Source organism: Gammaproteobacteria bacterium (assembly GCA_021647245.1).
Classification (GTDB): domain Bacteria; phylum Pseudomonadota; class Gammaproteobacteria; order RBG-16-57-12; family RBG-16-57-12; genus JAFLJP01.
This window is the reverse complement of the sequence record JAKIVC010000022.1, coordinates 1-54,275: the sequence shown is the minus strand read 5'-3', so window position 1 is coordinate 54,275 and position 54,275 is coordinate 1. Positions and strand designations below refer to the sequence as shown.

Here is a 54,275-nt window from a genome sequence, read left to right as displayed (position 1 = left end):
CCGTGTGCGTAAATAGCGCAAACACGGTTCTGAGAGGGGTGTGGCAACAATGGTAGAAGCAGGAAATCGGCCGTGTGATGGCCATCATGATCCTGATAAAGCTAGAGGAACCCATCTACTCGACCAAGAATAAGGGGTCAAGTACAATATTGACTGCTTATCTAGTCAGACTGATAAACTAAGCTCTTGTTTTCTTCTAATCGTCTCCTCATTTTCATCCTTGTACGCCTCAATCTCAAGTGAACTGCGATCAGTCTATATAGCCAAGGGTGGGCTATACAATGAAAGAGTTAATGTTGCATTTGCCCCCTTATGACCCCTTATGACCCCTTATGACCCCTTATCGTGCCAACAAGGCCAGCCAAACCCGAATCAGCCACCATAAAACCAGCACTCGCCGCACCACTAAATAGAGCGCTTTGCACGGTGCCTGTTTTCCACCTCAGTGGTGTTAAAAATGGCCTTGCACCCCTCCGCTTTTTTCCCCTTCCGTGTAAAGGCCTCAGCTTCTTTTATCTCCGGCCCCACTGTCATTGAAAACAGACCGCTTGCCGCTTTCGCTTTGCTCGCTATGATCATTCGCTGATGTGTGTAACTTAAGTAGCAGAAAATATCTTTTTGCTGTGAGAGTCTGGTGCTGTTCCGAGCGATTTTGGAATGGGTGTAATTCAGATTGCTGTATTGAGAGATATTATGAGGAGAAGGGTGATGGCAAAAAACAAGAAGGTTAAAAATAGAGGCAAACTTTCATCAGCGACAAAGGGCGGTGAGTTTCAACATCCACCTCGTCGGGCAACAAACCCCTTTGAAGAGATTGACCGGGTGTTTGAGAGCGTCTCTCCCCGTGGCTGGATGCAGCCACTGCGTCAGGAGTGGCCTGCTTGGGCAAGTCTGGAAGCTCCTTTTGATGGTTATGCACCAAAAGTTGATGTGGTGGCACACGATAATGAGGTTGTGGTGCGTGCTGAGTTGCCAGGCGTTGATAAAAAAAATCTGGATATCTCGGTTACTGCGGATAGTGTCACTATTAAAGCGTTTACTCGGCAGGAGAGTAATGAGGATAAGGGTGATTACCACCGCCGCGAAATATCACGAGGGTCGTTTGTTCGCACCGTGGCTTTGCCAGCATCAGTGCAGAGTAAAAAGGCGAAGGCTAGCTTCAAAAATGGTGTGTTGAAACTGAAATTACCCAAGGCGGCTCCGACTCGGCGGCACAGTATTAAAGTCGATTGATTTTTGCTCGGGTACGGTTGTGGTCGTTATTTAATATCAAGTGAGAATTGAGGAGGGGGTTATGTCTACTTTAGAAGAGATTCGCAGTGGGTTGAGCCGTTTTTGGGACTCTGTGGCTGAGGGTTGGCACCACTTGGCGAGTCGGGCTTCCGGGGCGCTGACCCGGTTTAAGCCTTCAGAGAAAAAAGATAAAGCGGGTCTATGGGTTCCGGTGCACAAGGGTATCGGTTGGGGGTTGTTGGCGGCCGAACTCTATGATGATGGTGACAATGTGATTGTGCGGCTCGAAGCACCGGGCATGGAGCGTAAAGATTTTGATGTCAGTGTGGTCGATGATATGTTGTTGATCTATGGTGAAAAACGTTACCAAGAGCAGCGTAAGCAGGGTGACTACCATATTTCAGAATGTGCCTATGGGGTATTTGAACGGGCGATTCCACTACCCGATAACGTGGAAGGGAGTCGCGCTAAGGCAAAGTATAGCCGAGGTGTCTTACATATTAAGTTACCAAAAACGACTTCAGGCCGTCATCGGGTTGATATTGAGACAGACTAGTTGACGGTTGAGTTACTATTGATCGATCAAAAGCATGACTGGCTATTCCACAGTGACAGAGAGGGCGCGAATATGAGTGGTGTTGATTATCAAAAAGTGAAAGATGCTGCCCGTGAAGCGGCTGAGCAGAGTGGCTCGATTCGTGACGATGTTCGCAACCTGACTGTGGAGGCGTTGAGTCAGGGCGGGCTGGACTTAGAGAAGATAAAAGAGGTTGTTAGCGCCGTTTTGGATGGTGCCAGTGTGGGGGCTGAGGCGAGGGGTGTGCATATTAAGGAGACCCTGTCGGAGTCGATGGCGGGCGTGGATGAAGCGATCGCGAAATCGGCGGAAGCCTCCAAACTGGCGCTGCAAGAGGCGGCGGGGCACCTTAAGACGTTTGGCAAAGAGGATTTAAAACGGGCGCTGGATGATGTTATGGCGCTGGAGGGGCTGTTTTTGGAGGTTACCCGCACCGTTGCAAAAGAGTCGGGTGAGGTGGTTAGCACAACGCTGAATGAGTTGATCGCCCATGCGGGTAACAGCGGTACGGCGGTGGGTCAAAAATCGAGTGAAATAGTGGAAACACTGAACCGGGAGCTGACGGAGGGTTTGCGTGAAGCGGTCTCTGCCCGTGGTGATGCGGTGTTGAAAGTGACGGCTCACCTCTCCCAGGCTGCGGCTGGGTTTCTTGAGGGATTTGCTGAAACGCTGGATGCCAAGGTGGCTAATCACCGCCACTCTAAAAGAGGCTAGTAGCTCACTATGCTTTGGGAAACCTTAAGCGCTGCCCGAGATCTGGGTCGACTACATGAGATTGCCTCGATTCTGATTCGCTATGGCTTTGGTGATGTGGTGCGGCGATTGGGTATGGCGGGTGTGTTGGAGAGTGCGGGTAAGGTATTGCACTGGAATAGAGCCTCTGAGCTGGCTCGGCTTGAGCCACCCGCTAGATTACGTCGCGCTCTGGAGGAGATGGGGCCAACTTTTACTAAGTTGGGCCAGATTCTCGCCACCCGGGTAGACCTGTTCTCCCCGGAGTGGATTGAGGAGTTTGAGAAACTTCAGGATCACGCGCCTACCGTCTCATTTGAAGTGATCTCTCAGCAACTGGAGAAGGACCTAGGTTGTGCGCCGCTAACACTCTTCAAAACAGTAGACCCTGAGCCATTGGCAGCGGCCTCTATAGCGCAGGTGCATCGGGCGCAACTGGAGGATGGCACCGAGGTGGTGATTAAGGTGCGCCGCCCCGGCATTCGTTCAGTAGTGGAGGCTGATCTGCGCCTGCTAGGCCGTGTGGCCGAGATTATTGAAACAGAAATTGCTGATTTTCGTCGCTATAAACCCCGTGAAGTGGTGCGCCAGTTCAAATTATCGCTGCGTCGAGAGCTGGATTTGGCAACTGAGTGCCGCAATGCGGAACGCATCGCCGATAACTTCTCACAGCACCCGGAAGTTGTTATTCCAAAGGTCTATTGGAAGTGGTGCAGTGAGCGCGTCAATGTGCAGCAGTATATCGATGGCTTCTCCGGACACGACCTTAAAGCGGTTGACGAGGCGGCTCTTGATCGAAAAATATTGGCACGGCAGGGTGCTCAGGCGGTACTGAAAATGGTACTGGAAGATGGCTTCTTTCATGCGGATCCACACCCGGGAAACCTCTTTTATCTGCCAGAAAATCGTATTGCTTTTATCGATTTTGGCATGGTTGGCCGCCTCTCCGAGCATCGGCGGGATCAAGTCATAACACTTTTGCATGGGCTGGTAGAGCAAGATGCACAAGCGGTGGTTGAGGTGCTACTGGATTGGTCCTCTGATGTTGCGGTTGATACAGAGCGGCTGAGTTTGGACGTTGAAGGATTTGTTGATCAATACCACGGCGTACCGCTAAAAGATCTTAACCTGGTTACCCTGCTGAATGAGCTGACCAGTTTGCTGCGTGACTACGCACTTAGCCTGCCGCCAGATCTTACTTTACTGATTAAAGTTTTTGTGACCCTTGAAGGGGTGGGCCGACAGCTGGATCCTGAGTTTGATATGGTGGCAGTGGCAGCGCCCTTCTTGCACCGGGCCATGCTGGCGCGATATGCCCCCGAAGCTTTGGCAAAGAGAGGCTGGCGAGCGGTCGCTAGCACTGCGGATCTTTTAATTGGACTACCGCAAGATTTGCGGCAATTACTGCGCTCGGCACGTAGTGGCCGACTCCAGCTACATGTAGATGTTACCCGGCTTAAAACATTTGGTAATCAACTGGATCGTGCCGCCAGCCGTATTGCAGTGGGTAACGTGATTGCTGCGCTGATTATTGGCTCATCCATTGTAATGACTATAAAAGGCGGGCCAACCCTGTTGGGGTTGCCGCTATTTGGCCTGCTGGGTTTTGTCGGTGCGACGGTCGGTGCAATCTGGCTGCTGTTCTCAATCTGGCGCAGTGGTAAGCGTGAAAACTGACCCTTTCGAAGCCTGAATACCTCAACCTTCCGTAAAGCATATCAAAAATTAAGTCTTCTTTAAGTTTTCATAACGACACTGTTACCCATTATGAATCTTTAAATAATGAGTAATAAGCGGTGGCAGAGCACTCTACAACACAAATTAAAGTCTGGGATGGTTTGGTGCGTGGCTTTCATTGGCTGGTGTTGCTCAGCTTTGTAGCGGCTTACCTGACAAGTCAGTTTGGAATGCAGCAGACGCATATTCTAATTGGTTACCTGATTGCTCTGTTATTGGTTGTGCGCATCGCCTGGGGTTTTGTGGGTAGCCAGCATGCGCGTTTTGCCGATTTTATTGCAACACCTACTGAAGTTTGGCGCTATCTGAAAGCCAGTTTCAGAAATGATCCACCGCACTACCTTGGTCACAACCCGGCAGGGGGGTGGATGGTACTGGTACTGATGGGCGCGCTATTACTGATGGCGATAAGTGGCGTGATTCTTGTTGCGGTAATTGAATTTGAAGGGCCACTGCTTAGCTTGTTGTCGGGTATGAGTGATCAATGGGCGTATCGCTTTTCAGCATTACATGAGTGGGTGTTGGATCTGTTGTGGTTACTGATTGTGGGGCATCTGCTTGGTGTAGTGGTGGCCTCTATTCAGCATAAAGAGAATCTCCCGCATGCCATGGTCACGGGCTATAAAACGATAAATAAAGGTGAAGGAAAGCAATGAAAAAATATTTATTGATCTACTGCATACTGTTCGGTTGGGTCTGCTCAGCTCAAGCAGAGGAGCCGTTAGCCAACACGCCTCTGGATTTATCAATTAATGCGCAACCCTATCTACAGTTGGCTCAGTTGGATGTTGGTAATCAAAGCGAGTCTCAAGTGGCGGCAGGTGAAGATTCGGCTCCACTGTTTAAATCACGCGCTTTGACCTTGAATAAAACGCACAAATATCTGGGTTATGCCTCCATGGCGAGTGCCATCTTGACCGTTATATCACCCAAAACAACAGATGGTCCCCATGAACTTTTTGGTACTGCCGCCGCTGCATTGGGTGCAGCCGCTGTGGCCACAGGCTTCGCTTTTCATTATGAAGATATTAGCCTGGATGGTGGTTTTGATGACCCGGATAACCTACATATGATGCTGGGTGTTTTAGGTACCTTGGGTTATGCCGCAGCAGTCAGCAGCGGTGCAGATGGTGGCCATGCCGCTCCTGGTGCTCTAGGTGCGCTGGCGATGGCCATTGCCATTAAATTAACCTGGTAGAGGGAGGGCGAGATGAGCAAGCTAACACTGTTTATTATTGCGCTATTACTTTCACCCGTGGCCGCAGCCGTTACACCTATCGAACAGCGCATGGCGGATTATAACCCGGATGGTGATTTAATTTTTGATGCAAAACGTGGTGAAGCGCTATGGCATCAGCAACGTATGGTTGAAGGTAAGCAACGTGATTGCAATACCTGCCACGGTAAAGATCTGACGCAAGCAGGCAAACACGTCAAAACAGGAAAAGTGATTGAGCCGATGGCCTATTCAGCTAATAAAGAGCGCTTTACTAAGCTGAAAAAAGTTAAAAAGTGGTTTAAACGCAATTGTAAATGGACTTATGGACGCGAGTGCACCACACAGGAAAAGGGTGATCTGCTTAAATATTTATCTCAATACTAAGCGATCTTTGCGTGAGAGGGTGCACGGATGAAAAGGCTGAAATACAGCTGATTTTATCTCTTTTGTATGACGACCTTCTCGTGCAAAGGTCTCACTAACCGGATAATTCATGAGATATCCGTAAAACTTACAGAAAGGCTAAAAGATCATGATGAAAAAATGGACAGTATTGTTAATGGTGGCGGTGATTGGGCTGGGTATAAATAGCAGTGCTTTTGCGGAGGATGAAAGCTTCTTCGATTGGTTGTTTTCGCTGGAGCCACGTAATGAAGTCAAGCCGATGCATAACGAGTTGTATAACGAAGAGTGCAGCGATTGTCACTTCCCCTACCAAGCGGGATTGTTGCCGGAGGCATCATGGTACAAGCTGTTTGAGCCAGCCGCGCTAGAGGATCATTTTGGTGACAATGCCGAGCTGGATGATGAGACGAGGCTTGAGCTGTTAACGGCTTTGATTGCAGATTCAGCCGACAAGTCTCACTACAAACGATCTAAAAAAATCATCGCTTCACTGGGTGAAAGTGAAGCGCCACTGCGTATTACCGATGTCCCTTACATCAAGCGTAAACACCATGATATTCCAGATGATCTTATCGCTGGCAATGAGAAAGTGAAGTCGCTAAGCTTCTGTGATGCTTGTCATCAAAAAGCCGATGAGGGAATCTATGATGATGATACGGTGGCTATTCCTGGGCATGGCAACTGGACCTGGTAGCCTGAATTGACAAAATGCTCTGTGATATTTGGATGCTGAAATAATGCGAATACTGTTGGTTGAAGATGACCCGCAACTGGGTGATGGTGTCCGTGTTGGCCTGCAACAGGCGGGTTATGCTGTCGATTGGCTGCGTGATGGCTTGAGTGCACTGCATAGCCTGCAAGTGGATCACTTCGATTTAATGGTGCTTGATTTGGGCTTGCCACAGATGAGTGGTATGGCTGTGCTGGAAAAAATTCGCGCTTTGGGTCACTCGATTCCAGTGCTGATTTTGACCGCTCGAGATACCGTCACAGACCGTGTTGGTGGATTGGATAGTGGTGCGGATGACTACATGGTAAAACCGTTTGACCTAGACGAATTGTGTGCGCGGATAAGAGCCCTAATACGTCGCCATAAAGGTCGTTCCTCACCATCGATCAAATACCGTGACATTGTGCTAGACCCCATGGCTTATCGCCTTGAAAAAGCGGGTAAAGAGGTTAGCCTCTCAACACGGGAATTTAAAATTCTACAAATTCTATTGGAGAACAGTGGCCGAGTTCTCTCCCGCGAACGTATCGAAGAGAGCCTGTTTGGCTGGGGTGACTCCCTTGAGAGCAATGCCACTGAGGTTCACATTCACCATCTGCGCAAAAAATTAGGTAAAGCACTGATTGTGACTATTCGTGGTGTGGGTTACATGATCCCAAAAGCAGAGTAATTAAGTTGCACTCCATCTATCGTAATTTACTGCTCTTACTGTTGGGATCTGTACTCATCACCTGGTTGGTTGCCAGCCTGTTTATCTACTACAGTACACAGCATGAAGTGGAAGAGGTGTACGATGCTCAGTTAGCACAAAATGCCAAACTGCTGACCTCACTGCTGAGGTATAAGGTGGAAGAGGGTAAACAGCTGCCCGTCGATACCGAAGAGTTTTTACCCGACACCCACAAATACGAATCCAAAATATCTTTTATTGTCTACCACCCGGATGGTCGGGTAATGGCGCGCTCATCGTCGGCTCCGATATTGCCGGTAGCGGCATCATTTAACGGCTTCAAACAGATGCAGGTCGATGGAGTCACCTGGTACACCTATAGCCTTCACGACCCCCAAACAGGTCTGCTTATTCAAACCGCACAACGCTACGATGTTCGCCAGGAGTTGATTCTCTACATCAGCTACAGCGTATCCGGTGTTATGTTGATCTCGCTGCCACTTATCGCCATTTTGATCTGGATCAGCATTGGCCGGGGCTTGCGCCCACTGGTTAAGCTGGCAGACCACATATCTGACCGTTCAATCTATCAACTGGAAGCGATCCCGCTTCGAGGGGTGCCCAGTGAGACACGCCCCATGGTCGAGGCGCTCAATGCGCTTTTTGACCGTCTCGATCAGGCTTTTGAAAAAGAGCGTCGTTTTACCGCCGATGCGGCACATGAGCTGCGCACACCTTTAGCGGGTATAAAAACCCAGGCACAAGTGGCACTGCGATCAACAAAGACCGCTCAGCGACAAAAAGCGATAACGCAGGTCATTACCGGGGTCGAGCGCACCACTAAACTGGTTAATCAACTGCTGGTATTGGCGAGAGTCGATGCAGAGCAGCAGCTTGAAAAAGCCGAGTTCGACCTGAAGCCGCTGTGTGCCCATGTGATCAGTGAGCAAATTACTTCAGCGCTGGATAAGCAGGTAGAGGTCAGTCTGAGTGGTGAGTCGACGACCACACTCTGTGGTAATAGGGAGTTGATAGAGATTTTAATTACCAACCTGCTCAACAACGCCATCCGTTACACCCCAGAGGGTGGGCGTATCACCGTGCGTGTGGCGCATGACGCACGGGGCGCTACTCTCGATGTGAGTGACAGTGGGCCAGGTATTCCCGAAGCACTAAAAAAAGAGGTGTTTGACCGTTTTAAACGGGGAGAACACCAGCAGATAGCAGGCAGTGGGCTGGGCTTATCGATTGTATTGAGAATTGCAGAACTACATCAGGCCACTATTCAACTGGGCTGCGGGCTGGGTAGTCGCGGACTAGGCATTACTGTTTTCTTTAAAACCTGCGACGCATCACTTTCTGTCTGAATATTTCATGAATTATCCGGGCTTGGTACGCGTTATCGGGGATTATGTGGATTTGTCTCCACGGGGTGGTTAACATATGGCATCGTTTGCCAACGGCGGCGTTGGGTAGTGACTTGTTTTTTATCTTATAAGGATGGTTAAGGGTAGATTATGGCAAAAAATAATAAGAATGTCCGTAAAGCAGTTTTCCCGGTGGCGGGTATGGGTACACGTTTTCTTCCCGCAACCAAAGCTAACCCGAAAGAGATGCTGACGGTGGTGGATAAGCCATTGATTCAATATGCAGTTGAAGAGGCGGTAGCCGCTGGCATTCAACAGCTTATTTTTGTTACCAGTAGTAGCAAACGCTCTATCGAGGATCATTTTGATAAAAATTACGAATTAGAGGCGGAGCTGGAACGCAAGGGGAAAACTGCACTGCTCGAGTTGGTGCGAAACATTCTTCCAGAGGGTGTCTCCTGCGTCTATATTCGCCAGGCCGAAGCGTTGGGTCTGGGGCATGCGGTGTTGTGTGCTAAAGATGTGGTTGGCAACGAGCCTTTCGCGGTTATTCTTGCGGATGATCTGATTGATGGCGAAGATGCCGGGGCGTTGGCACAAATGGTTGAGGTTTATGATTATCGGCACTCCTCGGTACTGGGTGTGGAGTATGTGCCCAAGGAGGAGACCTCCAAATACGGTATTGTCGATATAAAAGATCAGGGTGAACGTGTGGGACATGTCACGGCGATTGTAGAGAAGCCAAAGCCGGAAGAGGCCCCCTCGAATCTTGCTGTTGTCGGGCGCTATATTCTCACCCCCAGAATATTCGAACTACTTGAATCAACCCCCAAGGGTGCCGGTGGCGAATATCAACTCACCGATGCCATCGCGAGCTTGATGGATGAGCAGCAGGTGTTGACCTACACCTTCCGGGGGCCTCGCTATGATTGTGGTAGCAAACTGGGTTACCTTAAAGCATCTGTTGAACTGGGAATCAAGCATGCCGAGTTGAAAGATGATTTTCTTGAATACCTGCAATCTTACTGTCTGCCACCATCCAGCAAGAAAAAAGAGAAATAGTCAGTTAGTCGAGACCTTTGCACCCTCTTCTGCAAAGGTTTCTAGTTGATTGTTACTGTGAGCACTCACTGCTTTTGTTGTCGCATAAGGACTCTTTTTAGCGCCTCTTCGGTCAGTGGTTTGTGGAACAGGTAGCCTTGCACTTTATCGCAGCCGTGCTCCTTTAAAAATTGCAATTGGGTTGGGTTTTCTACCCCTTCTGCAATCACCTCAAGGGAGAGGTCTTTTGCCATGGCGATAATGGCGGAAGCGAGCCGGGTAGTGTTGTTATCAACCCCGATGTTACGAACAAAGGAGTGGTCGAGCTTGAGTACATCAATGGGAAACCTTTGCAAACAGGTGAGAGAGGAGTAGCCGGTTCCGAAGTCATCCAGAAAAATGCGCACTCCCAGTTTTTTCAGGCACTCCAGTGTGGCAACTGAGTTATCCATATCATGCATCATACTGCTTTCAGTGATTTCAAGATTAAGCTGTTGCGGTTTAAGGCCTGTTTCATTCAATATCCGTTCAATGGTCGATAGCAGCTCTTTCTCCCTGAATTGACGGGCAGAGAGGTTGACCGAAACGGCGAGTCCGCTGATGTCATCAACTTGCCATTGTGAGATCTGTTGACAGGTTTGGCGCAGTACCCATTCACCAATGGGAATAATGAGGCCACTCTCTTCTGCGATGGGAATAAATTGCTCGGGAGAAATGTGGCCATTAGCACTGTTATTCCAACGCAACAAGGCCTCCATGGAGGTGATGGCGCGACTGTGCAGATCGATGATCGGTTGGTAACGAATGGTGAGCTCATGGTTGCCGAGGGCTTTGCGTAATTCTGATTCGAGGCTGGCCCGTTGTTTGAGTTTTGTCGCCATCTCTGCTTGAAACGGCTCTATCCTGTTGCGGCCACTCCTTTTGGCATGGTACATCGCCGTATCCGCATTTTTTATCAAGGCATCAGGCGTGGTGCCATCTTCTGGGTAGCAGGCAAGGCCGATGCTGGCACCCAGGTAGGCCTCCTGTCCGTGGATCATAAAAGGGGATTTAAACAGGTTTAATAATTTTTCAGCCACTCCCATGGCGGCTTTTTTGTTGATACCGTCATTGAGTAAAATGGTGAACTCGTCACCGGCATAACGTGAAACCGTATCACCTTCACGCAGCTCGCCGCGAAATAACATGCTGATCTCTTGTAGGCACTCATCCCCCGCTTGATGTCCAAAGGTGTCATTGAGACGTTTGAAATAATCGAGGTCAATGAACATAACGGTGAGCTGGGCATCATGCCGACGTGCTCGCGTTATCGCCTGACCTAGGCGATCTTTAAACAGCTGTCGATTCGGCAGCTCGGTCAGTGGGTCGTGGTAGGCGTGATAACTGAGTTTATCCTGCTGTTTTTTTATCTCGGTAATGTCATAAAATACTGCGGTGTATTGGGTGATATTATGATGACTGTCACGAATTGATGAGATGCTCAGTCGCTCCGGAAATATCTCACCATTTTTTCGTCTACTCCAAATCTCCCCCTGCCAAAAACCCACCGTTAGCAGTTCATGGCGCATGGCTTCATAAAACGCTTTTGTCTGCTGTTTGGTCTGTAGCAGGCGAGACTCTTTACCGATCACTTCATCGGCACGGTAACCGGTGATTCGGCTAAATGCTGGATTAACCGACTGGATAATACCTTGAGCATCGGTGACCAGAATGCCCTCAATGGCGGCCTCAAAAACATGGGCCGCCAGGCGCAAATTTCGCTCTGTTGAGAGTTGCTCGGTAATGTTGCGCGAAATAAAAGTGTAGCCAATCATCTGCTGGCTTTCAATAATCGGTGTGATACGCGTCTCTAAATGTTGCAACGTGTCATCTGCTCGAATTTGATGGGTAAAGGTATAAAAACCTTTCGAGTTGATGAGCTGTTTTGTTTTATCAAGGTTCTGCTCATTGAAAGCATCGCACTTGAGCAGCTCCGTTACCCGCCGGTGGCTGTGGTTAGCTTGTTGCAAGCCAAATGTCTGTTCTGCCCCTTTATTGAGGTAGGAGATGTTGAAGTGTTTATCGGTGGCAATAATAGCTAGGCCCAGCGGAGATTGAAGCAGGTTTTCCAGTTGTGTCTTGCTGGTTTGAGACGCTAGCTGAGCTTGGTGCAGCGTGTCATCCTGCTCGCTCAGCGCCTCTTTTAGGAGGTCAATATAACTCCCTCCCAGGCTACGGATAATATCTTCCTGAATTAACACACCGGAAACTTGATCCTTCTCATCAACGATAATTAGGCGCCTTATTTTACGCTGATTCATGATGGAAATCGCATCAATCGTACCCATATCTTTGCGGATGGTGGTGACGGGGGATGTCATTACATCGGCCATTGTCAGGTGCTTAATGCCGACCTGTCGAATGATCAGCGAGGCCATATCTCTCTCAGTAAGAATGCCAACCGGCTTCTCATCTTCAATGGCAATGGCGCAACCAGAGGTGAAGCAACTCATAAGGTCAACAACCTCATGCACAGAGCAGAGAGGGCTCACAGTGAGCATCCGCTTAGTCATGACACTATCCACTGTGCCCATGTTAATCGCGTGCTCTTTGCTAAAGTGAGCGATGATATCTGTCTGGGTGAGAATGCCACAGAGTTCACCACCCTCTGTAGTGATCACAAGGTGACGTATGCGGTTTGTGGTGAGCAGTGTGCTGGCATCAAATGCATTAATATTTTCAGTTGCGGTAACGAGTGGCGCACTCATTAACTCGCGGATAGTGGTGTTATGAAAATCAAGCTGGCTGTTGAATGTTCTAACGATATCCGCTTCGGTGTAGATTCCGACTGGGCGCTGGTTTTCGGTGATAATCAGGCTGCTGATCTGTTGGTTGCGCATCAGTTTGATGCAGTCATGGAGGGTGGTGTGTAGATTAACACTCAAGGGTGTTGGGTTAAAAATACCTTTTATTGTGCTATCCATCTGTCTGATTACACCTCGGTTGATAAGCCAAAAGGCTCTCCCTATCCGATATAATCTATTGGCTTTGTCGGGTTATTACAATTGTTTTCTTCTGGTTAAGCGACGCTTGCTTACTTTTTCGTAACGGGTATTTACCTCCATGGGCGGTCGTTGCAGCGGGCAATACTCGGCTATTGCAATAAATATATTGGGGAAGGTGTTGACAGTCTGGGTCAACACGGTATGATACGCGCCATCGAATGCGGGAATAGCTCAGTTGGTAGAGCACGACCTTGCCAAGGTCGGGGTCGCGAGTTCGAATCTCGTTTCCCGCTCCAAGTTTTGAAAGCGCCACTCTGATGATGATCAGGTGGCGCTTTTTTATTGCGGTTGAAAAAGGTTACGGATGCGTCGAACCATCCTCTTCCAGTGTGCGAATCGCTTTGCCGGCGTAGTTGATATCTTCACAGCGTTGGGTGAAAAAGCTTTCAGGGGGCTTGCTCATGGCATCCACATAGCAGGCCGTGACACCGCTGGAGACAGATATATTAAAAATATAATAAGATTCTTTGGGGGAAAATTCTAGATCGGCAAGTACAGCTGCACAATACCCATTAAAATTAATATTTTCACCAAATTTATTGTGTAGAGCATCGCTGATTGCATATGCAAGTTTTTGATGGGGGCCGAATGGAATATGGCTATTTTTTTGTACATCCTCCATTGCTGGGATGCGTTCATCACCTTTTGCGATGGGTCGAGCGTAGCCCATAATATCTGGTCTCCCCCCACGCTTCGAACACTCTTTTTCGATAATTACCTCCACACTGATACCTTCATTTTTTTGAAGTAGAGCTGATTGAATAAATTGAACCCCCTCAATAATAGGTTTAGTACCATAAGTGCGCGAATCATTGGCAAGTACACCGGCGCAAGTTGCGGCAATGGCTGATGTCTGGTTGGTGCCTCCAAGAGCACCAATTTGGTTGCACCAGATACGCGAGTCCGGCCAGCTCATACAGATATGCACCTGTTCAACCCAGTCGGCAATAGGGCGCTCTGGCAGGCGACCGGTGGCATTTAACATTGCCACCTGCATATAGCTGAGCTTGCCGACAAAGTCATCCATCATCGAGTAGCCGTGGTTATAGACCGCCTCACCTACCTTCCAGCCACCAATACCGCTGCGCATAACACCACGGTTGTTATCCCAAAGTGTTGTATCGTTTGGCCGGCGATTATCTGTTTTGGTATTCAATGATATAGTCCTTATCCTCTGGGAATGGCATGGCTGAAATGGGTTTACTGGCAAATTCAACGGCATGGGCTAGTAGCCCCGGGGCGCAAAAAATTTGAAAAAGGCCGGCCCCGGCGCGGGGTGCAAAACCCAGATCGGTTAATACCGCTGCCGCGACACCTGGGGTAAGCCATCCCACATTGGCTGGGGTGATGGCATCTGCAAAGGTGCAAGCCCATTTTAAAGTATCGCCTGCTCCCTCAAGGGTTAGCAGCTGCTTGGCTATCTTGGTGGGCATCGGATCGATGCCGTTGTAGCGGCTGCCAAATCCCGGGGCAATCTGCCAGTCGCCTTCGGTTGCAGCTGGACGCTGGCTGATTAACTTTTCCGCAACCTCATAAGCTGGGGTGCGGCGGTTTTTGCGTAAAAAGCGCATCGCAGGTTCGACACCCGCCCCACCCAGGTGTTGTCCACCCATAATGGTTAAACTGATCGGCAGCAGGTGGCTGGTATCCGTTTTACCCACCCCAGCCACCATGGCGGCACGGGTGGCGGGGTGGCGAGGCCCGGGGTTGATCAACGCAATCATCAACTGTTCAAGGATCTCCGATTCGGCGGCCGTGGGCAGCTCGCTGCGAAACAGTAGATAGAACACATCCACAAAACGTCGTTTGCTCATCAACTCCATTAAGTTATAGCCGTGGCAGTAGCTCTTTTCAGTTAGGTAGGGGTTCTCTTTGGTTGGGGTTTCGAGGCATATTTTTGTGGTAACCTGTTGCGCAAATGTACCCTCACGACGCTGCTCCTTACTCGGGTTTTCTCTCATATTTTAATGTCCAGTTGCTGGTGGTCTTTAATGCTTGCTATTTGAAGGTGTAGCTTAGCTCTACATAGAGGCTGCGCCCCTCCTGAGGGTAGTCATTGGCAACTCCCGCAGAGCCAGCGATGGGGTTATAGGGGGAGGGCTCGCGTATATCGTTATTGAGGGCGTTGCGAATACTGGCGGCAATCTCCAGAGGCTGTTTGAATAGATAGTTGCAGCGTGCGGTAAAATCAATCGCCATATAGTCATCGATGGGCGCACGTCCATCACTCAATGCCCGTTGACGACCGGCCACCCAGTTGGCCTGAGCGTTGAGGTTGCAGCGATCTGTTGTGCGCATACGCAGAGCCAGTGAGGCCTGATAACCCGGCGCATCAGCGACAGGCTCGGAACTTTCACGATCTTTGGAGCGCTGCCAAGAAAAATTTCCCAGCAGGGTTAGCTGCTTGGAGGCTATGTAGTTAAATTCCATCTCCATGCCGTAACCGCGCTGGTCATGGGCGTTTTGTGCAACACCGTCAGCACCGTAGGCAATTAGGTCACGCGCTTGGTATTGAAACAGATTCAGCGCCAAGTCTAGGTCGAAGGTGGGTTGGTAATCGAAGGCCAGCTCCAGCATATCCAACACCTCCGGGGTTAAATCTGGGTTACCTATGGTTGCGGGGTTATTGACATAATAGAGTTCACCAAAACCAGGGGCCCGAAAGGCACGGCCATAGAGTAGTTTGCTAGTAAGGTTGTAACGGGTGGCCCACACCAGTGCTATCCGGGGGTTAGTGGTGCTACCAAAATCGGAGTAGTGATCGTAGCGAATTCCCGTAGTTAACTCCCAGTCGCGGGCAAATTTCCATTCATCTTGAAATGAAATATGGCGCACAGTGCGAGATGAGTTGGGTAAAAAAATGTTAGGAGTGCCAGTCACCGAAGTTAAGGTGCCAGTAACTGGGGTGGGGTCGTTTTCATTATTATTCAGAGTTGTACCATCAAGTACACCAGGACCAAAGTTTTTGTTCTCCCAAACCGATACCCTTTCATGTTTGACTCCAAAGGCGAAACGAATTAGATGGTTGCGCTGACCATGATAGCTAAAAGCGCTCTCAAAACTGCTGTGATCCAACTTTCCGCCAGGGTTGCCACGCATGCCGTCAATGAAATTAGCGTAACCACCAAAGACAGAGCCGGGAATAAAAATATTACCTTGAGAATCCATTGGTATTACACTACCCGGGGGATAGAGCCAGTAGTAGGAATTTTGTTCAAGCCGCCGATATGCTAGCGTAGTGCTTAGCTGCCAATCTTTTGTGAAGTTTTTGTCTTCATAATTAAGTTTACCGGTGTACATGTCATTGGTTTGGTAGCCGTTCGGGTCAAACACCTGAGTAACTCCGATACCTAGTCTACCATCGCGTTGATTCCAGCTGTTTAACCAGAGATTCCATCGCCCCTTTTTCAAGTTGAAAGAGGTGTTGTAGAGTTCATACTGGGTATTCATATTACCTGTATTACCAGAGAAATCGCTCTCTATGTAGCGATTATTATCGCTATCAGTGGTGCTATATTCGAAGCTGAAGGCACTTTTCCAGTCAGCGAATTCTCCGCCATGTTGCAGCCAGATATCCCGCTGGCCAAATGAGCCGGCCCGCGCCCCGGCAATACTGCCGCTAAGCTCATCGGCGCTCTTGGTGATGACATTGATCACCCCGGCAAAGGCATCGGCACCATGCACAGCCGAGCCAGGCCCACGAATAACTTCGATACGCGAAATATTGGCTACCGGTAGTTTAAATTGTGATGGGCGGCTACCACTGATGGGTTCATTAATGGGGTGACCATTGATCAGCACAACGACCTGGGGGTTAAAGTTGCTGTGGATGCCACGAATCGAGTAGATGGCACTTTGACTGTACTGGTCTCTGGATACATGCAGCCCCGGAACAAATTCCAATGCCTCATCCAGTGTTCTGGCTCCCAGCGCTTTGATCTCTCTGGCGGTGATGACGCTAGCCACCGAGGGTGCAAGGTGAATGGGTTTTGCGCTACCCGTCGCGATGCTGATCATCTCTTCATCTTGATACAGTAGTAGAAAATCTTCTGCATAGAGTTCTGAATTGTTTTCAGCTGTCGCCGTAAAGCTGGATAGAAACAGCAGTATAAATATATTTTTCTTTAGGCACGTCACTGCGCTTGCCCCCCCTTTTTTTTCATTTTTTCCCAAGAGCGTTCTGAATCCCTAATCCCTAGGCAGAAACACGTATGCTGCACAAGCTATTGATTACACAACAAAACAAAAAATAACCGCCGAACCTGCGGGTGCAACTAATATTTTTAGCTTCACTGTGAAACCAAACGCTTACCCATCATCTCGCGTTTCTACCTAGGGATTAGGGTGAATATCCCCAGCTGATGGTGAAATTACTCTTCAGCCTTTTCGAGATACTTTTCGAGTAAGCAAAGATGTTTTCACTCTGTGGTAGAGGGGTTGTGCTCTATCCAGACGTTTCTTGAATATAGCCCGAATAATCCATCAAATATACACAATCTCACTTCTCTGTTGATTTTAAAGGAAATATTCACCTTGTCGCTCGTAATTACTGATGCAGAACGCTGTTGGTGATTCTCCTGCAAGACCAAATCTCTACGTGATGTTTGTGCAAATCCGTGAGATATCCGTGATCGTAAAGTTTCAGCCACTTGTATCGAGCCTTTATATTAATTATTTAGTGTTAATCTGCATATTTTGTGAAAAATATGTTTTTGGGTATTGGTATTTAAGGTTGTGTGGCGGAGATTTTATAAGGTACACCGTTTTGTATGGCAGTCACCGGGATTAAGGGTTAACCTTGATTTTACGAGATATCTGCACATCAAAAAAGGTCATGAGTGATGAAAAAATTGAAGCACGAGGCTGAGCTGGTCAAGTTGGCAGTTGAGGCCGGTGTGAAGTATGGGGAGGCGCGTGGTGCGGTTATTTTTGAGCCGACGGACTCCTTGAATGATAAAATCCTCTATATATACCGTCTGCTTATTCATGACAAATTAATGGTTCCTCTACCGGAAGATCAGGTCTCCATCAAGTCGATGAAGCATAAGCTGGCACTGTGGCATTCGCGGCAGCTGCCCAAAGGTCACCCACTATTGAAGTAGCCGATGATAATTGTAAGGAGCAATCATGAAAGCGGGTGAGGTTAAAAAAGGTTCGGTATTTAAGGTTAATAATCGAACAATCATTGTAAAGCAGGTGCAGGTTCAATCGCCCTCCTCACGCAGTGGCAATACGCTTTACAAGCTGCGTGGTCGTGATGTGGTCAGCAAACAGAAGTTTGAGGCGAGCTATAAGGGTGACGAGGTGTTGCAGGATGTCGATTTGATGCGGCGTCAGGTGCAGTTTCTGTTTCGTGATGGTGACGGTTGTACTTTCATGGATACTGAAACCTACGAACAATATACCCTCTCTGATGAAGCCTTGGCAGATGAAATAAACTACTTGAGTGATGGCCTTGAGGGGATCTATGCGCTGATTGTTGACGATCTGTTAATGGGGGTTGAGCTACCCACTACGGTGGTTCTTGAGATTATAGAGACCTCGCCCAGCATCAAGGGTGCATCGGCATCTGCGCGCACCAAACCGGCGACTTTGAGTAGTGGGCTGGTGGTTCAGGTGCCGGAGTATATTAGCTCGGGTGAGGTGATTAAGGTGAATACGGAGAGTGGTGAATTTATTTCACGTGCTTAGCCTGAGAATATCTGGATGAGGTGCTGTTTGTATGTGGCTACAGAAAGAGATCCGTTTGCGATCAAGGCCAAGGGGGTTTCATTTGGTCACTAAAGAGTTGCTTGATGAGTTGCCGGAACTGGCTGGCATCTCGGTTGGGATGGCGAACCTGTTTATTCAACACACTTCCGCCTCACTGACCATTAACGAAAATGCCGATCCCACCGTTAGGCAGGATTTTGAAGCCTACTTTTGCCGCAGTGTACCTGAAAATGAGTCCTATTATCGCCATGTGGACGAGGGTGCGGATGACCTTCCGGCCCACTTGAAAGCGAGTATTTTGGGGTGCAGCTTGAATATTCCGATCAGTGCCGGACAACTTAAGTTGGGGCTTTGGCAGGGCATCTATCTTGGTGAGCATCGCAATCATGGCGGATCAAGACGCTTGTTGGTGACGTTGCATGGCGAGTAACCATAAAGCCTGCGCCAGACCTGTTCACTGGGGGGTGCTATTGCTGGGGCTACTCTGGTTTGTGCCGCTCCATGCTGAGAATAACCACTGCCTGCTATGGGAGCTGCAAGGGGAGTACAACACGCTCTATCTGCTGGGCTCTATTCACATGATGCGGACGGAGGATTATCCGTTGGATAGTTGTGTGGATGATGCTTACCAAAAAAGCGCCTCTCTGGTTGTTGAGTTGAATATCCAGTTGATTGACCCACAGGAAATATCACAAAAAATGCGCCAGCTTGGGCGGTTACCCGTGGGTGAGACGCTAACAGAGCAGTTGAGTAGTGAGACGTTAAAACGGTTGTCGCAATACTCAGCACTGCCGATGAATTACCAGCAGATGCGCCCCTGGTACCTCGCGCTCACCATAACACTGCAAAAAATCAGTGAGCTGGGGTATCGTGCTGATCTGGGGGTGGATAATTACCTTATTAGCAAAGCTCAGGGTGTCAAACCGGTTATCAGTCTGGAGACTCTCGACCAACAGCTTGCGGTTTTAGCGGGCGATAATAGAGAAGAGCAAGACTTATCACTGCGACTGACACTAGAGCAGATGTCAGAAATGGCCGGTGATATGAATGAAATGAACAGCGCATGGCACCAAGGTGATGCTGCTGTCATCTATCGCCTGATGGAGGCCCCCAAGCAACACTATCCACAATTAGCGGCGCCGTTTGATCGCCTGGTGATTCAGCGCAACCGGCAGATGGCGGATAAAATCGCCGCATTACTGGAAGAGGCCGATGCTTACCTGGTGGTAATAGGTGCGGGGCACCTCGGGGGAGAGCAGGGTGTTATTGCGCTGTTGGAAAAAAGGGGATTCACCTTGATACAACAACCCAAGCTTGGGCGGTCAATGTTCTATTGAGGTGCTATGTTCTCCATCAAACGGTGCGGGTGATGGTGGTGCGGGTATCGCTTCAATACGCCAATTCTGCCTAGCCCATTGCCAGATTTCTGAAAGTGAATCTTGTCGAAGTGCGGCGGGTGGTGCCTGGCCTAGAAATAGCAGTGCATACCATAGATGGGGTGCCGGGTTGTCGGTATCCAGTGGCTTGGCAAAGGTTTGTTTGCTCAGTTTTTCTCCGGTGCGGTGAGTTACTAGCGGTAGATGGCAGTAGTCAGGTGTTGTCACTTTTAGCTTCTGTTGCAGGTAAATTTGTCGTGCTGTTACGGCGAGAAGATCGCCGCCTCGCACCACTTCGGTAACACCCAGTGCCGCATCATCAACCACCACCGCCAGCTGGTAGGCAAACAAGCCGTCTGCCCTTTTAATAACAAAATCACCGACCTCTCTGGTAATGTTTTGTTGCTGTAACCCTTGGAGACGATCATTAAATTGAAGGGTCGGCGTGTCACTCAATGTACGCAGCCGAATGGCGTGTGGCAGGCTGTTATTCTCTTGATGGCGGCAGTGCCCAGGATAGATAGGTGAGGCTGATAGCGATTTGCGTGTGCAGTGGCATGGGAAGGTTAACCCTTGTTTTTGTAGCTGCTCCAGTGCTGCATGATAGGCGGGGTGGCGTTGGCTTTGATAGATAACCTCTCCATGCCAGGCAAAGCCAAAAGCATCGAGGCAGCGGAGTATCGCATCAGCGGCACCGGGTATCTCTCTTGGCGGATCCAGATCTTCGATGCGCAGGTGCCACTCACCCTTTTGCGTTATGGCCGCTAAATAGCTGCCAACAGCGGCGACGAGTGATCCAAAATGGAGTGGCCCGGTGGGTGAGGGGGCAAACCGCCCCCGGTAGGGTGGATTCATTGTTGCTTTGCTGTTTGACACTTCATTTTCACATAATACACTGAGTCTCTCCACGAGTGGAGAGTCGAAACAAATATAGACTCACTCTAATTCGCATTGTACTATTCCACTTGCAAAGAATAATCTATTGTAACTACTCGGCGTATTTAGATTTTGTTTTAAGAAGCGTCGAAGCAAAAGGTGAATGCTCTGAGTGGTTATACTCTCTCAACCCTAGAGGATAATAGCGTGACTGTATTAGTAACTAAGCAAGCTCCTGATTTTTGTGCCCCCGCAGTTCTGGCTGACGGTACCATCGTGGATAATTTTAAACTCTCCGATCTGCGTGGAAAATATGTTGTTCTGTTCTTCTATCCACTGGATTTCACCTTTGTTTGCCCGTCTGAAATTTTGGCGCACGACCACCGTGTTGATGCCCTGAAAGAGCGTGGTGTTGAGGTGGTTGGTGTCTCAATCGACTCTCAGTTTTCCCATTATGCATGGCGTAATACGGCGGTTGATAAGGGTGGCATCGGCCCTATCAAATTTCCACTGGTGGCTGATATTGACCACTCAATTGTTAAGGCATACGGTGTTGAGCACCCTGAAGCCTCTGTGGCACTGCGCGGTTCGTTCTTGATCGATAAAGAGGGTGTGGTGCAGTCTCAAATCGTTAACAATTTGCCGCTTGGGCGTAATGTTGATGAGATGGTACGTTTGGTTGATGCACTTCAATTCTCTGAAGAGCACGGTGAAGTTTGTCCGGCCGGCTGGAACAAGGGTGATGAGGGAATGAAGCCGGATGCAGATGGCGTTGCTTCATATCTGGAGAAGCACGCTTCTGATTTGTAAAACTATCTACCCATATCTGTAGGCGCAAGCTTCAGCTTGCGGTGGATAGCACATTGCTATTTTCGCCATCTAAAGATGGCTCCTACAATATTATGGTTACTTGCCATGGGTGGCGTATTATATTTGTGTTATCCACAGGCAAAAAAAAGCCTATAGAGAGATCTATAGGCTTTTTTGTATTTGGCTCCCTGAGCTGGGCTCGAACCAGCGACAAACGGATTAACAGTCCGCTACTCTACCAACTGAGTTATCAGGGAATGGTAATAGGTAAAACTAAAAAACCTGGCATCACTTCCAGGTGTTTGAATATGGCTCCCTGAGCTGGGCTCGAACCAGCGACAAACGGATTAACAGTCCGCTACTCTACCAACTGAGTTATCAGGGAATAATTATCTACTCGATAAGATGTGCGTATAGTACAGAAACACCCCAAGTGGGTCAATACTAAAAATGATATTTATTTGGCGGTCAAAATCACTCGCAAAGCGCTGATTTAATACGCATAATTGCCTTTTCAAGGTTCTCCATGCTGGTGGCAAAAGAGAGTCTCATATAGCCGGGAGATCCAAAGGCTGAGCCAGGTACCAGTGCAATGCCCGCTTTGGTCAGGAAAAACTCTGCCAATTCGACATCATTGCTGATGTTATCCATTCGATCAATCACTCCCTGCATGCAAGGAAAAGAGTAAAATGCACCTTGTGACGGGAGGCACTCAACACCATCGATGCTATTTAAGGCCGCCACAATATAGTGATGACGCATTTTAAATGCTGTCAGCATCACATCAATACACTCACCGCCGCCGTTGAGTGCCGTGGTGGCGGCAACTTGCGAGATGGAGGTGGGGTTGGATGTGCTTTGTGACTGGATCTTTTTCATCGCCTTGATTAAGGGGGCTGGCCCTGCCGCATAACCGATACGCCAGCCTGTCATGGAGTAGGCTTTTGAGACTCCATTTAAGACCACCGTGCGATCATACAGTGCCGGACAAGCCATCAAGATATTACAGAACGGCTGATCGCCTAAAATGATATGTTCATACATGTCATCACTGGCAATGATGATGTTGGGGTATTTTTTGAGTACAGCAGCTAATGCAGCCAACTCGGCTTGACTGTAACAGGTACCACTCGGGTTGGAGGGGCTGTTGATCACCACGAGGCGTGTTTTATCTGTAATGGCCGCCTCAAGCATTTCTGCCGACATCTTGAACTGTTCATGCAGCGAGGTCTCAACAACTACCGGCGTGGCGTCGGCCAAAAGCACCATGTCTGGGTATGAGACCCAGTAGGGGGCGGGGATGATAACTTCATCTCCCTCATCCAGCATCGCCTGGGCAAGGTTGAAAAAACTCTGCTTGCCACCGCAAGAGACCAGCACCTGGTCTGCTTGGTAGCTCAGTTGATTATCGCGTTGCAGCTTATCAATGATCGCCTGCTTGAGTTCTGCGGTGCCGTCAACTGCGGTATACTTGGTGAATCCACTGTTGATTGCTTCGATAGCCGCCTGCTTTATATGCTCGGGCGTATCAAAATCGGGTTCGCCAGCACCCAGCCCGATAATATCTTTCCCAGCGGCTTTGAGTTCATTGGCCCGGGCAGTAACGAGGAGAGTAGGGGATGGTTTTATACGCTGGACGCGCTTTGAAAGATGTATGTTCAAGTGAAAGCCTTTTAGTCCACAAATCAGATACAGTAACGGTATACTACTGTATTCACGCGAATTTCAGAATCACTTTATGAGCAAACCCTTCAAATTAAATTCAGAATTCAAACCATCCGGAGACCAACCCTCGGCGATTGCAACATTAGTCGAGGGGCTAAAAGCCGGCGAGGCCGGAATGACCCTGCTGGGGGTTACCGGCTCGGGTAAAACATTTACCATTGCCAACGTCATTTCAGAATTGCAACGGCCCGCCCTGATCATGGCACCCAATAAAACATTGGCTGCTCAGCTCTATGCTGAAATACGCGAGTTTTTCCCCGAAAATGCGGTTGAATATTTTGTCTCCTACTATGACTACTACCAGCCAGAAGCCTATGTGCCCAGTACCGATACCTTCATAGAGAAGGATGCCTCAATTAATGAGCATATAGAGCAGATGCGCCTCTCGGCCACCAAGGCGATGCTTGAGCGTAAAGACACCATCATCGTCGCGACGGTTTCAGCAATTTATGGCTTGGGTGACCCTAACGCCTATTTGAAGATGATGTTGCACCTCTCTACAGGGGAGATGGTTGACCAACGGGCCGTACTGGCGCGCTTAGCGGAGCTGCAATACACCCGCAATGATACCGACTTCCACCGGGGTGTTTTTCGGGTGCGGGGTGAGGTGATCGACATCTTCCCGGCAGATGAGGAGAAGCGGGCACTGAGAATTGAGCTGTTTGATGATGAGGTGGAGTCACTGGCATGGTTTGACCCACTGACCGGTGAAGTGTTGCAGCGAGTACCTCGCGCCACGGTCTACCCTAGTACCCACTACGTGACACCACGCCAAACGATTTTGGATGCCCTCGAACATATTAAAGCTGAGTTAAAAGAGCGCCTTAAACAGTTACGCAGCCTTGATAAATTGGTGGAAGCGCAGCGTATTGAGCAGCGGGTTAACTACGATATTGAGATGATGCTGGAGCTGGGCTACTGCTCGGGCATCGAAAACTATTCACGTTACCTCTCGGGCCGTACACCGGGTGATGCACCGCCAACACTGTTTGATTATCTGCCCGATGATGCGCTGCTTATTATAGATGAAAGTCACGTCACAGTGCCGCAAATTGGCGGAATGTACAAAGGGGATCGAGCCAGAAAAGTGAACCTTGTCGAGTACGGTTTTAGGCTCCCCTCCGCGCTGGATAATCGCCCCATGAAGTTTGAGGAGTTTGAGCAGCGCTCACCACAAACAATCTATGTTTCGGCAACACCGGCAGAGTATGAGATGGAACACTCGGGTGAAGTGGCTGAGCAAGTGGTACGCCCCACTGGGCTGATTGACCCAGAAATTGAAGTTCGCCCGGTGGGTACTCAGGTGGACGACCTGCTTTCAGAGGCTAACAAGCGTATTGCGCTGGGTGAGCGGGTGCTGGTCACCACGCTGACCAAGCGAATGGCCGAGGATTTGAGTGATTACCTGAACGAACATGGGATAAAAGTCCGCTACCTGCACTCAGATATCGATACCGTTGAGCGAGTGGAAATTTTACGGGATTTACGGCTGGGCGTATTTGATGTACTGGTGGGTATTAACCTGCTACGCGAGGGGTTAGATATTCCCGAAGTTTCACTGGTGGCGATTCTCGATGCAGACAAAGAGGGCTTTTTACGCTCCAAACGCTCGCTGATTCAGACCATTGGCCGCGCTGCACGTAACCTGAATGGCCGCGCTATTTTATATGCCGATAAAATCACCAAATCTATGCGTATCGCGATGGATGAAACCGAACGGCGCAGAGAAAAGCAGATCGCTCACAACCAAGCCAATAACATCACACCACAAGGCATTAAAAAAGCGATACTTGATGTTATGCAAGGCGGGCGACCTGGCGGAGTGACCAGCGCAAAGGAGTACGCACATGTAGCCGATGAGGCGGCGATCTATGCAAAAATGACTCCTAGCCAACTCGAAAAAGAGATCAAAAAAATGGAAGATACCATGTACCTTCACGCCCGCAACCTGGAGTTTGAACAGGCGAGTGTGGTGCGAGACCAAATCCATCACCTTAAAGAGCGGGCACTGCTCTCTATCAGCTAGCGATGTTGGCCAACCTAAAAGCGACCCATAAAACGCCTGCGTGATCTGTGCGAAAATTTATGAAATATCTGGATTAGGGGGATCAATGCTGATGGTTTTATAGCGCTCAAAGTGAAGCGTTTCAGACCAGTAATCTGCCGGCAGGCCCGCCTTTAGTTTGAGCTGAGCAAGAAACTGGCGTGGCTCTGGCAAGCTCTCCCACACCGAGGGAAGAAAGGTGGCGCGGAGGTTGCCTTCGTGCAGAATAAGCCCATCAATGCCTGGCTGTAGTCGACGTAATAGCTCGGCTTGATCTTTTACTGGCAATGGCTCTGGTGGGGTAAGCAGTGATATGTGGAGCTGTAGATCGCTCAACTCATCTGCCTGAACAGGGGGGAAGCGAGGGTCACGAAAAGCCGCTGCAAAGGCATTCTCTGCCACATCAATAGCCAGTGGTCGGTAGGCTTCAAGGGTGCCGATACAGCCCCGTAACATACCCTGCTTTTCCAGCGTCACAAAACTTGCCCCTCGCTGTTGAAGTGCTGCTGGGTAGTCGTCGAGCTTTACCGTAGCAGGCTGATGGCGCTGCAAACCACATGTGATGGACTCTCTGGCAAGGGAGAGTAGTTGTTGTTTTGCTTGGCCCTCTAGGGGCTGTTTATTGTAGGACATAAGCACCATACCCGACCACACGATCCTTTGTGCCAGCGGTATCTCCTGAGTTGCGTAGATCAAGGGTAGTTACGTGCAGGTGGTGTGCTTTAGCGGCATGTAATAGTCCGATTATGGGTGCTCTTCCACACGCTTGCCCTGCACCAACCCCTTCCGTGTTCAGCGTTTCAATTGCTTGGCTAGTGGCCAGGTCGAGCGCCTTTGCCTTCGAGTAGCTCAGGTAGTGACTCAGGTCGGAACTCACTACTATCAGTGTTTCATCACCTCCCCACAGCGGCTCTAAAACTTCACTCACCTCTTCAGCAGAGGCATCACCCACCACCAGCGGCAGCAGAGTGAACTGTTGCAGGGTGCGCTGTAAAAAAGGGAGCTGCACCTCCAGACTGTGCTCACGTTGGTGAGCCTGCTCCAGCGGCTTTAGCTGGGGAAGTTTTTGAACCAGTGAAAGATCTTTTTTACATAGCTCAACAGCACCCAATGGGGTGACAAAAGTATCCGCTTCACTGCACGCAAGCCCGTGGAATGCAACAGAGTGCGAGGGGCCTAGCAAGATCACGCGGCGAACAGTGTCGCGCAGAGGTTGCAGCGCATTATAGGCACTGGCGGCAATCGCACCGGAGTAGATGTAACCAGCATGGGGGACAATTAATGCCTTGGGTCGATAGCCTTGCACAGGGTTCTGGGCCAGAAGCTCATCCACCATCACTGCCAGTAGCTGCGGATCGTCAGGATAGAAGCTTCCGGCAACGGCCGGTTTTCTGCTCATTTTCATGCGATTACCCCTCGTCATTACAGCCCTGTTCTACACTTAAGTGTAGCAGTGTATAGCACCATTCTGGAGGTGATAATATGACAGCAATAGACAGTTATCAGGATGCGCTTGATCACCCGTGGCCGACGCGTTACTGGCACCCGCTGGCAGATGGTCGGGTGCAGTGCGACCTCTGTCCGCGCTTTTGTCAGTTAAAAGAGGGGCAGCGTGGATTCTGCTTTGTGCGGGCTAATGTGAATAATGCCATTGTATTGACCACGTATGGCCGCTCAAGTGGCTATTGCATTGACCCTGTTGAGAAAAAACCACTTAACCACTTTCTACCCGGCACCCCGGTACTCTCATTTGGTACGGCGGGTTGTAACTTGGCCTGTAAGTTTTGTCAAAACTGGGATATCAGCAACTCTCGGGCGGTTGATACCTTGGCAGATGCGGCTTCCCCTGAGTTGATTGCGCGGGCTGCGGTGGCGCTAAAGTGCCGCAGTGTTGCCTACACCTACAATGATCCGGTTATCTTTCATGAATATGCGATTGATGTTGCCCAGGCGTGTGCAGAGCAGGGGGTAAAGTCGATTGCTGTGAGTGCCGGTTATGTGTGTGCAGCACCCCGGGCTGAGTTTTATGACGCTATGGATGCGGTGAATATTGACCTAAAATCGATGCGCGAACCGTTCTACCATAAACTCACCGGAGGGCATTTGCAGGCGGTGCTGGAGACTATTCAATATATCAAGCATGAAACGGATGTCTGGTTGGAACTCACAACACTGTTGATTCCCGGCGAAAATGATTCAGCTCAGGAGCTACAGCAACTCAGCCAGTGGGTGGTGGAAAAGTTAGGGCCCGATGTACCGCTGCACTTTAGCGCCTTTCACCCTGACTTTAAGATGATGGACAAGCCATCAACACCCGCTGAAACCCTGCAGCGGGCACGGAAAATTGCGCTCGATAATGGCCTGCATTATGTCTATACCGGCAATCTACACGATAAAGCCGGAGAGAGTACCTATTGCCACCTCTGTGGTGAAATGTTGATTGGTCGGGATGGGTATCAACTCTCTGAGTGGAACCTGACTTCTCAGGGGCATTGTCGCTTCTGTGATACCCCTTGTGCTGGTTTGTTTGAAGCGCAACCAGGTGGTTGGGGAGCGCGACGGCAGGTGGTGGACCTGAAAAGCTTTGTAACGACGTCTGAAGGAGGTTGAACACTGAACTACGCAGTGCTCTCATGGTGTTGTTATGTGAGCGCGGTGTGATGATTTTACTGGCCAGTGGGGAGGCCACTATTCCAAACCGCAAGTTTTTAGAAGTTCTGCACTATCTGGGGTAAAATGACCGCTTTTCCAATATTGCTCAGGGTTACTCATGATAGAAAAGGCAAAGATAATTTATACATTGACGGATGAAGCGCCAGCACTGGCGACCTACTCATTTCTGCCTATTGTAAAGAGGTTTGCCAGCGCTGCCGGTGTGATTATTGAGACCCGCGACATCTCTTTGGCCGGAAGAATTATTGCCAATTTCCCTGACTATTTAACCGCAGAACAGCGCCAGGCTGATGCGCTTGCGGAGTTGGGCGAGCTGGCAAAAACGCCCGCTGCCAATATCATTAAGCTACCCAATATTAGTGCCTCGGTTCCACAGTTGATTTCAGCCATTAAGGAGTTACAGGGCCACGGCTATGCGCTGCCTGACTACCCGGCAACCCCACAAAATGACGCAGAGCAAGCGATTAAAGCGTGTTATGCCAAAGTATTGGGTAGTGCCGTCAACCCGGTGTTACGTGAAGGTAACTCGGATCGTCGCGCCCCGGCCTCGGTTAAAAATTTCGCCCAAAAACATCCCCACAGCATGGGTGAGTGGTCGGCTGACTCAAAGAGCCGCGTGGCCCATATGTCGAGTGGGGATTTTTATGGCTCAGAAAAATCCATAACAGTTGCCACAGCAGGTCATTTTACGATTGAGTTTATCGCGGAAGATGGCACGGTGCGTGAGCTCAAATCGAGCAGCCCACTACTGGCCGGAGAGATCATTGATTCGGCTGTCATGAGCCACCAGGCGTTAAGTGAGTTTTTGGCGGCATCCATTGCCGAGGCGAAAGCACAAGGCACTCTCTTCTCACTGCACATGAAAGCGACCATGATGAAGATCTCTGACCCGATTATTTTTGGTACAGCGGTGAGCGTATTCTTTAAAAGCGTGTTTGATAAACATGCCGGGATATTTGCTGAACTCGGTATCAACCCAAATAACGGCCTGGGTGATGTTTATAATAAAATTGAGTCACTTTCGGCTGATAAACAAGCGGAAATAAAAGCGGATATAAGCGCGGTAATGGCAGCAAGTGCAGATATCGCCATGGTGGACTCCGATAAGGGCATCACCAACCTGCATGTGCCCAGTGATGTGATTGTCGATGCCTCGATGCCCGCGATGATTCGCGCCTCCGGCATGATGTGGAACCGTGAAGGCAAACAGCAAGATACCCTGGCGGTGATCCCGGATCGCTGCTATGCCGGTATCTATCAGCAGACCATCGACTTCTGCAAGGCGCACGGTGCGTTTGATCCGGCCACCATGGGTAGCGTGCCCAATGTCGGCCTGATGGCGCAAAAGGCAGAGGAGTACGGCTCTCACGATAAAACCTTCCAGATGAGTGGCAGCGGAGAGGTACGCGTTGTTGACCAAGATGGCAAATTGTTGATGGAGCAGGCCGTTGAAGCGGGTGATATTTTTCGCATGTGCCAGGTGAAAGATGCACCGATTCAGGATTGGGTTAAGCTGGCGGTCAAGCGTGCCCGTGCCAGCCAGACCCCGGCTGTTTTCTGGCTGGATAATCAGCGCGCTCACGATGCAGAGATTATCAAAAAGGTAAATTGTTACCTGCCAGAGCACGATACCTGTGGTCTGGATATTCGTATTATGTCACCCGAAGAGGCGATCGACTTTACCTTGACGCGCATTAAACAGGGGCACGACACCATCTCGGTGACCGGCAATGTATTGCGCGACTATCTTACCGATCTATTTCCTATTTTGGAGCTGGGTACCTCGGCAAAAATGCTCTCGATTGTGCCGTTGATGAAGGGCGGGGGCCTGTTCGAAACCGGTGCCGGTGGTTCAGCACCCAAACATGTTCAACAGCTGTTAAATGAGAACCACCTGCGTTGGGATTCGCTGGGTGAATTTCTTGCACTCTCCGCCTCTTTCGAGCACCTGGCGGTATCCCATAAAAATACCAAAGCGCAGCGGTTATCCGATACGTTGGAGCAGGCCACAGAACGTTTTCTCGATAGCAACAAATCCCCCTCACGGAAAGTAGGTGAGCTGGATAATCGGGGTAGCCACTTTTATTTGGCGATGTACTGGGCTGAGGCACTGGCCGTTCAAGAGGAGGATACCGAGCTTCAAGTGCACTTTAAACCACTGGCAAAAGCACTGAGCGATCATCAGGAAAAGATTATTGCAGAACTCAATGCCGTACAAGGCCAGGGTGTGGATATTGGCGGTTATTTTCTGCCAGACAGCGAGATGGTTGCCACAGTCATGCGTCCCAGTGAGTGCCTGAATAGACTGATAACCGCAACATAGCCTCAGCTAAAACGTATACTCCAGGCCGCTGCGATAGTTGATGTCATACTTTTCAACGGTCAGTGGCGGCTTGTTGTCATATGCGGCATCCAACCCAATAACCAGATCAAGACTTTTGGCTATTTTGACTTTAATACCACTCTGTAGCAGCAGGCGATAATCAGTCGTATCGTCAAAACGGGGTTGAAAGTAGAGTGTGCCAAACAGGTGGCTTTGCGGGTTGAGGGTGTGGGAGATAATGCTGTAAAAATTACCACGCCAGTTACGATGCTCTCTTCTCTCATCTACTGACAGTGATGTATCGTCAATACGCTCCCGCTCATAAAATGCACCGACACCTAAAATGATGCGGTTGTCTGTTTCTGCCCATTTATAGCGCAAACCACCCCCCACTAAAGTGCGCAACGAGAGTCGGGAAAAGCGATCATTTTGCAGCTGGGTAAAAAGCTCCCATGAAAAAGTAGCGTCCATCTTTTGTATATGGCGCAGATGAATAAACGCGTTATCATTATTAAGCTGACCATTCGCCTCACCGTAGTGGTAGCTGACCATTAAAATATCACTGTAGGTTTCCGTTCCCCGCTGTAACTGCGCTGACAGCTGAGTGTTGGTTTCATCGCTATTACCTTTCGAGCCACTGAAGTTGATACCCAGCGCACCGCTCAGGCCCAGCTCAACATCACGGCTATGAATTTCATCCAGATTGACAATGGCGTGTGCTGGCAGAGAGGCTAGCAATAGCAGAGCCAAAAGTTGCTTTTTCATGATTAAAATTTATCAACCTATTTTTGTCGCAAGAGTAGCAGATAAACAGGTGAATCGATATTGGATTGAGCACTACCCCCTACGGATGAAAGCGCTCTAGATCTAGAGACACAAAAAATTGTCGGGGTTAGCGGTTTCAGCTATCGTTTAATGTGTATTGTTTGTATGCAAAAAATAAGGATCACGCTTGATGTCGCTCACCTCGTTTTCTATTTCCAGAGTTCCCCGCATTGAATATGGGCGGGGCAGTTTTGCTAAAATTCCGCTGATTATGAAACTGTACGGTACCAAAGTGCTACTGGTCACTGGTAGCCGCTCTCTGCAGCAGCAGTCGCAATGGCAGTGGCTAATGGATGCTTTGCGGGTGGATGGTTTTGAGTGGCAGCAGGTTGTGATCAGTGGTGAGCCATCACCACAGTGCATTGATGAAGTGGTAGCCGAATACCACCCTCAACAGATTGAAGTGGTGTTAGGTATTGGTGGTGGCAGTGTGCTGGATGCCGCAAAGGCGATTGCCGGGCTGCTGAAGCCCGGTAACTCAGTGATGGATCATCTGGAAGGTGTTGGGCCGGAGAAAATTTATCGTGGCCCATCCACCCCCTTTATTGCGGTGCCAACAACAGCGGGCACCGGTAGTGAAGCGACTAAAAACGCAGTGCTGAGTATGCAAGGGGCAGAGGGGTTCAAGAAATCATTTCGGGATGACCAGCTGGTGGCAGAGTATGCGATTCTGGATCCGCTGTTGCTAAACGGTTGTAGCGCTGAGCTTATTGCCGGTAATGGCATGGATGCGCTGACCCAACTGCTGGAATCCTACCTCTCAACCAAGGCAAATCCTTTCACAGATGCACTGGCTCTGAGCGGCTTGAGGAGGGTGCGAGATAGTCTGCTGGATTGGTATCAAAAGGGTGACCAGGCCACAGAGGCGCAAGATAACATGCTCTATGCCGCCTGGTTATCCGGGGTGACCCTGGCGCAAGTAGGCCTAGGCTCAGTGCATGGCCTCGCCTCACCATTGGGTGCCTTCTTCCCCATCCCCCATGGTATCGCTTGCGGCACCCTGGTTGCCGAGGCAAGCAAGGTGAATATTGTTGCGATGCAATCGAGGGACCCGCAAAACCCAGGGTTGAAACGCTACGCCGAGGTCGGTCGCCTATTCAGTCGTAAACATCACCAAAGTGATGAAGAGGCTCAGCAGATGTTGACCGCGCAGCTTAGCGAGTGGACGGCACATCTGCAATTGCCGGGTCTGTCTCACTACGGGGTAACCCCATCGATGCTTACGAAGGTGGTAGAAAACTGCCGGGGTAGCAGCATGAAAACAAACCCGATTGTTCTGTTTGATGAGGAGGTTATGAGCCTATTGTCCGCCCGTTTATAGCGGTAGCTCCCCTCTCTATTTCTTACCACCTGAACCGCGCTATTATAATATGACCTGGTATTGCCACTTAAAGTAAGGTTATTTTTCTGTATTCATCAACGATTGCCATTAACTTTGTCACCAAATTGCCGTCATATGGGGTGCGAGTTCTATCATGTGGCATAGAAATTAACCCTTTTATAAATCTTTAAGAGCACCAAAACCATGTCGGCTATTCATCTAGTACATCAACCACCTTATATTGCCTGGTCAGCGATTCTGTGGCATTTCGCATCAAGGCATAGCTCGCAGGTAATGGTTATTCCCTTGGCAAGCGCTATAACGCCGAGGCGGAGTGCCACAGAAACGCCCGCAGGGTTGATCTGTCAGTACCCATGGCGGTGTTGCGTTTCTTGTAAAGAGAATACAATTCCCTGCGAAACGCGCCTTGCCATGGGCACTGACAGATCAACTGACCAGGCAATATAAGATGGTTGATGTACTAGGTTGTGATGTACCCGCTACGGACAGCATTGAGAGTGACCTTTTACGACAGGATCCCTGTTTTTTTTCTGCCAGCGATTATGCGCAGAGTAGACCGGGCGACATGGATGATAAAATATTAGAGCACCTTGCTCACCGTATTCAGAGAGTCCCCGCCGATCTGGCGGCCCATCTGCAACGCTTAAAAATATATCATCAACATGATCACCGGGAAGGGTTATACGGCTCCTTGCTCGATCTCTTTATCGCGCTGGGCGACAACGGCAGCGCCTTGCGATTGCGGCTGTTACGGGGCGTTGCTGCGCGGTTGACCAAGCCTCAGCTTGCTCTGTTTAAAGCGGGGATGCAGCGTGGCCTCTTGGCAACCAATATGATGCCACTCACCCGCTACTCCCGTTTAAGTGCAGCGGTGAGTGGCTCACTGAATATAAGTGAAGAGCAGGTAGACGTGGCACATGTGGCCGATACCGCACTGATAGATGAGGTGCGTGACCTGTTGAATAGCGGGCAGATTGAAACCGCTCAAAAGTTATTGGAGCAAGCGTTGCAGCAGGCGCCACAGCAGGGGGAGTTAAGCCTGGAGCTGTTGATGATTTATCGGCACACAGAGAATAGAGATGCTTTTCGAGTGAGCTATAAAAAATGTCCAGAGTGGCCACAGGCTGTACAAACCGAGTGGCATAAACAAGCTGAGGCTTTTGATCTGTAAAGAGGGTGTTATGCGATGAAAGCATCGGGAGAAAATAGCTTAACAGCCACTGTTTACGGCATGGATGAACGGTCATGCGAAGCGCTGCGTATGGCCTTTAATGGCCCCGGTAAAGAGTGCTGCACGCTCACTGATGATGCCGCATCCGCCGATATGTCCATCGTTAATATGGACAGTGTTGATGGTGAAAGCCTGTTAGAAAAAGTGCGTAACGACTACCCGTTGCGACACATCATTGTACTCTCAGTGAACGACCCCCAGCTCGAAGATACTCACTATGTGGCACGCCCCATTCGGGTCGATATGCTGATAAAAACAATCAAAAAAGTCTCCCAGTTACCGCTGCTTGAGCCTCGGCGGGTTGGTGAAGCCATAGCGATGAAGAGTGAGTTAAAAGAGGACGCAGTTACTCGCCATACAGAGCAGGTTAAAGCGCCCGCAGCTGAAAAGGTGAGTCGAGTTGAACCTAAAAAACGCCCCGTTAGCCGCACTCGCATACCCCCGGTGGACTTTAGCCAGGCGGAGTCCAAAGAGAGCTATTTCTACGACCCTGAAAACCACCTTCAAGGGGAAGTTGCTAGCGCAATTAAACGGGCTGTAAAAAAGAATAGTGCCGTTCAACTCAGTATTAGAATTGGCGGTGAGTGGAAGACAATTACGGTTCTTCCGGAGGCAAAAAAAGTAATTACCTCCATTAATGAAACCTGGCTGGAGCGGCTTTGCACCTCACCACTCTGTACCCTTGAGGTGAAAATGCGCACCCATAATAGGAAGAATAGCCTTGAACTGGAGTATCGTGCTGTTGAGACCAAAGCGGGTAGCTCAATGGATGCATTTTTATGGCGAGTGGCGCTATGGAGTGCGCAAGGGAGAGTACCCCTCGGGACAGATTTAAATGCGCCGGTCTATCTGAGGCACTGGCCAAACATCACCCGCTTGCGTGTTTCACCCAGCATGATGCGTGCTATCACGCTGCTCATAGGCCAGCCCCGCAAGCTTCCCTTGATCAGCCAGGTATTGGGTATCCCATATAGTCAGGTGTTTTCACTCTACAGTGCAGCGCATGCAATCGGGCTGGCCGGCTCTGCCCATCGAATGGCTGACTCCTTAATAGAGCCTGCGCCCATAAAACAGCACCGGCTCCATGGCTTGTTTGGGAAAATATTAAACAAATTGAGACCTTTGCACGAGAGGATGCACGGATGAAAAAGGTTAAAATGCACCTTATTTTCGTTGAAAACCTGGTGAATAGCGCACTACTCGCTGCATTTTATGCCTTAATCAGTCAAATTTTATCTCTTTTTTCTCGCGCCCCTGTTGTGCAAGGGTCTCAAACTAAAGCGTCCTTAATCGCGCATAAATTTGGACAATAGCATGAGCAATCATAAAATTATTTTCACCGGGCCGGTGGGTGCGGGCAAGACAACGGCGATTAGCTCCATTAGTGACTCACCGGTGGTTAAGACCGATGAACATGCCAGTGATATGGCCCGAGATCACAAGCCGGAAACCACAGTTGCCATGGATTACGGTGTCATGCTGTTGGGTGATAATGAACGAATTCACCTCTATGGCACGCCCGGTCAGGAGCGTTTCAGCTTTATGTGGGAAATTCTTAGCCAGGGTGGGCTGGGGTTGGTTTTGCTGCTGGATAATAGCCGCGCCGATCCCTTTAAAGATATGGCTTTTTTTCTCGATGCCTTTAAAAACTTTATTGCGGAAAATAAGGTAGCCATCGGTATTACAAAAATGGATGTCAGTCCCGAACCCTCACTGGAAGATTACCACAAGAAAATTCAAGAGCACGGTATTAACCCACCACTCTTTGAGGTAGATGCCCGAGAGGGTGAAGATATTTCCAAGCTGGTAGAGGCGCTGCTGTTTACACTTGATCCATGGTTGGGCGAATAGATGAGCGAATTACAATTAATGACAGAGTATTACGTGGTGCCGACCCCTGCAGGGGCATACTACGCCATTTCAAGTAACCATAGTGACCCGGCAAGGCAGCTGCTATTTTCACTGCTGTCAAAACCGAAAAGCCGTTATTTGACACTGGAAAAACTGAAAAAATTATCCAATATTGCGGATGAGCAAGATGCACTGTCACTGCTGCATCGATCTCAAAAACTGGGTTGGCTGCAAGGCTTTGACGATAAGCAGCACTCACCCAAAGGAAGGCTGGAAGAGGTCGCTCCCCCGTTACTGGCGGCGCTTTGTGGCTCGGGAAAGGCGTTGTTAGCCGATGAAGAAGGGTTTTATCTGGCCACCCATGGCTTTGCCCATGAGGCAGCAGAAGAGATTTCAGCACTCAGTGCCGACCTCGCCTCCTTGCACCAGCGGCACACGGGCTTGCTGCAAAACAATCTGAGTATGGCATCTTCTGCGTGGGCGGTAGTCAATGCCGGGGGGGATAGCGAGCTGGGGTTTTGGCCGCTCTATATCGGAGAGCAGCGATTTTCACTGGTGATCAGCGGACTGCCGACGTTGAATCAACCGGCTTTTATGCAACTTATCTGGTTTCTCAGTGAGCGGTACATCCAAAAAAATTGATTAGTTTGATTTATTACCAAGCAGGATTATAGGAGTCACGTTATGCGTTCAGATTTATTAACCTCCATCTTAAGTGACCTGAATGGAAGCTCCGCTGATATTGAAGCATCGGCCATCATCTCTACCGACGGACTCATGATAGCGGCGATGCTTCCCGCCGGCATGGATGAAGATAGAGTCGGTGCCATGGGTGCAGCGATGTTGTCACTGGGCGACCGCACCTCACAAGAGCTACAGCGGGGCGAGCTGGAGCAGGTGCTGATTAAGGGCAATAACGGCTATGTATTGATGGCCCATGCTGGCCGAGATGCGGTGATCTCCGTTATGGCAAAACCGACGGCACGGCTGGGGCTGATCTTTCTTGATGTGAAAAGAGCAGCAGAAGATGTGACCAAAATATTGTAGCCCGGTTGAGTCAAATAGAGCACGGCTACTGCAATCGAGGAGTGCATATGAACGATATGAATACAGCCGATATTATCGGAGAATACCGTGAAATGGTGCTGACATTTCATGATGATTCACAACGAAAAATTTTCTACACAGAGATCGAATCCCCAGTGCCTGATGGGCGTTTGATTGTTTCCCGCACCGACCTAAAGGGGGCAATCACCCATGCCAACGAATCATTTGTTGAGATGTCGGGTTACACACGAGAAGAGCTGATGGGTGCACCACACTATATTTTGCGCCACCCGGCAATGCCCGCCGCCGCCTTTCAGGGGCTATGGAGTACCCTGGCAGAAAAGAAGAAGTGGCACGGCTATGTCAAAAACCTGCGTAAAGATGGCGGGTTCTATTGGGTCTATGCCACCGTTATTCCCAACATAAGAGAGGGTAAGGTTTTAGGTTACACCTCGGTACGCCGTCGCCCCTCCAAAACCAAAGTAAAGGAAGCACAAGCACTCTATGAGACGTTAACGTAACCACTTGTAGATCCCTTCTATCTCTGGAGTAAACAACATGAAATATACATTCACGGTTAGCCCAGACTTCAACCCGGAGTTCATCTCCGGCTGGTTTTTTTTCAACACCTGGCTACAAAAAAGCCTTAATGAACAGATCCATCTTGAACTCTATAATGACTTTGAGTCACAGCGTAAAGCCATTGCAAATGACGAAATAGATTTGATCTATGCCAACCCGTTTGATGCATCAAAACTGGTGCGAGAAAAAAGTTTTGTACCGATTGCCTGCCCAGATAATGCGGCTGATGAGGCGATTATTGCGGTGAGTGCCGAAAGCAGTGTCTCGAATGTAGACGAGTTGCAGCCAGGGCTGCGTATCTCAAAAACTGACGATCCGGATGTCAATATGGTCTGCTCACTGATGCTTGAGCCTGCAAATTTGGATGCAAAAAATACCACCGCAGCGACCCGGGCAACCTACGTCCTTGTAGCAAAAGACCTCATTACTCAGGATGCTGACGTAGGTTTTTTCCTCGCAGACACCTATACAAACTTATCGAAAATGACCCGCAGTAAATTAAAATCACTGGTGCGCAGCGATATTCATGACATTCATCACCTGCTGTTAGCCGGGCCGCAGATAAGCCATAAACGTGATGAGATACTGGAAAATTTACTGGCCATGCCCGCGCACGAAAAAGGGCGGGGTGTATTACAAGGGCTAGGTATTGAAAGCTGGAAGGTGGTCGAGCAGGAAGATACAGAGTTTATGATCGACTTGATGGAGACGCTAAAAAATTAAAAGGATGACCACACTGATAAAAGCCCCTGATATTTTTGCCGCCATTGCGGTATTGCTATTAGGGTCGGTATTTTTATATTGTGCGGCCATTTTATGGGTAGTCGATCGAGTGTTAAAAGGGGGCGGAACATGAAAGGGGCAAAGAGGTAAAAGAGTGCTCATTACGGGTGCATTTAGCCCGTAGGCTCTACAAACTCGATACAGTTTTGAGGATTTAACTGTTATTCTATCCCTTGGATAAAAACGCAAAACATTATAGAGATTAGTATGAGCCAGGATGTGTATATATTTGAAGCGACGGAGAAAAATTTTCCGTCGATTGTAATTGATAACTCCCAAAAAATACCGGTGTTGGTTGGGTTTATGGGGGTATGGTCTGAGCCATGCTTTGTGGTGGCTGACCTCTTTAGTGAACTTGCCAAGGAGTTTGCCAGCCAGTTTATCTTTGCCAAAGTGGATATTGATGAGCAGCCTGAGTTGAGAAAACGCTACCAGATCGAAAATTTACCCACTGTGGTGGTGATCAGCAACGGTGAGGTTGTGGGTATTGAGGTGGGTCAGTTGGATGAGCTGAGTGCGCGGGCACTGTTGAAAAAGTTTGGTGTATTCCATGCGTCCGATGTTTTGCGCGAGCAGGCCCGTGAAAAACACCTTGCAGGGGAGACTGCCACCGCGATTAACCTGTTGTCCCAAGCGATTCGACAACACCCCTCCAATACCCGCATTGCCATGGATATGGTGCAGATTTTTATCGACATAGGTGATCTTGAGGGTGCCAAAGCTCTCTTTGCCAAGCTGCCAGAGCAGGATAGAAACAGTGATATAGGCAAGGGGTTAAGCGGGCAAATTACGGTGAATGAGTACGCGGTTAAAACCGTAGGAATCGATGCGCTGCAAGCGCAGCTTCAGAGCACACCTGATGATGCCGAGGCACGCTTCGATCTGGCCATTTGCCTGATGAGCCAGCATGATTATCAGGCTGCGATGGAACATCTGTTGTCGATTCTGAAAAGCAACCCCGACTTTAAAGGTGGGGGCGCTAAAGAGATGATGATTAATATCATTCGTACCCTGACAGCGACCACCCCTGAGTTAGCGAAAACCTATCAGCGTAAATTCAGCCAGGTGATGGCAGAATGAAAGGGGTTGTCGCGCTTGGTATTTTTAAATTTGTACAGCTGGCTGGTTAGGGCATAACGAACAAGTGGGTGTGGCACTGTTTTTTGAGGGCGAAAAACACCCCGAAAAATGAGGCCGCGCCGCTCAGTGGCAATAAAGAGCCAAAGGGTGATTAAACCTTTCTGTTTTATTGACCGATAGCTGATGGTGTAACCGCGTGCGGAGTCAGATCCGCTACTGAAGCCTGTCAAATAATAAAAGCCAAAGAAGCATGATGAATCTGCCCCGTTTATCACCACCACTTTTTCTGTTTTGCTGCTTAATGCTGCTAAGCCCCTCCTTGGCTTTAGCGGCTACCGAGCAGATTGCGCTGCCAGCGCTGCCCCAGCTTAAGGTGGAAGAGGTCCCCTCAAGCCCGCCTGAACACCCTTCACAACCGGTAGCGACTGAGACTTCTCCCGCACCCCTTAACCGCTCACCAAGAGAGGCCAAGCCTCGCGCTATTGCAGAGCAGGGATTGGATATTGTTCTGGTTATGGATAGTTCGGGTTCAATGAAAAAAAATGACCCGAATGATCTGCGCAAGCCGGCGGCTAAATTATTGATCTCTCTGCTTGGCAAAGATGATCGGGCATCGATCGTCAGCTTTAGTGATGATGGCTACCCCGTTGCCTACCTAACCGGCACCCATAGCGCCTCGAATAATGATCTGTTATTTAAAGCAGTTGAGAAGATTTCAAACAAGGGGGCCTATACCAATTTGGCAGGTGCAATCAAAGCCGCGACTCGGGTTTATGAGCAGGCGTGGGATAGCCAGCGAAAGCATGTGGTGGTGCTGATGTCCGATGGCAAGGTGGATCTGGCATCGGCTGTTGAGGATGAAAAGGCCACGGCTGAACTGATCACAAAGTTGTTGCCGGTGTTAAAAGAGAAACAGATTCAGGTCTATACCATTGCATTTACTGATAATTCGGATATGCGGCTGCTCCAGGGTATAGCCAATTTAACCGATGGCCACTTTAACATCGCACGTACCGACAAAGACCTTCATCAGGTATTTGCCTCTATTTTTGAGCAGAGTAAAGAGCCTGATATTTTACCGATGCGGAGTGGTCGCTTTTCGGTCGATCACAACGTCCGAGAGATGACCATTATTGCTAATAAGGCATCATTGGATACTCGGGTATCATTAACGCTGCCCAGTGGTCGGGTGCTGGAGAGTGACCGTGCACCCGCTGATATCAAGTGGCTGGTTTCAGATCAGTTTGATCTGATTACCATTCAAAACCCAGAGCCAGGTGAGTGGGCAATGCTGCCTGAAGGGGAGGCAAATAGAGCCTATATCATCACTGATTTGAAAATGGCGTTACACGTATTACCAGAGCAACCACAGCGCGGTGATCGCCTTGAGTTCAATATCTGGCTGGAAGATGATGGCCACTTGCTGAGCAAACAAGAGGTGCTCTCGGCACTGCGTGTCGATCTGGTTGAAAATCTACCCAGTGGCCACAGTCAGCGCATTGCACTCCAGGGTGACAGAGCGGCCAATGGCACTCTGTCGGGTTACTATCGCAGTGATATTTTGTTAAACGAATATGGGCGTTACCGCATCGAAGTCACGGCATCGACCGGCACTTTTGATCGTGTTAAATCCAAGGTAATTGATTTAACGCCGCCAATGAAGCCACAAGAGGTGTTGAACGCGTTGGAAGATCCCAACAGCACGGTTTTGCAACCCTTGGCAGGTGCCGAGCACGTCTATACAGTACCACCGCCCGTCGAGCACCCACCTCAACCGGCTGTCACTCCCGCACCTGTCGTCCCCGCCGTAGTTGAGTACTTGCCCGAAGAGAGCGATGCAGAGAGTGGGGTGCTGCTGGCGGTTATTATTTTCATTATATTTAATCTTATCTTGGCTGCAGGCGGCGGAATAATATGGTGGGTTCAGCGTCGTAAATCGATTGCCAGCCAAAGCGGGGTCACATCATGAAAAGAAAGCATAATCTGTGGGTCTTAATATGAGTGTCGGAATTACCCTTACCCTTCTGTTTTTGGCCGAAATGGTGCTGGTTGCGGCCGGATTAGCCTACTACTTCTATCGTCAGTGGCAATGCGGTAATGATGTGGATATTGAGGCCGAAATTGCCCAGGCTAAACAAGAGGCAGCCGAAGAGGCTGAGCGCAATAATTTCAATGTCGCCCTTGCGTTACAATTCCTGCTTGACAAAACACACCGCCATCTTCAGTTGGATGACAATAACGTCGTTAAAAATAGTGAACTGACAGAGGAGCAGGGAGAGCTCTTAAAATTACGCATCGAATACCTGCAAGCCGAGTGCAAATCACTCGAAGGCCAGGGGCGAGAGACCACTACCCACTGGGGGCATCTCTATGAATACCTGACACCGCTGTTTTCGCAACAGCCACATACAGATGGCGAACCCAACCCCGGGCTTTGGCAAGATGCTCAAGCGCTCTGTGGTGTTATTAAGCAACAGCTCTCTGGCTATATGGATAAAATTGATAGCTTGGTCAAGCGGTTGAGTGAAGGTGGGGAGCTTGATGAAGAGACCCTTGCCGAATTACAAGCAGCCAATCAATTTAGGGATAACCTGATTTTACAGCTCTCATCACTCTCAGCACTGGCGGGTGCAAACTTGGACGAGAATGACATTGAAGGTGCCGAGACGGTATCTGAAATGGATAAGCTCAAAAATATGCTGGATGGGCAAAAAAGTGCCATGGACGGCCTGATGAACTCGCTGGGTGATGATGAAATGAAAGAGTCACTGCCCGAGATTGAAGCACAATTGGCTGCAATAGAGCGGGCTAGCAAAGAGCTGAAAATGTGCGTTGATGTGCTTAAAATGGATCAACCAGCCGAGAGCAAAACCAAACTGGCACCTGCGGCTGCCGCAACGGCGACAGCCGCAGTGGCCGTTGCGGCCGTTGTCGCGGATGAGATCGAAGATGAGCCACCAGTACTGCAAGAGACCACTTCAGCGGTAGAGGAGCCACCGCTGCCAGATGATGAGATGCTAGAGGACAATCTTTTTGCAGAAATTGATGTCGATGCCACAGTGGCTGAGTCCACAGCCGAAAAATCAGCCCCTGAGACCGCAGTCCCAGATAACTTTGATGACCTGGCTTTCGATCTTGACCCGGATGATGAAGAGCAAGCGGGTACCGTACCGACTCTGGATCCCAGTGAAGAGGTGGTGGCCACTGATCTTGATGTCGATGAGCTGCTGGCCGAAAACAGCAGCTCAGAGGAGAGCGCCGCCGCAGAAGGAGGCGATGATAACCAGCAGGGCGAAGAAGACCCCTACATTAATGATGCCGAACTGGATGCTATTCTGGATGAGGCGATAGAAGATATCGATATTAAGCCCTAACCCCTCTTTCTCCAAGAGAGGAGCAATACCCTCACCTTATTACTCGCCGCACTGGCTTTTTTTCAGCAGCTCTTGCTCTATCAGCATAGCAGTGGAGCCTGCCACTGCGGCGGGCATGGCGATAAAGTTGAGCAGTGGTGTGATAGTGGCCAAGGTGGTAGCGGCACCAAAACCGAGTGTTAGCAACCGCTCTTGGCCGAGTAGCTTGCGTTGCTCGGGAAAGCGAATGCAGTGGTTGCCAAGGTGGTAGTCGCAATACTCCAGTGCCAACATCCAGGCACCGAAGATGAACCATAATAGCGGGGCGAAAAGATTGAGCCCGGGGATCAAAAACAGAATCCCCAGCGGGATGGCGAATTTGGCAAAATAGGCGATTTTAATCAGCTCACCGCTTATCGCTTTCGGCGCTTCTAGCAATGCACGTCGCCAGCTGCTGCTCTCAGCCTGATAGACCTCTCCGGTGAGGTGTCGCTCTACCGCTTCGGCCAGCAGGCCATTGAAGGGTGCTGCAATAATGTTGGCGAGAATCGCCACCAGAAAGAAGACGAAAATCAGCGCGGTGAGTGCCAGTAGTGGCCACATCAGCCAGTCCAACCATTGAAGCCAGCTTGGCAGCTGCTGCAACGCCCAGTTGATGAGATTGCCAATCTGTCCGATAGCCAGAATCAGTGCCAGAGCAAAGAGCAGTGCATTGATGACCATGGGGATGACAACGTAGGGAAAGATCCCCTTTTTAGGCAGTAGAGCCAACCCTCGTAAGAGATAACCTGCACCGCTGATGGGTTTAATCATCTTCTGATTCTCCATTAATACCACGCAGCGCCAGCAGTGCACTGCCGTAGGCCGCTTGTTGATGCTTGGCATCGCACATCTTTACTTTTAACAGCTGTTGGCGCATCGTTTTCCATGGTTGATTGTCTGCACCACCACCGGCACTTCTAATTGTGGTGGGGTAGGGTGCTCCAAACTCCATTAAGCGTTGATAGGCTTGCCACTCAATTTGCGACATCCCCTCCAGTAGCCCCTGTAAAAACTGCACTTCATCTGCGGGGCGTGGCTCCATTTGTGGTGGTAGCTTTGGGTCGCAGATAGGAAAGCGTTCCCCCGGAGAGAGTAGTGGGTAGTAGTCAAGTTCTGTGGGGTTATCGGTATCGATTTTTTGGCTGAAGGTGCGCAGCTGCTCATCACTAAAATAGTGTCGCAATACTCGCCCGCCACTATTGGAGCTGCCGCCTACTAGCCAGCGATTGCCTAATGGTTGGCTGTAAATACCATATTTAGGTACAAAAACGGGCCAAGCAGCGACCACTTTCATTACCAGAGTTGAACCAAGTGAGGTGACCGCATCGCCTATTTGGTTTGCGCCGGTAGCGATGAAGGCGGCGGTGCTATCGGTAGTGCCCGCCACAATCTGAGTGTTGGGGTTAAGACCAAAGCGCTCAGCTGCCGTACTACTGAGGGTGCCGGTCGCATGGCCTGGCAGATAGACTTTTGGTAGCCACTTTCGGAGTACCCCGAGGTGTCCCATCCAGTCGGGCCATTGTCGTTTAATAGGGTCATAGCCAAGTTTTAGAGCGTTGTTGATATCGCTACAGTCGAACCGCCCACTGAGCTGGCCAACAATCCAGTCGGCCTGGTGACAGACGTGGCGGATATTTTCGGTGGGCAGGCAGCGTTGTAACCATAACAGCTTAGCCAAGCCCGAGGTGGGGCCATGGGCGGCACTCTGTTCAGGGACAATGCGCTCCATGCGCTCCGCTTCAACAATGGCACGCGCATCGTTGTACATCAAAGCAGGGCCGATGGGCTTGCCCTCTCCATCGCACAACAGTAGGGTGCTGGAGGTTCCATCAACCGCTATGGCAACCACCTGTTGTGCGGGTACCTGCTCAAAGAGTTGCATCAGGGTTTGGCTTACCGCTTGCCACCAGATCTGCGGTTTTTGCTCAAAGCCATCACCTTTTTGCAGAGGGGCCGCCATGCTACCGCGCGCTTCACCCTGAATCTGGCGCTGTGTATCAATGGCGATGGCACGGCAGCCAGAGGTGCCGATGTCGATGCCAACAAAGAGCGGGGTATCGCTCATTTTATGGGAGTGTTACGGGTACAGGAGCAACCCACTCCGGTTGGCGGTGTTCCGCTACAACGGTGGTATAGATTCCGCCGCGCACACCGAATTTTGCGGTCAAACGCATGAAACGCGGCTCACACGCAGTCACTAAATCGTTGAGAATTTCGTTGGTAACCTTCTCATGAAAAGCACCTTGATCACGAAACGCCCAGATGTAAATTTTCAACGCTTTGAGCTCGATACACTGTTGATCGGCAACGTAGTCGATGAATAGCTCGGCAAAGTCGGGCTGACCGGTTTTCGGGCAGAGGCAGGTGAACTCGGGGCAGCGAATCCGAATGGTGTAATCGCGCTCAGGGTTTGGGTTATCAAAAGTTTCAAGCTCTTTACTGGGTTGGCTAGGCATAAGTTAGTCTCTGTGGTGATTTTTAGCCTTTATTCAGGATCTACCCTGAAAAGGCTCGCAGGGGTCTGTTTGGGGGAATTTCCATTTTACGCTCTCTGGCCAGTGGCCGCCCATGTATAATAAGGGCGATAAAATATTCCGAAGATCCCCAAACGGGGTAGTTTACTCTTCTTTGATGATTTTTCCATTTGCTAAGCAAAGAAATTAATGCGCCTTACCAAGATTAAACTCGCGGGCTTCAAATCGTTTGTCGATCCCACCACTATTCCACTTCCCAGTAACCTGGTTGGTATTGTTGGGCCTAATGGGTGTGGCAAATCAAATATTATCGATGCGGTGCGCTGGGTGATGGGTGAAAGTTCTGCCAGGAACCTGCGTGGTGGAGCGATGGTTGATGTCATTTTTAACGGCTCGGCCAGTCGCAAACCGGTTGGCCAGGCATCGGTTGAGATGGTTTTTGATAACAGCGCGGGTCGTGTTGGCGGGCCGTATGGTCACTACAACGAAATATCAGTTAAGCGAGTACTGGGGCGCGATGGCCAATCACATTACCACCTCAATGGCAGCAAGTGCCGCCGCAGCGATATTAGCGATCTTTTCTCAGGCACCGGCTTAGGGCCGCGTAGCTATTCGATTATTGAACAAGGGATGATCTCGCGTTTAATTGAGGCGCGACCGGAAGAGCTGCGGGTTTTTCTGGAGCAAGCGGCGGGTATCTCTAAATATAAAGAGCGTCGCCGTGAGACAGAAAATAGAATGCGTCATACCCGTGAAAACCTTGAGCGTTTGAATGACCTGCGCAGTGAGCTGGCCCGGCAGATTGAACACCTGCAACAGCAAGCCAAAACAGCCGAGCACTACCGGGCATTAAAAGAGCAACAGCGCCATGTGACCGGGCAGTGGCACATGCATCACTGGTGCCGGTTGGATGAGGAGTGCCGCACGCTAGAGGCGCGAGTGACCAAAGGTGAAGCTGAGGTTGAGGCCGTCATTGCCGCTCAACGGGGCATTGAAAATGACCGGGTGGCGCTGCATACGGCATTTAATGAAAACAGTGCGTTGATCAACAAAGTCCAAGGGGATTTTTATGCCTGTGGTGCTGACATAGTGGCCATCGAGCAATCCCTTGGACACATTGCAACGCGGACTAAACAGCGACAACAGCTGTTGGCATCACTACAGCGAGATGAGCAGTCGCTACTGGCTCATCTTGAGGGCGACCAGCAAAAAATCGCTGCTCTGGCGGGTGATTTAACGGATAGTGTGGCGCAACAAGCTGAGCAAACGCGGTTGAGTACAACCTCTACGGCAAGATTGGCCACTGCCGAAACGGCGCTGCGTGACTGGCAAAGTGAGTGGGATCAGCTTAATCAGCGTATTTTGGAGCCTGAAAAGCAGGCCGCATCAGCAGAGATGCAGCGACGGCAGCAGTCATCGTTAATAGCAAAATATAAAGCGCGATTGCAGCAGCTACAAGAGGCACTCTCAGCAATTGATGTGGAGAAACGAGTAGCGGCGCTCACAGCACAAGAGCCGCTAGAAAAAGTGCAAGTACAGCAGCTCGCTAAGTTAGGCAAGCAGTGTGATGAGCTGCAATCACACATTCAACAACAACGAACGCTCAACCTCAACATGGCTAACCAGCTGAACAGCCAGCGCAATAAAATACAGCAGTTGAGTGGGCAAAAAGCATCGCTTGAAGTGTTACAACATGCCGCCTTGGGTGGAGAACAGCACCCTACCACCCAGTGGCTGAGCGACTCAGGAGTTAAAAATGTTCAACGCCTTGCCCAGGTTATCTCTGTAACCCCCGGCTGGGAGCGTGCGGTTGAGTTAGTGTTGGGTTTTTATCTCGAATCGGTTTGTGTGGATGAGCTAGATTCACTGGCTTCATCACTCAACTCAGCAGTACCGGAAAACCTCTCGCTAACACTGTTTGATACCACCGCTCAACACCGGAAAAGCGAGTCGAACAAACCTCGCCTGCTTGACCAAATAGTGGCCGACTGCTCACTGCAAGGTTTGTTGGGAGAGGTCTATATTGCAGATGACCTTACTCAGGCGTTAAGTCAGCGCGACCAATTAGCCCCCCATGAATCACTGATTACTCAAGATGGCTTCTGGCTGGGCGCGTCTTGGCTGCGTGTGGGGAGTGCAGCGGACAATAGTGTGGGGCCGTTGCAGCGTGAAAGCCAGTTGCGTGAGCTGATAAGCACACTGCAGCCACTTGAACAGCAGTGTGTCGCGCTTGAAAAACGCGCTCAAGAGGCCCAGCAGCAACTTAATCGACTGGAAGCTAAACGGCAGTCAAAACAGTGTGAATATAATGAAGCACACCACGCACTCGCAGAAACAGGTAAGCAGCTCAACAGTGCTCAGGTTGAGCTGGTGCAGTGTCGGGATCGCCAGCAGCAAATTACACAGCAACAGCAGCAACAGGTTGAAGAGCTTGCCAGGGTAGCTGAAGAGCAGCAACAGGCAGCCCAACAGTACCATGATGCTGGCCAGCTGATTGAGCAGCTGAACCAACAACGAAAGAGGCTCTCAAGCCGTCGTGAATCACTGCAAACTGAGCGGGATGAAGCTGAGCAACAGCAGCACGCTATTCACTTGGTCAACCACGATTTAGCATTGAAAATTCAATCAATACGCGCCACTAAAGAAGCGATAGAACAGGGGATAGCGCGTAGCCAACAACAGCTTGAGCAGTTAGCAACGCGACGTAATGAGCAAAATAGTGAGCAGCAGCAACAGCAGTCGCCAGCCGCATTAAACACCTCGCTTGATGAAAAACGGGCACTGCACAAGGCCATAGAGGCCGAGCTTGCAGAGCTGCGTACCAGAGCGGGGGAGATAGAGGCCGAGCAGCATAATAAAAATAGCCAACGTGCTAAAATAGAGAAAAAAACAAACAAAAAACGTAATAATTTAGAGGTGTTACGACTTAAACTTCAAGTGTTACTAGAGAGAAGGCAAGGGTTGTTAGAAAAGATAAATGAGACCGGTTTTGCATTTCCTCAGCTCTTTGATGAGGTGACAGAGCAGTCGGATGAGGCTCAACTTAAGCAGCAGCTGGTCACTATAGAGCAGCAGCTTCAGCAGCTGGGGCCAATCAATTTAGCCGCCATTAATGAGTATGAGAGGGAGTCTGAACGTCAGCGCTATCTGCAAGAGCAGCACCAAGACTTGGTTGAGGCGTTAACCACTCTGGAGTCGGCAATCACCAAGATTGACCGCGAGACACGCACACGTTTTAAGGAGACCTTTGATAAGGTCAACGCGGGTTTGCAAGCGAGCTTTCCTGTGCTGTTTGACGGTGGCCATGCCTACCTTGATTTAACCGGTGATGATCTGTTAAATACCGGAGTCACCGTAATGGCTCGCCCTCCTGGTAAGCGAAACAGCTCTATTCACCTGCTTTCAGGGGGCGAGAAGGCATTGACTGCGGTTGCGCTGGTATTTGCCATTTTTGAACTTAATCCAGCACCTTTTTGTCTGTTGGATGAGGTCGATGCGCCGTTGGATGAAACCAATGTGGGGCGTTTCTGCAAAATGGTTGAATCGATGTCGGAGCGAGTGCAATTTATCTTCATCAGCCACAACAAAATCACCATGGAGATGGCCCAGCAGCTGAACGGTGTCACCATGTCAGAGCCGGGGGTTTCACGCCTAGTTACCGTGGACATCAAAGAGGCCTATGACTTGGCGGCACAATAGTGAGAGAATGGCACAGATGAGTGGCACCACAGTTTTAGTAGAGATTATAAAGAGAGGGTTTTAGGGGTGGATTCTTTACGTATCAGCCTGATTATTATTGGCATTATAATTTTGCTGGCGCTCTATTTCGGCAGTCAGTTGTTATCAAAAAAACGTCAGTTGAAGCAGCAACCCCGACAAACGCCGCGGTTTGACAAGGCGGCGACGGGTGATCAACAAACGATACCAGAGAGCACTCCTGTTGAAACCAGCGAAGCTCCTATCGTTGCAGAGCGAGAGGCCGTGAGCGAGCCAAAAAAGGCCGTAGTCGAGGTGGCACAACCCGAGATAACAACGCCAGATGATATCGCCGCCGCACCAACGGCAGCTAAACCAAGCCTGCCCGCAGTTATCGCCCTGCATATTGTGGCAAAGCAGGGTGACTTTGCCGGGGCAGATTTAGTGAAAGCGGCCAATCTTGCCGCGATGCGTTACGGCGAAATGGAAATTTTTCACTTTCTGGGGGCGACTCAAGGGGCGATTACTTTCAGTATGGCAAATATGCTGGAGCCGGGTACTTTCGACCTGGATAATCTAAATGGATTCACCACGCCCGGGGTGCTGCTCTTTATGGAGAGTGACCTACAGGATGACCTTGCAACGTCACTCAACAGTATGGCAAAAGTTGCTCGAAATATTTGTGAGCGACTGGATGCTCAGTTGTGTGATGACCACCGTCGGCCATTCGATCTCCAGCAGCTTGATGCCTGGAGAGCAGACCTTATCCGTAGCTAGGAGGCTGTCGGACTGAGGGTGAACCTACTGCGGCATACGGGATAAAAAAGCATTATGAAAAACCCACCTCAAGAGGCTATCTCGCAACTTAATAAGCTGCGAGAGCAAATCGCCTATCACAACGAACGCTACTATGTTTATGATGCCCCGGAGCTGCCCGATGCGGAGTATGACAAGCTGTTTGCTCAGTTGCAGGCGCTTGAGCTGCGCTATCCTCAATTAATTACCCCTAGCTCACCGACCCAGCGGGTGGGTGGTGCGCCGCTAAGTGCCTTCAGCTCGGTAAAACACCGAGTACCGATGTTGTCACTGGCCAACGCCTTTAGCCCGCAAGAGGTTGCTGCATTTGATCGCGGAGTCTGTAAAAAGCTGGCAATAGAGCAGGTGAGTTACGCAGCAGAACCCAAGTTGGATGGTCTGGCGATCAGCCTGTTTTATCAGCAGGGTGAGTTACAACAAGCGGCAACTCGGGGTGATGGGGTGACGGGTGAAGATGTCACCCTCAATGTACGCACTATCAAGTCGATTCCCCTGGCATTGCGGGGTGAAGGGTACCCGCACACACTGGAAGTGCGGGGTGAAGTCTTTATGCCAAAAAAGGGTTTTCTTAAACTGAACCAACAACAGCAGCAACGAGGTGAAAAGCCCTTTGCCAACCCGCGCAATGCGGCGGCAGGCTCGCTGCGGCAGCTTGACGCAGCCGTTGCCGCATCCCGACCACTCGCCTTCTACTGTTATGGGGTCGGATATGTTGAGGGCGCATTAACAACATCACACATCGGTAATCTAAAGCAGTTGCAGCACTGGGGGTTGCCGATTAGCCCTGAGGTGACGGTGGTTGAAGGGGTGGATGGCTGTCTGGCTTATCATCGAGATATTTTGCAGCGCCGCGATCCACTCCCCTACGAGATTGATGGCGTTGTTTATAAAGTAAATGACCTGGCACAACAGGCACAGCTCGGCTCAGTCGCTCGCGCACCCCGCTGGGCCATTGCACATAAATTTCCGGCCCAGGAAGAGATGACTGAACTGCTGGCGATTGATATTCAAGTAGGGCGAACCGGTGCACTCACGCCGGTGGCAAGGTTGGCTCCCGTTCAAGTGGGTGGTGTGGTGGTGACCAATGCCACCTTGCACAATGAAGAGGAGATTCAGCGCAAAGATCTGCGGGTGGGTGATCAGGTAATCGTGCGCCGCGCAGGGGATGTGATTCCGGAGGTGGTAGCGCCGATCATAAGCTATCGCAAGGGTGAGCTGCCACGTTATGTGATGAAAAAAACCTGTCCTGTCTGCCACTCTGAAGCGGTTAAAGAGCACGGCATGGCGGTATGGCGCTGTTCGGGAGGGCTCTTCTGTGACGCGCAGCGTAAAGAGTCAATAAAGCACTTTGTGTCACGGCGCGCCATGGATATTGATGGGCTGGGAAGTAAACTGGTTGAACAGCTGATGGATGAGCAGCTTATTAAAGATGCCTCAGACCTTTATAAACTGACTGAAGATCAATTGGTTGCACTGGATAGAATGGGTGAAAAATCGGCCAAAAACACCTTAAAAGGTATCGAAAAGAGTAAATCTACCCAGTTTGCGAAGTTTCTGTTTGCCCTTGGAATCCCCTCAGTCGGTGAGGAGACCGCTAAAATACTGGCTGACTATTTTAAATCCCTGCCCGCACTGATGGCGGCTAAACTCTCTGACTACCTTGTCAAAAAAGGGGTTAAGGGTATTGGCCCCAAGTCGGCCCATAAAATTGCTGATTTTCTTAATGATGATAAAAATAGAGAGCGATATGATTTAGAGAATCCTGCGGCATGGCAGAAAATTGAACTCAGAGGCGTTGCGCAATCCACCCTGATGGCGGTAGCGAAGATATTCCAAAAACGGGGGCTGCCTGAGCGCGTAAACCCGTCTGATCTTGAAAATAAAAATAGCGTAATGATACCGGGTGTGGGTGAGTTGACTGCGAAAAGTATTATCGCATTCTTTAATCAGCCTCATAATCGTGAGGTTATTGATAAGCTGTTGGTAGCGGGTATCCATTGGCCCGCCATCGAAGAGAAAGCAGTAGAAGCAGGGCCGTTGGATGGCCAAATAGTTGTCATTACTGGCACGCTTTCACATATGTCACGTGATGAGGCAAAACGTCGACTGCAAGCGCTAGGTGCAAAGGTCAGCTCAAGCGTCTCGAAAAAAACCAGCTTTGTGGTGGCGGGTAGTGACCCCGGATCAAAAGTAGAAAAAGCGACCCGCCTTGGGGTTGAGGTGAAAGATGAGCAGATGTTTATGGCGCTACTTGCATAATCGTTACAGCTATCCAGGGTCTCCCGATAATGATCTACCCCAACAGCAAAATTATTGTATTTGCAAAAGCACCCATCCCAGGCCAGGTAAAGAGTCGACTGATTCCTGATATTGGCCCGCAAGCAGCGGCTGATTTGCACAAAGAGCTGTTGAACCACACCCTTAAAACAGCTGTCAATGCGGCACTCTCACCGGTTGAGTTGTGGTGTGCGCCAGATACCCAGCACCCTTTTTTTGCAACATGCCAAAAACAGTTTGGAGTGACACTCCATGCTCAGCAAGGGGCTGGGCTGGGTGAGCGAATGCACCACGCCTTAAGTCAGAGCAGTGGTGTCGCCACCTTATTGATTGGCAGTGACATTCCATCAATCAGCGCGCATTATCTAGCATCGGCTCTACAGGCACTGTTACACGGTGAGCCGTGGGTGATTGGCCCAGCAGAAGATGGCGGGTATGTTTTGGTAGGGTGCCGAGAGAGTGATTATAGGTTGTTTAGCGATATCTCGTGGGGAGAGGGTGACGTGTTAAGTCAGACGATGATGAAAGCGGCAGATTGTGGTATCACCCCTTCTCTTCTAAAGACATTATGGGATGTGGATGATCGGGCAGATTTAGAGCGCTGGCGGAAGATTGAAATGGCAGCAGTAGCTCCCCCGGCTTAAGCCTCGCCGAGACTTCCGCCACCTTGCTTTATGGTTTTACCCGCTGCACTGTAGACCGCGTATTTCTCTCTTCTAAGCAGTACATCAAGGGTATCCTCTATTTGGTTTTGACACCCTTCGACAATTTGGCTGTTAATCATGTTTTCAGCTTTGCATGTGGCGGCCAAATTGCGTGCTTTTTGTAGTAGTGTCAACAGCTTATACTCATTGTTAGGGTCAAGCTTCTGAATGGCTTTTTCGGGTTGATCAGCGGCGGCTTTACCCAATGTTTGCTTGAAACAGGAGAGTATTTCGATCTCTGTTTGCGCTAGCGTCTCAATCAGCTCCAGCTTGGTTTGGGTGAGTGCCGGTAGTTGGTCGATCAGGTTTTGCGAGATAATCTCACGCTCCTGGAGCAGCAGCCGTAAAAAATCATCCGATGCGGCAATCTGATCGGCAAGGAATTGTTGCAGTTGCTGGGCGCTACCGTTCATTATAAATTAAGACGCACTGTTAAGTGCGCTCTCCATACCCAGCATCTTTTCTGCCGTTACCCGGCTATCCATATTGAAGGTGCCCTCGTTAAGCGCCTGCTTAATACTCTCAACGCGTGCCGTGTCGGCAACGGGCAGTGCAGCAAGGCTGTTTTCCAGTTTTTGCAGCTGTGCCGCAGTGTCAGTCAGGCTGACAGTATCGGTTGTGGAAGAACCGCCGGTCTCCTCCTGAGCCGCCGTTGGCTCATTGCGGGCAACGTTAACTTGAGAGTTTTCATTATTTGCTTGAATCTGGTGGCCCGCACCAAATCCGTTAATATCAATAGCCATCACAGTCACTCCTTTTTACCACATACGCCACTAGCGTCCAGCGTTTGAGAATACTTTAGTTTTTTCGACTTAATCCCTACCTAGGAGGCTGTCGGACTGAGGTGATCGTAGCGAGGGAAAGTCATTTTGAGTCCATTTTTTGATCGTTTGAGGCGAATATTGGGCATATTCAACGAAAATGATCGGATAAATGGGCCGAGATGACTTTTCCGCAGTTGATTCACCCTAAGTCCGACAGCCTCCCAAGGTTAATTATGTATCTTGACGACACCCGGCGCAACAACGGTGCCCTCTACAATGCGTTCAGATTTGCTATTTTTCACCCTGATAATATCACCCAGCGCGCCATTACTCAGCGCTTTTCCAGATGTCACGACGTTAAACCGGCTGTTGCCAGAGCGCAGCGTAATCTGCTCTCCCTTTTTGATTACTTTCTCAGCATCGGTTGCGTTTTTTTGAATGATGCTACCCATGCGGATGGAGCGGCGTGCATCACGGCCAATGACCTCTTCTATTGAAGTGAAGTAACCTCCGAGATGATTAGCAACCTGGCGACGATCAAGCCTTACATCATCGGCAGTCAGGGTTGTGCCACGGTGAAGTGGTTTAGTGGCCACCACAACCGTTGAATAAAAAGTAATCGTCACCGGGATGAATATTTTCCAAAATCGCGGGGTGTGGCAACGGACACCTATATTGTTACGCCCGGTGGGATTAAAGGCATTGAGAGAAAAAACCTCTAATGGCTCCTCACATTGAGACAGTTTGAGCCGATTGTTAAGTCTGTCCAAGGTTATTTCACTGTTGGAATCAGTCGGGGTGCTTAGCTGGCTTTCGACATAATCGCGAACAGTCTGCTCTATTTCGGAATGCGCTTGGTATTGCTGAGCAAAGAGATCTCCGATTGAGAACAATAATACAAAAAAGAGTATTTTTTTCATGTGTACCCTGTCTATTCTATAGCCACTCAACAATATTGACGCTTAACAGTTTCACTGCAAAAAACATGCCTAGGAGGCTGTCGGGCTTAGGTGATCGTAGCGAGGGAAAGCCATTTTGAGTCCATTTTTTTGATCGTTTGAGGCGAATATTGAGCATATTCAACGAAAATGATCGGAGAAATGGGCCTGAATGG

50 protein-coding genes and 3 tRNA genes are annotated in these 54,275 nt (G+C 49.8%); 36 read left to right on the top strand and 17 right to left on the bottom strand.

All coding sequences use genetic code 11. From position 1 onward, the window contains the following. Positions 1-708 precede the first annotated feature (708 nt). From L3J94_07905 to galU, 11 genes are all read left to right on the top strand, one after another. Entirely contained in the window at positions 709-1,233 is a 525-nt protein-coding gene (locus tag L3J94_07905; protein MCF6218664.1) for an Hsp20/alpha crystallin family protein, read from the top strand. Between the two features lie 61 nt (positions 1,234-1,294). Next, on the top strand, positions 1,295-1,789 hold the full coding sequence (locus L3J94_07900) for an Hsp20/alpha crystallin family protein (protein ID MCF6218663.1): 495 nt from the start codon (positions 1,295-1,297) through the stop codon (positions 1,787-1,789). Positions 1,790-1,807: 18 nt separating this feature from the next. Next, positions 1,808-2,524: a hypothetical protein gene (locus tag L3J94_07895; protein MCF6218662.1), complete on the top strand. Its 717-nt coding sequence runs from the start codon at positions 1,808-1,810 to the stop codon at positions 2,522-2,524. Positions 2,525-2,533: 9 nt separating this feature from the next. Then, positions 2,534-4,219: a 2-polyprenylphenol 6-hydroxylase gene (gene ubiB, locus L3J94_07890; GenBank protein ID MCF6218661.1), complete on the top strand. Its 1,686-nt coding sequence runs from the start codon at positions 2,534-2,536 to the stop codon at positions 4,217-4,219. A 119-nt stretch (positions 4,220-4,338) separates the two neighbouring features. Further along, on the top strand, positions 4,339-4,935 hold the full coding sequence (locus tag L3J94_07885; GenBank protein ID MCF6218660.1) for a cytochrome b/b6 domain-containing protein: 597 nt from the start codon (positions 4,339-4,341) through the stop codon (positions 4,933-4,935). Continuing rightward, positions 4,932-5,477: a hypothetical protein gene (locus tag L3J94_07880; GenBank protein ID MCF6218659.1), complete on the top strand. Its 546-nt coding sequence runs from the start codon at positions 4,932-4,934 to the stop codon at positions 5,475-5,477. Before L3J94_07885 ends, L3J94_07880 begins: the two co-directional genes overlap by 4 nt. A gap of 12 nt (positions 5,478-5,489) precedes the next feature. Beyond that, positions 5,490-5,882 (top strand): DUF1924 domain-containing protein, encoded by a 393-nt coding sequence (locus L3J94_07875; protein ID MCF6218658.1) that lies wholly within the window; start codon positions 5,490-5,492, stop codon positions 5,880-5,882. A gap of 148 nt (positions 5,883-6,030) precedes the next feature. Beyond that, a complete protein-coding gene (locus L3J94_07870; GenBank protein MCF6218657.1) occupies positions 6,031-6,597 on the top strand; it encodes a diheme cytochrome c in 567 nt (188 codons plus the stop codon). A gap of 43 nt (positions 6,598-6,640) precedes the next feature. Continuing rightward, positions 6,641-7,303, top strand: coding sequence for a response regulator (locus L3J94_07865; GenBank protein MCF6218656.1), 663 nt, complete (start codon positions 6,641-6,643; stop codon positions 7,301-7,303). Between the two features lie 5 nt (positions 7,304-7,308). Continuing rightward, the gene (locus L3J94_07860) at positions 7,309-8,670 is read left to right on the top strand and encodes an ATP-binding protein (protein ID MCF6218655.1); all 1,362 of its coding nucleotides are present in this window, start codon (positions 7,309-7,311) and stop codon (positions 8,668-8,670) included. Between the two features lie 150 nt (positions 8,671-8,820). Further along, on the top strand, positions 8,821-9,732 hold the full coding sequence (gene galU / locus L3J94_07855) for a UTP--glucose-1-phosphate uridylyltransferase GalU (protein MCF6218654.1): 912 nt from the start codon (positions 8,821-8,823) through the stop codon (positions 9,730-9,732). Between the two features lie 65 nt (positions 9,733-9,797). On the opposite strand, the gene L3J94_07850 is transcribed toward galU, so the two are convergent. Continuing rightward, positions 9,798-12,674: an EAL domain-containing protein gene (locus tag L3J94_07850; protein MCF6218653.1), complete on the bottom strand. Its 2,877-nt coding sequence runs from the start codon at positions 12,672-12,674 to the stop codon at positions 9,798-9,800. A 241-nt stretch (positions 12,675-12,915) separates the two neighbouring features. Here L3J94_07850 and L3J94_07845 point away from each other — a divergent pair. Next, positions 12,916-12,991, top strand: a tRNA-Gly gene (locus L3J94_07845). A 62-nt stretch (positions 12,992-13,053) separates the two neighbouring features. Here L3J94_07845 and L3J94_07840 read toward each other — a convergent pair. From L3J94_07840 to L3J94_07830, 3 genes are read right to left on the bottom strand one after another with little or no spacing between them, the layout of a single operon-like run. Next, complete coding sequence (locus tag L3J94_07840; protein MCF6218652.1) at positions 13,054-13,911, bottom strand: hypothetical protein; 858 nt, start codon at positions 13,909-13,911, stop codon at positions 13,054-13,056. Further along, positions 13,892-14,716 (bottom strand): citrate synthase, encoded by an 825-nt coding sequence (locus tag L3J94_07835; GenBank protein ID MCF6218651.1) that lies wholly within the window; start codon positions 14,714-14,716, stop codon positions 13,892-13,894. The genes L3J94_07840 and L3J94_07835 overlap by 20 nt, the downstream gene beginning before the upstream one ends. A 37-nt stretch (positions 14,717-14,753) precedes the next feature. After that, positions 14,754-16,892 carry a TonB-dependent receptor gene (locus L3J94_07830; GenBank protein ID MCF6218650.1) on the bottom strand — a complete coding sequence of 713 codons (2,139 nt, stop codon included), beginning with the start codon at positions 16,890-16,892 and terminating at the stop codon, positions 14,754-14,756. 704 nt (positions 16,893-17,596) lie between these two features. Here L3J94_07830 and L3J94_07825 point away from each other — a divergent pair. The 4 genes from L3J94_07825 to L3J94_07810 are packed head-to-tail and all read left to right on the top strand — an operon-like array spanning position 17,597 to position 19,804. Continuing rightward, entirely contained in the window at positions 17,597-17,857 is a 261-nt protein-coding gene (locus tag L3J94_07825; GenBank protein MCF6218649.1) for a DUF5062 family protein, read from the top strand. 22 nt (positions 17,858-17,879) lie between these two features. Continuing rightward, positions 17,880-18,446: an elongation factor P-like protein YeiP gene (gene yeiP / locus L3J94_07820; GenBank protein ID MCF6218648.1), complete on the top strand. Its 567-nt coding sequence runs from the start codon at positions 17,880-17,882 to the stop codon at positions 18,444-18,446. 31 nt (positions 18,447-18,477) lie between these two features. After that, entirely contained in the window at positions 18,478-18,897 is a 420-nt protein-coding gene (locus tag L3J94_07815; protein ID MCF6218647.1) for a secondary thiamine-phosphate synthase enzyme YjbQ, read from the top strand. Continuing rightward, the gene (locus L3J94_07810) at positions 18,887-19,804 is read left to right on the top strand and encodes a TraB/GumN family protein (GenBank protein MCF6218646.1); all 918 of its coding nucleotides are present in this window, start codon (positions 18,887-18,889) and stop codon (positions 19,802-19,804) included. Before L3J94_07815 ends, L3J94_07810 begins: the two co-directional genes overlap by 11 nt. Here L3J94_07810 and gluQRS read toward each other — a convergent pair. Next, positions 19,790-20,698 carry a tRNA glutamyl-Q(34) synthetase GluQRS gene (gluQRS, locus tag L3J94_07805; GenBank protein MCF6218645.1) on the bottom strand — a complete coding sequence of 303 codons (909 nt, stop codon included), beginning with the start codon at positions 20,696-20,698 and terminating at the stop codon, positions 19,790-19,792. The two genes, L3J94_07810 and gluQRS, sit on opposite strands and share 15 nt — an antisense overlap. A gap of 228 nt (positions 20,699-20,926) precedes the next feature. Between gluQRS and L3J94_07800 the strand changes: the two genes are divergently transcribed. Next, a complete protein-coding gene (locus tag L3J94_07800) occupies positions 20,927-21,529 on the top strand; it encodes a peroxiredoxin (GenBank protein ID MCF6218644.1) in 603 nt (200 codons plus the stop codon). Between the two features lie 181 nt (positions 21,530-21,710). Here the strand turns inward: L3J94_07800 and L3J94_07795 are convergent. From L3J94_07795 to L3J94_07785, 3 genes are all read right to left on the bottom strand, one after another. Then, positions 21,711-21,786: transfer RNA gene (locus tag L3J94_07795), tRNA-Asn, on the bottom strand. Between the two features lie 52 nt (positions 21,787-21,838). Then, positions 21,839-21,914, bottom strand: a tRNA-Asn gene (locus L3J94_07790). An 89-nt stretch (positions 21,915-22,003) separates the two neighbouring features. Next, entirely contained in the window at positions 22,004-23,191 is a 1,188-nt protein-coding gene (locus L3J94_07785) for a pyridoxal phosphate-dependent aminotransferase (GenBank protein ID MCF6218643.1), read from the bottom strand. 76 nt (positions 23,192-23,267) lie between these two features. On the opposite strand from L3J94_07785, the gene uvrB reads away from it, so the two are divergent. Further along, positions 23,268-25,280: an excinuclease ABC subunit UvrB gene (gene uvrB / locus L3J94_07780; GenBank protein ID MCF6218642.1), complete on the top strand. Its 2,013-nt coding sequence runs from the start codon at positions 23,268-23,270 to the stop codon at positions 25,278-25,280. Between the two features lie 57 nt (positions 25,281-25,337). Here the strand turns inward: uvrB and amrA are convergent, their stop codons facing one another. Then, entirely contained in the window at positions 25,338-25,931 is a 594-nt protein-coding gene (gene amrA / locus L3J94_07775) for an AmmeMemoRadiSam system protein A (GenBank protein ID MCF6218641.1), read from the bottom strand. After that, positions 25,918-26,703 carry an AmmeMemoRadiSam system protein B gene (amrB, locus tag L3J94_07770; GenBank protein ID MCF6218640.1) on the bottom strand — a complete coding sequence of 262 codons (786 nt, stop codon included), beginning with the start codon at positions 26,701-26,703 and terminating at the stop codon, positions 25,918-25,920. Before amrB ends, amrA begins: the two co-directional genes overlap by 14 nt. A gap of 77 nt (positions 26,704-26,780) precedes the next feature. Between amrB and amrS the strand changes: the two genes are divergently transcribed. Further along, on the top strand, positions 26,781-27,908 hold the full coding sequence (amrS, locus tag L3J94_07765; protein MCF6218639.1) for an AmmeMemoRadiSam system radical SAM enzyme: 1,128 nt from the start codon (positions 26,781-26,783) through the stop codon (positions 27,906-27,908). A gap of 160 nt (positions 27,909-28,068) precedes the next feature. After that, a complete protein-coding gene (locus tag L3J94_07760) occupies positions 28,069-30,294 on the top strand; it encodes an NADP-dependent isocitrate dehydrogenase (protein ID MCF6218638.1) in 2,226 nt (741 codons plus the stop codon). A 6-nt stretch (positions 30,295-30,300) separates the two neighbouring features. On the opposite strand, the gene L3J94_07755 is transcribed toward L3J94_07760, so the two are convergent. Next, complete coding sequence (locus L3J94_07755; protein MCF6218637.1) at positions 30,301-31,059, bottom strand: DUF481 domain-containing protein; 759 nt, start codon at positions 31,057-31,059, stop codon at positions 30,301-30,303. Positions 31,060-31,249: 190 nt separating this feature from the next. Here L3J94_07755 and L3J94_07750 point away from each other — a divergent pair, with 190 nt between their 5' ends. From L3J94_07750 to L3J94_07695, 12 genes are all read left to right on the top strand, one after another. Then, on the top strand, positions 31,250-32,440 hold the full coding sequence (locus L3J94_07750; protein ID MCF6218636.1) for an iron-containing alcohol dehydrogenase: 1,191 nt from the start codon (positions 31,250-31,252) through the stop codon (positions 32,438-32,440). Positions 32,441-32,909: 469 nt separating this feature from the next. Then, entirely contained in the window at positions 32,910-33,632 is a 723-nt protein-coding gene (locus L3J94_07745) for a hypothetical protein (GenBank protein MCF6218635.1), read from the top strand. A 15-nt stretch (positions 33,633-33,647) separates the two neighbouring features. Next, on the top strand, positions 33,648-34,838 hold the full coding sequence (locus tag L3J94_07740) for a hypothetical protein (protein MCF6218634.1): 1,191 nt from the start codon (positions 33,648-33,650) through the stop codon (positions 34,836-34,838). Continuing rightward, positions 34,835-35,005 carry a hypothetical protein gene (locus L3J94_07735; GenBank protein MCF6218633.1) on the top strand — a complete coding sequence of 57 codons (171 nt, stop codon included), beginning with the start codon at positions 34,835-34,837 and terminating at the stop codon, positions 35,003-35,005. The genes L3J94_07740 and L3J94_07735 overlap by 4 nt, the downstream gene beginning before the upstream one ends. A gap of 1 nt (position 35,006) precedes the next feature. Continuing rightward, positions 35,007-35,543 (top strand): ATP/GTP-binding protein, encoded by a 537-nt coding sequence (locus L3J94_07730; protein ID MCF6218632.1) that lies wholly within the window; start codon positions 35,007-35,009, stop codon positions 35,541-35,543. Further along, the gene (locus tag L3J94_07725; protein MCF6218631.1) at positions 35,544-36,185 is read left to right on the top strand and encodes a hypothetical protein; all 642 of its coding nucleotides are present in this window, start codon (positions 35,544-35,546) and stop codon (positions 36,183-36,185) included. It begins immediately after the preceding gene. 42 nt (positions 36,186-36,227) lie between these two features. After that, positions 36,228-36,590 carry a roadblock/LC7 domain-containing protein gene (locus L3J94_07720; protein ID MCF6218630.1) on the top strand — a complete coding sequence of 121 codons (363 nt, stop codon included), beginning with the start codon at positions 36,228-36,230 and terminating at the stop codon, positions 36,588-36,590. Positions 36,591-36,637: 47 nt separating this feature from the next. Beyond that, the gene (locus L3J94_07715; protein ID MCF6218629.1) at positions 36,638-37,111 is read left to right on the top strand and encodes a PAS domain-containing protein; all 474 of its coding nucleotides are present in this window, start codon (positions 36,638-36,640) and stop codon (positions 37,109-37,111) included. A gap of 37 nt (positions 37,112-37,148) precedes the next feature. After that, a complete protein-coding gene (locus tag L3J94_07710; GenBank protein ID MCF6218628.1) occupies positions 37,149-37,895 on the top strand; it encodes a phosphate/phosphite/phosphonate ABC transporter substrate-binding protein in 747 nt (248 codons plus the stop codon). Between the two features lie 267 nt (positions 37,896-38,162). After that, positions 38,163-39,035: a tetratricopeptide repeat protein gene (locus tag L3J94_07705; protein MCF6218627.1), complete on the top strand. Its 873-nt coding sequence runs from the start codon at positions 38,163-38,165 to the stop codon at positions 39,033-39,035. Positions 39,036-39,285: 250 nt separating this feature from the next. Further along, positions 39,286-41,004 carry a VWA domain-containing protein gene (locus L3J94_07700; GenBank protein MCF6218626.1) on the top strand — a complete coding sequence of 573 codons (1,719 nt, stop codon included), beginning with the start codon at positions 39,286-39,288 and terminating at the stop codon, positions 41,002-41,004. A gap of 28 nt (positions 41,005-41,032) precedes the next feature. After that, positions 41,033-42,409 (top strand): hypothetical protein, encoded by a 1,377-nt coding sequence (locus L3J94_07695; GenBank protein ID MCF6218625.1) that lies wholly within the window; start codon positions 41,033-41,035, stop codon positions 42,407-42,409. A gap of 39 nt (positions 42,410-42,448) precedes the next feature. On the opposite strand, the gene cysZ is transcribed toward L3J94_07695, so the two are convergent. The 3 genes from cysZ to queF are packed head-to-tail and all read right to left on the bottom strand — an operon-like array spanning position 42,449 to position 44,886. Then, entirely contained in the window at positions 42,449-43,201 is a 753-nt protein-coding gene (cysZ, locus tag L3J94_07690; GenBank protein ID MCF6218624.1) for a sulfate transporter CysZ, read from the bottom strand. Further along, on the bottom strand, positions 43,194-44,495 hold the full coding sequence (locus L3J94_07685; protein MCF6218623.1) for an FGGY-family carbohydrate kinase: 1,302 nt from the start codon (positions 44,493-44,495) through the stop codon (positions 43,194-43,196). Before L3J94_07685 ends, cysZ begins: the two co-directional genes overlap by 8 nt. Position 44,496: 1 nt before the next feature. Next, on the bottom strand, positions 44,497-44,886 hold the full coding sequence (gene queF, locus L3J94_07680) for a preQ(1) synthase (protein ID MCF6218622.1): 390 nt from the start codon (positions 44,884-44,886) through the stop codon (positions 44,497-44,499). 207 nt (positions 44,887-45,093) lie between these two features. On the opposite strand from queF, the gene smc reads away from it, so the two are divergent. The 4 genes from smc to L3J94_07660 all read left to right on the top strand — a co-directional run bounded on the left by smc (position 45,094) and on the right by L3J94_07660 (position 52,337). After that, the gene (gene smc / locus L3J94_07675) at positions 45,094-48,603 is read left to right on the top strand and encodes a chromosome segregation protein SMC (protein MCF6218621.1); all 3,510 of its coding nucleotides are present in this window, start codon (positions 45,094-45,096) and stop codon (positions 48,601-48,603) included. A gap of 66 nt (positions 48,604-48,669) precedes the next feature. Then, on the top strand, positions 48,670-49,377 hold the full coding sequence (locus L3J94_07670) for a hypothetical protein (GenBank protein ID MCF6218620.1): 708 nt from the start codon (positions 48,670-48,672) through the stop codon (positions 49,375-49,377). Between the two features lie 54 nt (positions 49,378-49,431). Beyond that, on the top strand, positions 49,432-51,675 hold the full coding sequence (gene ligA, locus L3J94_07665) for an NAD-dependent DNA ligase LigA (GenBank protein MCF6218619.1): 2,244 nt from the start codon (positions 49,432-49,434) through the stop codon (positions 51,673-51,675). A 29-nt stretch (positions 51,676-51,704) separates the two neighbouring features. Beyond that, positions 51,705-52,337, top strand: a complete 633-nt coding sequence (locus L3J94_07660; GenBank protein ID MCF6218618.1) for a TIGR04282 family arsenosugar biosynthesis glycosyltransferase — start codon at positions 51,705-51,707, stop codon at positions 52,335-52,337. Here the strand turns inward: L3J94_07660 and L3J94_07655 are convergent. The 3 genes from L3J94_07655 to flgA form a co-directional block, all read right to left on the bottom strand. Next, positions 52,334-52,810 carry a flagellar protein FlgN gene (locus L3J94_07655; protein ID MCF6218617.1) on the bottom strand — a complete coding sequence of 159 codons (477 nt, stop codon included), beginning with the start codon at positions 52,808-52,810 and terminating at the stop codon, positions 52,334-52,336. The genes L3J94_07660 and L3J94_07655 overlap by 4 nt on opposite strands. Positions 52,811-52,816: 6 nt before the next feature. Beyond that, positions 52,817-53,140: a flagellar biosynthesis anti-sigma factor FlgM gene (gene flgM / locus L3J94_07650; GenBank protein ID MCF6218616.1), complete on the bottom strand. Its 324-nt coding sequence runs from the start codon at positions 53,138-53,140 to the stop codon at positions 52,817-52,819. 248 nt (positions 53,141-53,388) lie between these two features. Further along, positions 53,389-54,081, bottom strand: a complete 693-nt coding sequence (gene flgA, locus L3J94_07645; GenBank protein MCF6218615.1) for a flagellar basal body P-ring formation protein FlgA — start codon at positions 54,079-54,081, stop codon at positions 53,389-53,391. Between the last annotated feature and the right edge of the window lie 194 nt (positions 54,082-54,275).

Coding starts and splice junctions, on each gene's coding strand:
- L3J94_07905 (MCF6218664.1), top strand. CDS start 709: ATGGCAAAAAACAAGAAGGTTAAAAATAGAGGCAAACTTTCATCAGCG.
- L3J94_07900 (MCF6218663.1), top strand. CDS start 1,295: ATGTCTACTTTAGAAGAGATTCGCAGTGGGTTGAGCCGTTTTTGGGAC.
- ubiB (MCF6218661.1), top strand. CDS start 2,534: ATGCTTTGGGAAACCTTAAGCGCTGCCCGAGATCTGGGTCGACTACAT.
- L3J94_07880 (MCF6218659.1), top strand. CDS start 4,932: ATGAAAAAATATTTATTGATCTACTGCATACTGTTCGGTTGGGTCTGC.
- L3J94_07875 (MCF6218658.1), top strand. CDS start 5,490: ATGAGCAAGCTAACACTGTTTATTATTGCGCTATTACTTTCACCCGTG.
- L3J94_07870 (MCF6218657.1), top strand. CDS start 6,031: ATGATGAAAAAATGGACAGTATTGTTAATGGTGGCGGTGATTGGGCTG.
- L3J94_07865 (MCF6218656.1), top strand. CDS start 6,641: ATGCGAATACTGTTGGTTGAAGATGACCCGCAACTGGGTGATGGTGTC.
- galU (MCF6218654.1), top strand. CDS start 8,821: ATGGCAAAAAATAATAAGAATGTCCGTAAAGCAGTTTTCCCGGTGGCG.
- L3J94_07850 (MCF6218653.1), bottom strand. CDS start 12,674: ATGGATAGCACAATAAAAGGTATTTTTAACCCAACACCCTTGAGTGTT.
- L3J94_07835 (MCF6218651.1), bottom strand. CDS start 14,716: ATGAGAGAAAACCCGAGTAAGGAGCAGCGTCGTGAGGGTACATTTGCG.
- L3J94_07825 (MCF6218649.1), top strand. CDS start 17,597: ATGAAAAAATTGAAGCACGAGGCTGAGCTGGTCAAGTTGGCAGTTGAG.
- L3J94_07815 (MCF6218647.1), top strand. CDS start 18,478: ATGTGGCTACAGAAAGAGATCCGTTTGCGATCAAGGCCAAGGGGGTTT.
- L3J94_07810 (MCF6218646.1), top strand. CDS start 18,887: ATGGCGAGTAACCATAAAGCCTGCGCCAGACCTGTTCACTGGGGGGTG.
- gluQRS (MCF6218645.1), bottom strand. CDS start 20,698: ATGAATCCACCCTACCGGGGGCGGTTTGCCCCCTCACCCACCGGGCCA.
- uvrB (MCF6218642.1), top strand. CDS start 23,268: ATGAGCAAACCCTTCAAATTAAATTCAGAATTCAAACCATCCGGAGAC.
- amrA (MCF6218641.1), bottom strand. CDS start 25,931: ATGTCCTACAATAAACAGCCCCTAGAGGGCCAAGCAAAACAACAACTA.
- amrB (MCF6218640.1), bottom strand. CDS start 26,703: ATGAAAATGAGCAGAAAACCGGCCGTTGCCGGAAGCTTCTATCCTGAC.
- amrS (MCF6218639.1), top strand. CDS start 26,781: ATGACAGCAATAGACAGTTATCAGGATGCGCTTGATCACCCGTGGCCG.
- L3J94_07760 (MCF6218638.1), top strand. CDS start 28,069: ATGATAGAAAAGGCAAAGATAATTTATACATTGACGGATGAAGCGCCA.
- L3J94_07755 (MCF6218637.1), bottom strand. CDS start 31,059: ATGAAAAAGCAACTTTTGGCTCTGCTATTGCTAGCCTCTCTGCCAGCA.
- L3J94_07750 (MCF6218636.1), top strand. CDS start 31,250: ATGTCGCTCACCTCGTTTTCTATTTCCAGAGTTCCCCGCATTGAATAT.
- L3J94_07745 (MCF6218635.1), top strand. CDS start 32,910: ATGGTTGATGTACTAGGTTGTGATGTACCCGCTACGGACAGCATTGAG.
- L3J94_07740 (MCF6218634.1), top strand. CDS start 33,648: ATGAAAGCATCGGGAGAAAATAGCTTAACAGCCACTGTTTACGGCATG.
- L3J94_07735 (MCF6218633.1), top strand. CDS start 34,835: ATGAAAAAGGTTAAAATGCACCTTATTTTCGTTGAAAACCTGGTGAAT.
- L3J94_07730 (MCF6218632.1), top strand. CDS start 35,007: ATGAGCAATCATAAAATTATTTTCACCGGGCCGGTGGGTGCGGGCAAG.
- L3J94_07725 (MCF6218631.1), top strand. CDS start 35,544: ATGAGCGAATTACAATTAATGACAGAGTATTACGTGGTGCCGACCCCT.
- L3J94_07720 (MCF6218630.1), top strand. CDS start 36,228: ATGCGTTCAGATTTATTAACCTCCATCTTAAGTGACCTGAATGGAAGC.
- L3J94_07715 (MCF6218629.1), top strand. CDS start 36,638: ATGAACGATATGAATACAGCCGATATTATCGGAGAATACCGTGAAATG.
- L3J94_07710 (MCF6218628.1), top strand. CDS start 37,149: ATGAAATATACATTCACGGTTAGCCCAGACTTCAACCCGGAGTTCATC.
- L3J94_07705 (MCF6218627.1), top strand. CDS start 38,163: ATGAGCCAGGATGTGTATATATTTGAAGCGACGGAGAAAAATTTTCCG.
- L3J94_07700 (MCF6218626.1), top strand. CDS start 39,286: ATGATGAATCTGCCCCGTTTATCACCACCACTTTTTCTGTTTTGCTGC.
- L3J94_07695 (MCF6218625.1), top strand. CDS start 41,033: ATGAGTGTCGGAATTACCCTTACCCTTCTGTTTTTGGCCGAAATGGTG.
- cysZ (MCF6218624.1), bottom strand. CDS start 43,201: ATGATTAAACCCATCAGCGGTGCAGGTTATCTCTTACGAGGGTTGGCT.
- L3J94_07685 (MCF6218623.1), bottom strand. CDS start 44,495: ATGAGCGATACCCCGCTCTTTGTTGGCATCGACATCGGCACCTCTGGC.
- queF (MCF6218622.1), bottom strand. CDS start 44,886: ATGCCTAGCCAACCCAGTAAAGAGCTTGAAACTTTTGATAACCCAAAC.
- smc (MCF6218621.1), top strand. CDS start 45,094: ATGCGCCTTACCAAGATTAAACTCGCGGGCTTCAAATCGTTTGTCGAT.
- ligA (MCF6218619.1), top strand. CDS start 49,432: ATGAAAAACCCACCTCAAGAGGCTATCTCGCAACTTAATAAGCTGCGA.
- L3J94_07660 (MCF6218618.1), top strand. CDS start 51,705: ATGATCTACCCCAACAGCAAAATTATTGTATTTGCAAAAGCACCCATC.
- L3J94_07655 (MCF6218617.1), bottom strand. CDS start 52,810: ATGAACGGTAGCGCCCAGCAACTGCAACAATTCCTTGCCGATCAGATT.
- flgM (MCF6218616.1), bottom strand. CDS start 53,140: ATGGCTATTGATATTAACGGATTTGGTGCGGGCCACCAGATTCAAGCA.
- flgA (MCF6218615.1), bottom strand. CDS start 54,081: ATGAAAAAAATACTCTTTTTTGTATTATTGTTCTCAATCGGAGATCTC.